The organism is Ruminococcus sp. (assembly GCF_024691275.1).
Classification (GTDB): Bacteria; Bacillota; Clostridia; order Oscillospirales; family Ruminococcaceae; genus Ruminococcus.
In genome coordinates this window covers 1-44,682 of record NZ_JAILNU010000018.1, presented here as the reverse complement: position 1 = coordinate 44,682, position 44,682 = coordinate 1, and the positions used below count along the sequence as shown (strand labels likewise).

The following is a 44,682-nucleotide window of genomic DNA, read 5'->3' as shown; positions in this document are numbered from 1 at the left end:
CGCCCTTGAAGTCTTCCTGTTCCCACTTGCCTGTCCAAGTACCGAAAGCACCTGAAACCTCAGTGTCGTTTGAATTTACCTTGAGGTAAAGTGTAGCTGACTTAGCGCCCTGTGGAGCGAACTCAGCGTAGTTGTTGATCTTGTCGTCGCTTCCTGTTTCAGTATCAACAGTCATATCTGAAGGAGTGAGGACGATATCGCCGCCTGCCGGTGGGTTGTATGGCTCATACTTTGTAGTAGAAGTAGTTATAGTAGGAGTCTTCTGTGTTGTAGTTGTACCGCTTGATATCGGAGGATCAATGTTGGTCTTGTCGTTGTAGATCTTGCTAACGCCTTCGATCTGGGATACAATAGAACCTGTCTTGTAGAAGTGGTAAAGACCTGCTGCTGCACCTACGAAACCTGCGTTATAGTCGAGAGCAACCTCGTTGCCCTGATAGTCGGAACGGATATCCTTATATGTACCGTTTGCATCTACAGGACCGCCGCAGAGAGCGCCTACGAGGAGGTACTTGTTCTGCTGTCCGTCGTTCTGCTGGCTTGCGTCAACGTTTGGAGATGAAGCTCTGTGGTGAGGATTTCTTGAAGAATCGGGCTTAAAGCCGACAACGAGACAGTGCTTCTGTCCGTTAGCGAAAGCCTTGTCACCTGTGAGGTATTCCATCTGACCCTTAGCCCATGAAGCGTCAGCCTTCTGATACTTAGCAGCTACGAGAGTACAGAGCTGAGCAGTAGCGTTCTGTCTTGCGCTGCCCCATTCCCAGTTAGCGAGGAAGCAGTAGTTATTTCCCTTGAAGTTGTTGAGGAAGCCTGCGCTGCTCCAGTCGCCTGTGATCTCACCCTTGAGGATACCTGCGCCGAGCTGAACGCTCTCCCATGAGTGGTTGGAGTAGGACTGACCTGCGCCCTTTAACTCATTGAGATACTGGCTGTCCTTTGTAGCGAGATAGAGCCAGCCTGCTGCCCAGTCGATCTCATCGTCTGCACCAGTCCAGTGTCCGTCGTAGAATGTTGAGTTGTGGCAGTTTGTGTTCTTCTTTGAGAATTCATAAAGAGCCTTAGCGTACTTGAGGTCTTCTTCGTTGCCGAAGTTTACGTAGTTAGCTGCGAGAGCTGCTGCATATTCAGCAGTGATGTTAGCAGCACCGCCTGTTGTCCAGAGCATATCGCCTCTGCTTCCCTGAGTTTCAGGAGCGCCCCAGTAAGAATGGTCTACATTACCGTTACCTTTTTCGATGAGGACCTTCTGAACTGTATTGCCGTTGAGAACAGTAGCATCACGCATAAACTTAGCGAATCTGTCAGTGATAACTTTGAGGTGAGCACCCTGACCTGTAGCCTCGTATGCGTCCTTGAACTCGTAGTAAGACCAACCGAGAGTAGAAGCAGCATAGCCGCCTGGCTGACCGAACCAAACGTGGTCACCTGCATCGTGGAAACCACCTACAACATCGTCACTTGTATGGCAGTCGCCTCTCCAAGTGAGTGCGCAGTCACCGTTCAGTTTACCGCACATATTTGCGTCATAGAAATAAAGAGAGTACTGAAGGAGTTTTGCATAGTTGTCGGAATCTGCTGCTGTAGCTGAGAGAGAGGGGTTAGCTACTGAAGCGATCGGACCTGCAAGTGATGTCATAGCGACAGCGCCGCTGATGATGGCTGATTTCAGCCTGTTTAATTTGTTCATGTAATCACACTTCTTTCTTAGTAGTGAGCCTATAATATGTCTCATGAACATTATACAAGGTTTGTTCTGAAATTTGGTTACAAATTGGTAACTGAATAATTACGATTTGGTTAAAACGGACATATTAAGACTAATTTCAGCATAGTGTGTAAAAAGTTCGTTCATATATTGTGCATAATTACGATGAAATTTTTTGTATTCAGGTGGACAAAAAGAGAAAAGCAGCAGAATAATAATATTCTGCTGCGCGATAGTGTTATACATTTTTGCGGTCTGATTATTTTTTGCGTTTGTATCAGTCTCCGTTGATCGGAAGTGACTTATATATTCCGAGGAGATATTTCTGTAAGCAGAGAGCGTCATCGCCGGTCATGTCGTTCTGGAGATTTACGTCTGCATTAGTTAGACCGAACTCGGTGATATGGTGCTTGTCGGTACCGTTAAGGCCGTACTTGTTCGGGCTTGCGAGAGCCTGCATTATCATTACAACGTCTGCGAAGTCAACAGAATCGTCACAGTTTGCGTCGCCGAATTTGACACCTGTCATGACAGTGATGGTGCGTGTGATCTTCTGACCTGTAGGAGATATAAAGGATATCCGCGCACTGCCTTCCACAAGACCCTTGATCGTATAGGTATCATCGGAGGTCTGCTCCAGAGAGATAACATCGTTGTCGTATTCAAAGTTTCCGAATTTTACCATACCTGCACCCTGAGTAAATCTGAGAGTAGCAGTTTCGCCGACAGCGATGTCTTTCTTGTCTATAACGAAATTAACTTCGCTGTTTGTGGGCTGAACGGTCGTGGTAATAGTAGTAGTTGTTGTTGTGGTGGTCGTTGTGGTAACTACGGGTGAGCTGTTACCGAACTTGAAGTTCTCGTTTATCTCGTTTGCGGACTTTGCAAGAGCTGTCATAGCCGAAGCGTCGCCGCCGTAGAGGTTTGCGATACCTGCACAAGCGATAGCGAAACAGCCGTTATAATCGAGAGCGCCCTCGGTGTACTGGTACTTGTCGGTCTGATCCTGATAGCCGCTCTTGTCGTCGCCGCCTACGAGGAGACCGTAAGCTGTGTACTTAGCGGAAGGATTTGAAGAAGCGCCGTTTGCGTCTGTACCGGGGTTAGCTGCGCGGTGGTGTATATGTACAGGCCACTTGCTGCCGTAGCCGATGAGGAAGCTGTAGCCTAAGCTGTTGTCGCCGAGGATATGATCCATCTGGTACTTTGCAGCCTTAGCGTAGTCAGCGTCGGGGTCGCCGTTTGCGATAGCGATAGCGTCCATCTGCTTAGCGCAGTTGTAACGTGAAGCGCCCCAGCCATCGGCGTTGTATGTACCTACTCTGAGGTCGCCCTGACTTTCGAGTTCTACCTTGAGCTCGTCAGCGAAAGCCTTATCGCCTGTAGCCTTATACATCAGTGCGGAGTAGCCCTGCCATACCTTGTTCCAGCAGTATACCCAGCCGTCGTACTGACTTCCGCCGTAGTCCTTGTTCTTAGGAACGCGGGTAGGCTTGCTGCCTGCATCGCAAACCCAGAGCCAAGCCTGAGCCATAGCCTCTTCGTCCTGATACTGAGCCTCTGTGCCGTAGAAGTCTGCCAGACCGCCGCCTTCGTTGCCGACGTGCTGCTGACCGAATTCAAGGAGAGCCTTTGCGTACTTTATACATTTAGCCGAATATTCGGGATCTGAATCCTTTACTACGTAGGCAGTTCCGGCAAGACCTGCTGCCATTTCACAGCATACTGCGGAGTTGTTGCTGTTTGCTGTGAGCCAGTAGATAGGTCTTTCGTAGGTCTGCACTTCAGGCGATGACCAGTAGCTGTGATCCTGTCCGCCGTTGGCAACGACGTGAGCGATAGCAGCGACCTTGCCCGATCCGTCGAGGAAGGTGGTTTTCATGAGGTAATCGGCACCCCACTTCAGCTCGTAGATAAGGTGATCCTTGCAGCCTGCTTTTTCGTAGATACCCGGGTTGAGGTACTCGGAGAGCGCAAGGCTGGAGATGCCGAAGCCGATAGTGAGATTGAACTTTATATGGTCGCCTGCATCGTGGAATCCGCCTGAAACATCGACTTTTCCGTCGCCGTCGGGGTCAACTGCGGCTTTTTCAGAACCGCCGAGGCTGCCGATAGAAGCTTTTTCGTCGTATGTGTGGCAGTCGCCGCGCCATGTGAGCGGACCGTCGGTGATGCCCTTGCCGCAGGCGTTGGCATCGTACATATACAGCGACATAGCCAGAGCTTCGTAATAGTTGTTGTCAGCAGCGTTGACGTTTGCAGGGACTGTGAAGCCTGCGGAAGTGACAGCCATAACAGCCGAAGCAGCAAAAGCGGTCAGCTTTGCAGACAGTTTGTGTAAATTTCTCATTTTAAATTCTCCTCTCATAACCATGTTTTCGGAAATCAACATAGTTCCAATAACAACATTATAGCACATTTTGTATCGCTTTTGTGAATATTTTGTGTAATTTTTTACAATGCAAATCAACTTTGGAGAATGTATCAAAAAGACGTATTACTTTTTGTGGCATTTTACCCATATATAATGCCGTCAGGCAGCGTGACGCTGCGCCCTTGCCGCGTTGCGAGCTGAGCCGGTTCGACCGCTTCCACGCTGCCGCTTGTTTCACGCGCTCACTCTGTACGAGATCGTTAATTTGCTTTCGCTTACGGCACGATATGCAAATCGCAGCATGAAACATCTGTAGGGACACTTTTCGAGCGTCCGTTAATAGCAAAACATTTATCTCATTACTCTCAATTGCAAATAAAACAGGGCGGAAATTGAAATATCCGCCCTTACTTATTAATTATAATTATTTATTTCGCCGTCGATAATACCCGACATTGCGCCGCGGAGAGCCTCCCATGAATCCACGGGGCCGCCGTCAAGGAGAACCGAATTGATATTGTTGATAACGCCGCGTGTTTCGTAGTTATAGTTGCCTGCGCTGTACATCTTTTCGCCCATGCCATAGCTGTAGTCGAAGAAAGGCGTGATGTTCACAGGTGAGAGGTACTCCTGTATAGCGTCGAACTGCTCGGCGGTGATGCCCTGAGCGATAGCAGCGTCCTTTGCGGCTGCTCTGATCTTTCCGTCGGTAGCGGCAAGTCGCTCACATTTTATGTAAGTAGCGACAGCTGCGCCCTTTGTCGAGCCCTTTACGAGCATTCTTGCATTGAATTTGCAGCTTCCGTAATATTTATCCGCGTCGGGAGCTTTCGGGAACGGCACGACCATGAGGTCTGCTTCGGGGTTCAGCCTGTTGGATTCCGCGAGAGCCCAATCGTTCATGGCGTAGAACAGCGTGTTCAGGTCTGTCGGGAAATTGCCCTTCCATGTTTTGTCGTAAAGACCCTTTGCAGCGATATCGTGCATGAAGTTCTCGGCTTTTTCCAGTTTTGGATCGTTGATATTATTTGCGAACGAAGTTCCGTCATAAGTGACGACTGCCGCGCCTGCGGAGCAGAGTGCAGCTTCTCCGAACCAGCCGTTTATGCCGTATCTCGGAGCATCGGGCTGATTTGCCCTGAACTTGTCCACGATCTGCATGAAGGTATCCCAGTTCCAGCTGCCTGCTTTATATAAAGTATATGGGTCGTCGATGCCCTCTGACTGCATGAGCTTTCTGCTGTAGGTCAGGAGGAACGGCTCTGACAGAGCATAGGGGACAACGTAGTGCTGACCCTTGTACTCGAACGACCTTATAACGTCGGACATCTCGTCCCATAAGCCGTCGCTCATGCCCATATCGTCGTAATATGGGTCGAGAGGGTCGAAGCGCTCGCTGAGAACGCCCTGTGGGAACACATCGGTGTCATATGGGAACATATCAATTCCTTCGCCTGCTGCGAGTTTTGAATCGAGCACATCGAACCTGTCCTTATACTGGGCGTTTATGTAGTTTATTTTGCCGCCGTAAACGTCCTCGAACAGAGCGAGGGCGGTGGAGCGTCCGCTGCCGTTGACTGGGTTCAGGTCGAAGTCCGAGAGCCATGTGATATTCATGTCCTCTGACGGAGCAGCCTTTTTGGAACTGCCCGAAGTACCTTTTTCGGTGAGAGTCGTTGTTTCGGCAGTCGGGTCAGCCTGACCCACTTTTTTGTCGCCGCTGCATGAAACGGCAGATGAAAGAACTGCGGCGAGAGCGGTCACGGCTGCCGTCAGTTTCTTTGAAAATGTCATTATATGATAGCTCCTTTCGGATATTGCATTTGTGTAAGGATATCTGTTCGATCTTCTGGTGAAGATCTGAATTGCTCAATAGCGGTGAATATCCTGTCTTTTTCCCTGTTTTTGCCGAGGTCGTTCCGTACTATGTTTTTTTGGACGTGCAGGACTCTGCGGTCAGACCTTAGCGGGATCGCTACTCACTAATTATACTCGTTCGGCGAGATGATGTCAAGGCGGAAAAATGAAAGTTTACAGCGTAAACGCGCTGTATGCAGGAAATATCCTTTGTTAAAAAACGCCAAAAATGAGGAGTATTATATGTCAGGTTGTTAAAAATTTACAGAATTGTGTTAAAATAGCGTGACAATTCAATATACCTGTGATATAATAGAAACAAGGTGTTTATGTCGGCAGGAAAAACTGACCGCCCTAATATATTGAGAAAGGGATTTATAAATATGGACAACAATAATTACGGTTCACATCGTCCCCGCAAAAGAGTATCCCGAAAGACACTGAGAAGACGACAGCTTACAGCACTGTTCATAATCGCATTGCTCGTGCTCATGTTTGTTATCTTGGTGGCAAATGCTTGTTCAAAGAACTCCAAGAGCGGCGACGGCGGCAAAAAAGCAGCGGCAACTACTACGTTGACAAGGATCACAACGACTACCGAACCTGCTATAACTACTACAACAACGACTACGACAACTCCTGCGGATCCTGTAAACAAGAGCGATTTCAAGCTCGACAAGCAGTCGGTATACATCAGTGTAGGTGAAACCGATACTCCTATGGTACAGGCTTACCCCGACGGAACTACAGAAGCTGATGAGCGCTGGTCATCAGGCGATAAGAGCATCGCTACAGTTGATGAATACGGTCATATCACAGGCGTGAAACCCGGCGTGTGCTACATAACGCTCAGATCGGCTGCCGATCCGGATCAGGAAGTAATGATAAAGGTCACTGTACGCGGTGACGATTCAACAAACGGAACTTTAACGCCTCAGTCGAATACGGCTGAGGCTCCTGCGCCCCCTGTTCATGATGATACAGAGGGGCTTACTTATATAGACGGTATCCTTGTGGCGAACAAGTCCTACAGCCTGCCTGCGGACTTTGATCCGGGTCTTGAGACCATATGCTATACGCAGTTTCAGGCACTTACAAATGCCGCAGCAAAGGAGAATCTGAACATATGGCTCGGTTCGGGGTATCGTTCATATCACGATCAGGAGATTATTTATGCCAATTACGTAAAAGAGGACGGCAAGGAGCTGGCAGATACCTATTCTGCGCGTCCGGGATATTCTGAGCATCAGACAGGACTTGTCATTGATGTGAATACTATCGACGATGCTTTCGGTGCAACTCCCGAAGCTGCATGGCTTGCGGAACACGCTCATGAGTACGGCTTTATAATACGTTATCCATACGGCAAGGAAGCGTACACAGGCTATAAGTACGAACCGTGGCATATAAGATATGTGGGCTCAGAGGTCGCAACGAAGATGTACAAAAACAATCAGTGCCTTGAAGAATACCTGAAGATAAAATCCGAATACAAAGATTGAACGATCCCCTGTCGGCAGTGACGGGGGTTTTTTATTGGGAGAGCAATGGTGCTGCTTGACTAACCCGACGGGATATGTTAAAATCATAGCAGAGCAGTTACTATATATAAAGGAGCGTCGGAGATCATGCCGAGATTTTTTACCAATGAGATAGACGAGAATAACATAGTCCTCACGGGCGATGATGCCAACCATATAGGACGTTCGCTGCGCATGAGGGTCGGCGAGGAGGTCACTGTGTGCTGCGACGGCGTGGACTATTGCTGCACTATCGGCAGGATAACAGCCGATACGGTGTACCTTGACCTTGTAGAGAAGCACAGATGTGCGGCTGAACCCAGCGTGGAGGTAACGCTCTTTCAGGCAGTACCTAAACTGGACAAGCTGGAGTACATTATCCAGAAAAGCGTGGAGCTGGGCGTAACGAGGATAGTTCCCGTGCTCACGAGGCGCTGTGTGTCCCGACCTGACGAGAAGGACTTCGAGAAAAAGAAGCTGCCGCGCCTTAATAAGATAGCTGAGCAGGCTGCAAAGCAGTCGGGGAGAGGCATTATCCCCGAGGTCACGCCCATAGTCAGTCTGGGCAGAGCTGTCGAGATGATGAAGGAGCTTGACCGCACAGTTCTGCTGTATGAGGAGGAGGGCGGAATATCCTTCGGCAAGGTGGATTTTGACGGCGTTAAGACCGTTGGACTGGTCGTAGGCAGCGAGGGCGGCTTCGACAAGGCAGAGGCAGATGCTGCTGTGGAAGCTGGAGCTGTGCAGGTGTGGCTGGGAAAGCGGATACTGCGTTGTGAAACTGCACCAATAACGGCACTCTCAATTTTGATGTTTTTAACAAATAATATGTAAATAGTTGAAATCGGAGAAAAAGTATGTTATAATATATAAAAGATTATCGTAATCCGATCGCAAGCGGTTCGGTAAGTACTAATTCTTGCGGAGAAAAGAGGAAAAATAATATGAATAAGTTTTTAGTTGCTGTTTTAGCTGCAAGTGCAGCTGCTGCTGTTGGATATGTTGCTGCTCAGGCTCTCAAGGACAAGAGTGCAGGTTCAGATTATGATGATGATGATTACGATGATTTCGACAACTTTGATACAGACGAGAGCATCGACTTCGAGATCAGTGATGACACTGCAAAGGAAGCTGAAGCTGAGGCTGAAGAGGCTGCAGGCGACACAGCAGAAGAAACAGTTGAGGAAAACGAAGACTAATGATGTGCAAGAGGAGCGCAAAGCTCCTCTTTTTGTATCTTTAGAACACGTATGTTAAAAAAAGGTGGACGAAATTGTACAAGTATACAAAGTGTGAAATGAGCTATTGACAAACGGCGGTCTGACTGGTATAATATAAAAGCTGTTTATCAAGGACACAGCGAAACAACCTTATCCGAGGCGTAACTCAGTTTGGTAGAGTGCTTGCTTTGGGAGCAAGATGCCGCAGGTTCGAGTCCTGTCGCCTCGACCAAAGTTCTTTTGAAAAAAATCAAAAAACTTTGAAAAAAGTACTTGACAAACGCAAAAAAGTGTGATATAATAATTAAGCATTAAACGCTGGTGTAGCTCAGTTGGTAGAGCAGCTGATTTGTAATCAGCAGGTCGGGGGTTCGAGTCCGTCCACCAGCTCCATTATTTTGCCTTAATGCTTTAGGTGAACAAAATTTAGAAATGGGAGAGTTCCCGAGTGGCCAAAGGGGGCAGACTGTAAATCTGTTGCTTTTCAGCTTCGATGGTCCGAATCCATCCTCTCCCACCAGAAACGCCCCGAAAATTTTTCGGGGCTGTTTTTGTTAAACTACGCACCAAACGACCTTGCAAATTCTCTGCAAGGGCTTTTTTATGTCCGAGGAAAAAGAGAATTTGCACGGAAACGCGGCTGATTTGTTCACAAAAGTATAAAGATTGTAGGGGGATCTTATGATAAAGGCAAATGTTAATTATAATTTGAGAGCACATGCCACGTATATCAGAAATACTTTGCGCTACAGAGCAACACGTTTTCTGGTCATTTTCAGCGCACTTATGTATGCAGGATTTGCGACTCTCTCGCTCATGAGCGCTCTGACCAACAACAAGACATACGTTGAGTACATAATGTTTATCGTTCTTTTCTTCGTGATATTCCTTGTGAGCGTCGGCAGACTTTTGGCACTGAATCCGAACAAGCAGTACAAAAAGTACTCCGAACACTACCCCAATGCCAATTACGAGATAAAAATAAGCGATAAGGATATCAGTATAAAGATAGATTCCGATTACTTCAAAAAGAATGCGGTCTATGATTTTTCAAAAATATCCGAGGCGCGTGAGTTCATGGGCTATTTTATACTCAGTATAGCCAATGACGAACAGATCCTTTTCTGCGGGAACGACCTCACCGAGGGTACTGCTGAAGAAGTCAAGAAGCTGCTTATCAGTAAGCTCGGCAAGAACTACAAAACGAGGGAGAGATGGATATGATAAGCGTTAAAGTCACACCTTCTCTTGAAAGAGAAAAAATGATCTGGCTGTTTGGAAAAAATGCTCTGAGAACTCTCAGACGCATCGCTTTTGTGGGTGTTTTCTGTGTAGTAGCCATCATTTTCTGCGTTGTATCCTATGTCAACCATGTGGGCAATCTCTTCAACCTGATCTTCGGCATCCTTTTGCTGCTGAAGGCTGTTACGGACTACCTCAGGATAAGACACGCTCCTAAAAAACGTTTCAGAAAAGAGCAGGAGTACGGCGCTGAAAAGGTGTATTCCTTTGATGAACGTTTCAGCGAGGTCACAGAAACAGGCAAAGGACTGAAGGTGCACTCAAAGTATGCCTACAGGACCTACAGACAGGCAATACATATAAACGGCTGGTTCATTATAAAATTCGATAAATATACCGTGGCATTCAATGAAAATGAGTTCGACGAGGGCTCGCCCGAGCAGCTCAGGCAGCTTCTTCGTGACAAGCTTAAAGTAAATTTTGAGGAGAAATAATTATGACTATATGCAGGATAGATGATGCAGACAATCTCAGCAATACATACAAGAAAAAAGTTGACGGACCTATTGCATTGGGAGGAGTTCTTGCTGTACTGGCAACGTTCTTCGGACTTATCGCCGTTGCATTTATGGCAATGTCAGGAGCATCGTTTGGTCTGATATGGCTCGTGTTCTTACTTGTTGCAGTGATACTGGTGCTCGGCTACAGGAAATCTTTTCTGAACCGAAACTATTTTTACGCCTACGTGATCGACGACGAGTTATACTGTATAGATATCCCGAGAGCCTGCGATAACAGCAGCCTTTTCGGTAAGATGACCATTGCTTTCGGCGGTTATGCAGCGAAAAAGCGCAGAATGAACAATATGAAGATGCTCCCCACAACTTCTTACGTTGACGAGTTTGTCTGCAACAGAAACGTTGCAGAGGTCTGCGGCAGCATCATCGAAAAGGTTTTCGACGTAAAAGAGGGAAAGGAATTCGTGAAGGTGAAGGTACAGCTCACAGCTGTGAACAAGGCAGGAAGCTTTTTCCCGACCCGCACAAAGACAATTAGCATACCGCGGACATTCACAAACATGACAGAGCTGCGTTCGCGCCTTGAATACCTTAGATAAAAAACGGCTAAGCCGTATACATACATATAAAGTCAAAAGCCAAAAACACTTGGAGGAAAGAAAATATGATAAGAGAAGATCTGAGAAACATCGCCATTATCGCGCACGTTGACCACGGTAAGACAACTCTCGTTGACGAGATGCTCAAACAGGGCGGCGTTTTCCGTGAGAATCAGGCAGTTGCCGAGCGTGTAATGGACTCAAACGACATCGAGAGAGAAAGAGGTATCACGATCCTTGCAAAGAATACCTCGGTAATGTACAACGGTACAAAGATCAATATTATCGACACCCCCGGCCATGCTGACTTCGGCGGCGAGGTTGAGCGTGTTCTCGAAATGGTAGACGGCGTTCTCCTGCTCGTTGACGCAGCTGAAGGCCCTATGCCTCAGACACGTTTCGTGCTCTCAAAGGCACTCGAAATGGGTCACAAGATCATTGTTGTCGTAAACAAGATCGACCGTCCCGATGCACGTCTTGACGAGATCGGCGATGAAGTTCTTGAACTTCTCCTTGAACTCGACGCAAACGATGAACAGCTCGAAAGCCCTATCCTCTTCTGCTCAGGCAGAAGCGGTACAGCTTCACTCAGCCAGTACGAGACAGGTACAGACCTGAAGCCTCTTTTCGACACTATCATAAACTACATCGAGCCTCCTAAGGGCGAGGAGAACGACCCGCTCCAGATGCTCATATCCTCTATCGACTACAACGAGTACGTTGGACGTATCGGTATCGGTCGTATCGTCAGAGGCAAGATCGCTGTCAACCAGCAGGTAACTGTCTGTGATTATACAGGCTCAAAGAAGAACTACAACGCTAAGATAGTATCGCTTCTCCAGATACAGGGACTCAACCGCGTACCTGTTCAGGAAGCTCAGATGGGCGATATCGTTTGGATATCGGGTATCGAGAATATCACTATCGGCGATACGATATGTGCTACCGACACACCTGATCCGCTCCCGTTCGTTAAGATAAGCGAGCCTACAGTCGAGATGACATTCTCCGTAAACGACAGCCCCTTCGCAGGCCGTGAGGGCAAGTTCGTTACGTCACGTCAGCTCCGCGAGAGACTTTTCAAGGAGCTCCTCAAAGACGTATCTCTCCGCGTAACAGAGACAGAATCCACGGATTCGTTCCGTGTAGCAGGCAGAGGCGAAATGCACCTTTCTATCCTCATCGAGAATATGCGCCGTGAGGGTTATGAGCTTGGCGTATCAACTCCCCGCGTACTCTTCAAGGAAGACGAGAACGGCAGAAAGCTCGAACCTATCGAGCGCCTTGTTATCGACGTTCCCGAGGACTGCGTCGGCTCTGTAATGGAGAAGATCGGTACACGTAAGGGCGATATGGTCGATATGCACCCGCAGGGCAGCCGTATGCGTATCGAGTTCCTTATCCCTGCAAGAGGACTTTTCGGCTATAAGAGCGAGTTCCTCACAGATACAAAGGGCGAGGGCATCATGAGCCACGTATTCGACGGCTATCAGCCATACAAGGGCGATATCGAGCGCAGGAACACAGGCTCTCTCGTTTCATTCGAGACAGGAGAGGCTGTAACATACGGTCTTTACAACGCTCAGGAGCGCGGACAGCTCTTCATCGGCGCAGGTACTCCTGTATATGAAGGCATGATCGTAGGAGCTTCACCAAAGACAGAAGACCTCGTTGTAAATGTCTGCAAGAAGAAGCACCTTACAAATACCCGTGCAAGCGGAAGCGATGACGCGCTCAGACTTGTTCCGCCAAGAATACTCAGCCTTGAGGACTGCCTTGAGTTCCTTGCTGACGACGAGCTTCTTGAAGTAACTCCGGAGTCGCTCCGTATCAGAAAGAGAACTCTCAGCAACAGCCAGAGAGCTAAGGACAGAAGCAAGAAGTAAGTATAATTTTCATCAAATCAACACCTGTAAACCATGTAATTTGCAGGTTTCGGAGATATCATATGAAAAAACATATCATTTTTTCTCTTATTGCCGCTTCATCAGTCATGTTTGCAGGCTGCGGAAAGAAAACAGTCGGCGACAGCAAAACAGCCGAAGAAACCTCGGCAGCAGCAACTTCTGAAGAAGTGACAGAGGAGGAGCATATCGAGGACAATACCTACGTGCCTCTCGCAACTGTCAGAGAGAGAAATATCATCTCAGCCGAGAACTTCGATTATGAGATATACAACAATGGCGTTACGATAACAAAGTATACAGGTAAGGACAGCAATGTGGAGATACCTGCGGAAATCGACGGTGTTCCTGTCAATGAGATAGGATTCTACGCCTTTGAAGCAAACAGCAATGTAACATCTGTAACGCTTCCCGAAAGCGTTATGACCATCAGCGAGGGTGCTTTCAGCAGCTGTACCGCTCTTGCTCAGATAAATCTTCCGAGCAGCCTTACCCTTATAGAGGAAGGCGCGTTTGCAGGCTGCACAAGCATCACCGAGCTCACCGTTCCTGCGGGAGTTCAGAGAATACAGGAGGGTACTTTTGTCTACTGTACAGGGTTGAAGTCTCTTACAGTGCTCAGCCCCGAGCTGAAATATGAGAACTGGGGGCTTGAAAGTCTCCCTGATCTTACGGTATATGCGCCCGAGGGCTCTGCGGCAGCGGAGTGGGCCGGCGCAATGGGCAAATATTCTGTATATTGATTATGATATAACGTGAGGGAAAAGCTATGAGGATACAAAAGCTGACAGCATTTGTCATGGCAGCGGTCTGCATAGGGTGCTTTGCAGGCTGTGAAAAAAAGAACGATAAAAAGACTTCTGATAAGGGTTCGGCAGGCAGCAGTGCGGCAGAGGCTTCTGCTCCTGTTATCGGCGGCGAAGAGCTTTCAGGCGATAACTTTAAAGAAGAAGATTACCAGAATAAGGTAAAAGAGATGATAAAGGATGCTCCTGTAGCTGAAAAGCAGTCCGAGCTGGGTTCGGTCGGCGAAATAACTGAGCCCGAAGCAGATTCTGAGGAGGCAGAGCTTGGAAACTACCGTATCAGTGACGGCGGAGTAAAGCTCTACTACGACGAGAATGAATATCCCACAGAGCTCGTGCTCACTCTTGAAAAGTACTTCACGTCTTTTTCCGCAGCTGATTATACTACCTATACAAGCTGCATTTTCCCGAGCTATATAGAGGAAATGGAGAAGTTCCTGAGCAAGGAGTATGACTACGATCTCAAAACATCATTCTCAAAGCAGTGTTCAGGACTGGCAGGGCAGATGAAGGGCGACTATAAGGTTACTCGCATAAAGCTCGAACCCGCTGAACAGCACGAGGAAGGCAAGGATAATGTGGATTCATACCTCAGTACCCTTGATGACATTTTCGGAAGCGGCTATTCGGATAGCGTAAAGGCTGACAGCGATGACCTTATCGACACTTGTTTCTACGTCATGGGCGAGGATTCAAACGGCAAGGAGTCCATGCTGGTCAGCGGCTATGAGATAATTTTTGCCGTTAAAGACGGAAAATACTACACATTCGGCTGAGGAGGCTGAGCAAATGAATAAGATATTTACAAGAACAGCGGCGATACTTGCTGCGGCAGTGATGACGTTATCTGTAGTTTCGTGCAACGACAATGACGCTGAAAAGGACGCAAAAGCAAAAAGTTCTGCCAACCTTGCAGGCGGCGATCTTCCGGAAGATGCAAATGTCAAAGAGGAGGATATGCCTTACGGTGCAGAGTATAAGCAGCTGAAAGTTGAAGAAGAAAAAGATCTGCCGATGTCTGTGGAGTTCGATCCGCGATATATGACAGATGAAGAAGCAAAGCAGGTAGTCAATTACTTCTGGTCGCTCTCATCGAAAGACCCTTCCTACCTTGAAAAGGCAGTACACCCCGATCTTCTGAAATACAGACTGGACGAGGCAGGTACAACTGCACAGGACTTCCTCAATAAGGAGTATGATATTATAAAGGGGTACGCGGAATCCGACTTCACCTTTACGTTCACACTTGTTGACGGAATACTCAAAGCAGATGAAAAAGCATCGGATTTTGAGTTCTATGATTCTCTCGTTGAAAAGGCGATACCTCACGCAAAGGTAACAGACAAGAAGCTGTTCATGGTAAACTGTACGTACAGCAAGCCCGATGACACCGGCGTTTACTCATTGCAGATGAGACTTGGCGATTACGTTGATGTAGCTGTTTATACCATTGACGGAAAACCTTACATCATTTCATAAATATGCATTCAAGGACGGCAGATGCCGTCCTTTTTTATTACAATGTTTTTACATATTGTTTAAGAAACGTTTTTTGTTATTGATTTCTCCGAACTGTTATGCTATAATTTGTTTGAAAAAACTTCATTGGAGGCTCATATGACAAAAGACAAAACAAAACTTTTCAGAATACTACCACTCAGCGTCATAGGCATCGGAGCGGTCATTATCTCAGCGGCAGTAGTAAAAATTATCTCAGCATATAACGGACACCACAAGATAGAGCCCGACAAGACCGCCAATATCAACGTTATGCTTACAAGACCCGACAACTGGGAGAAGCTCGATCTCGGCGGTTTTACGCTGAATAAGGAGAATTTCAGCCTTATCGACGGTTCGACAGCAACTATCCCCATAACTGCGGAGCTCGCAAGGCAGTGCTGCGGAGCTTCCGACGATGATATAGGAAAATATATAGACCACAATACCACAGGCTATGCTTATTATAATCTCATGATGACGGCGAGGCAAAGGGAGCTAAGGTATAAGGATAATTCATATAAGCAGAAAAATCTGATTTTCGCCACCGAGCCTTCGGTTGACGAGATAAAAGAAGCGGCTGATTGTAATATCGAGTACGAAGTTACTCCCGTAGCGCTTGACGGCTTCGTGTTCATCACCCACAAGGACAATCCCGTGGACAGCCTTACCGTGCAGCAGATAAAGGACATCTACAGCGGCAAGATAACCAACTGGAAGGAAGTCGGCGGCAATGACAGCGAGATAATCCCATATCAGCGCGAGGCGAATTCAGGCAGCCAGACCGCTATGGAGCAGCTCGTCATGAAGGATACGACCCTTATGGAGCCGAAAGAGGGATACTGCATAAGAAAGGGCATGGGTGAGCTTATTGAAATGGTCGCGGAGTACGAGAACCGTGAGAACAGTCTCGGGTACACCTACTATTATTATATTAACAATCTCTACAAAAACGACAATATAAAGGTGCTTAAAATAGACGGTATATCGCCTGATAACGAGAATCTGCGCGATAAGAGCTATCCGTTTTCGACGGCTTATTACGTTGTCACAGTAAAGGGCGACGACAGCGAGCTTATGAAGCTGAAGGACTTCATAGTCAGCGATAAAGGTCAGCAGATCGTGAAAATGGCGGGATATTGTACCGTAAACGGAAGCGGTGAATGATATGAACGAATACGAGCGCAAGGAGTTCAAGGTACGGCAGATAATGAGCACGTTCCTGAGCGCACAGTATGTGCTGGTAATATGGATATTTCTGCAATTCATGCCGCAGAGCGATGAGATAAGGTATGAATTAACGCCTTTATCGAAATGTCTGCCGATACTCGGTGTATGTACAGCAGTGCTGGTTTTGCTGCTGCTTTGCAGTTTTTACAGGATAGTATTCATCACAGCCGAGTGGATCAATGTATTTTTATGTTTAGTGTTCGGGGTACTTCTTACTTTGGTAGGGGTACTGCTCTTTGTGCTGTTCACATGGCACTTCTGGGTATATCTCATGGTGACGAAAGATGCCCTGAATAAGTATCGGATAAATCATATATCCGACTATGAAAAGGCGGAAGCCAAATACCGCAACGAACATCAGGGACTTTATCCCGACGATAATGAAGAATAAAATGAAAGGATCCCAAAGAGAAATTCTTCGGGATCTTTTGTTATATACATCATACCTGTAAAAAAGTAGAGACGACATTCCGTCGCCCGCAAGTTAACTATTGATTTTCAGGTTTTTGACAAGCAAAAAGGCGGACATAAAGTCCGCCGTTAATGTTATATCTGTGTTGAATAGTTAGGAGCTTCCTTAGTGATATAGATATCATGAGGGTGGCTCTCTTTAAGTCCTGCGCCTGTGATGCGGATGAACTTAGCCTTTTCGTGGAGTGTGGGAATATCAGCACAGCCGCAGTATCCCATACCTGAACGGATACCGCCAACGAGCTGGAAGATAGTATCAGCAACAGCACCCTTGAAAGGAACACGACCTTCAACGCCCTCAGGAACGAGCTTCTTAGCGCCTTCCTGGAAGTATCTGTCCTTAGAGCCGTTAGCCATAGCTCCAAGGCTTCCCATACCGCGGTATACCTTGAACTGACGACCCTGATAGATCTCAGTCTCGCCGGGAGCTTCTGCGCAGCCTGCAAGGAGAGAGCCGAGCATTACAACATTAGCTCCTGCTGCGAGAGCCTTAACGATGTCGCCTGAGTACTTGATACCGCCGTCAGCGATAACAGGGATACCGTACTTCTGAGCAACGCAGGCAACGTCATAAACAGCGGTGATCTGAGGAACGCCGATACCTGCAACTACACGGGTAGTACAAATGGAACCTGGTCCGATACCGACCTTGAGGCAGTCAGCACCTGCTGCGATGAGGTCTTCAGCAGCCTCGGCAGTAGCAATATTACCTGCGATAACAGGGATATCAGGGTATGCTTCCTTGACCATTTTGAGACATTTGATGATGTTAGCGCTGTGACCGTGAGCTGAATCGAGAACGAGAACGTCAGCCTGAGCGTCGATAAGAGCCTTAGCTCTTTCGAGAACGTTAGCGGTCACGCCGATAGCAGCGCCGCAGAGAAGTCTGCCCTTGCTGTCACGAGCGGAATTCGGGTACTGAACGGACTTTTCGATGTCCTTGATAGTGATAAGACCCTTGAGAATACCTGCTTCGTCAACGATAGGGAGCTTTTCGATCTTGTGAGCACGGAGGATATCCTGAGCCTGTGCAAGAGTAGTACCAACAGGAGCAGTGATAAGGTTGTCCTTTGTCATAACTTCTGAGATCTTAGCGTTGAAGTCTGTAAGGAAGCGCATATCTCTGTTGGTGATGATACCAACGAGCTTGCCGTTTCCGTCAACGATCGGAACACCTGAGATCTTGTATTTGCCCATGAGTTCGTCAGCATCGGCAACGATGTGATCCTCGGTGAGTGAGAACGGGTTAACGATAACACCATTTTCACTTCTTTTTACTTTGTCGACCTCGTCAGCCTGCTGTTCGATAGTCATATTCTTGTGAATGATACCGATACCGCCTTCACGGGCGATAGCGATAGCCATACGTGAATCTGTGACAGTATCCATTGCAGCGGTCATGATAGGGGTGTTGAGGTGTACTGTTTTAGTGAGCTGAGTACCGAGCTGGATCATATTGGGGGTAACATCTGATTTAGCCGGAATAAGCAGTACATCATCGAAGGTAAGACCTTCCTTCTGAAATTTGCTGTTCATGTCGGTCAGCATAATTATATTCCTCCTTGCAATTAATATTAACTTTAATGATACTATTTTTCGCGCCTTATGTCAATAGTTTGGGCTGATAGGTGAATATAGAAATTTTTTGGTCAAAAAAGGTCGGGTTTTGGCAAAAAAAGCAATTTGTTATATTAAAGTACCTCAGCGGTAAAGTGTTTGCTGTTTTACGTATGCTGCAAGAATTGCAGAAGCATCAACAGAATCCAGCTTTTTGTCGCCGTTCCAGTCGGCAGCTGCGGACTGCACATCGGTGAATTCACTTTTTTTGCCTGCGGAACGAAGGGCGTACTCTTTCAGCACGGCGGAAGCGTCCACAGCGTCAACGTGTCTGTCGCCGTTGACATCTCCCCTTGAAAAGCTGGGTATAGTAAAGGTTATACCCTGAGTTCCCGCATATTCCTCGGCAGCCGAACCTGCTTCGCCTATGATAATGAAGTCGGTGATATTAACGGTCGAATCGCCGCGTATATCGTATCTTTTACCAAAGGCATCGCTGCCGATAGTTTTTACAGTGGGCGGGATAAATATACCGCTCAGAGCCGAACAGCTGAAAAAAGCATCATTCTCGACGGCATTTACCGAGTCGGAGAAATTGACGGTCGTGAGTGACGAGCAGGAATGGAAGCTGTTTTTGGGGATAGCAGTCAGGGACTTTCCGAGTTTTACGCTCTGGAGAGAGGTGCAGCTCATAAAGCAGCCTGAGCCGAGCTTTTTCACGCTGTCGGGGATATCCGCTGTTTTAAGGGAAAGGCAGCCTGAAAAAGCAGTGTCGCCAATAGCTGTCAGACCGTCGGGCAGTGATACTGAAACGATATTCTCTCTTCCGAAAAAAGCGGCTCTGCCGATAGTTTTTGTATTATCACTGACAGAAGCGTTGCTGTCTCCGGCATAGGCGATAAGAGTATCGCCGCTCTTGTTGTAAAGGCAGGAGTTTACAGCGGTATAGTCGGGATTATCCTTGCTCACGGCAAAAGAAGTCAGTTTGGGGCAGGTGGTAAATGCGTAGTCTGATATCATAGAAACTCCACTGCCGATACTTACGCTTGAAAGGTTCGGACAGGCGGCAAATGCCCATTCGTCTATCGACTTCACGCTGTCGGGGATAACGCAGGAGGTGATACCTGTATTGCCGAGAAATGCATTTTTGCCGATAGCGGTAACAGGCAGCCCTTCGTATTTTTCGGGGATAACAAGCTTTGCAATGTTGCTGCTGCGGCATTCTGTTATGCATACCTGTTTGTTTTCGACCTTGCAAACGAGCTGTAGGCTGTCCGGGTTGTTTTCAGCGTATGAGTACGTCGGGGGAACTGCTGAAAATATCAGCACGGCAGCTGCTGCGGTCAATAACAGCCTTTTCATTCAGACCTCCCTGCGGCAGATCTCGCCGTTTATCATAACGAGAACAGGTTCTGACATAAGGTCAAGGGGATTATCGCCCTTTCTGTAGAGCTGTATATCAGCATCCTTACCCTCGGTAAGAGAGCCTGTAGTCTCGTCAATGCCGAGTATCTCGGCAGGAGCGATGGTAAGAGTTTTTACAGCATCATCGAATTTAAGTCCGCCCTTTACCGCAGCCTGAGCAGAAAGGGGGAGGTACTGTATCGGAGTGACTGTATGGTCAGTGCATATAGCGATCTTAACGCCGCTGTCGTGGAGAACAGAGGCATTTTTCAGTTCAAGTCCGCGCATTTCGGGTTTGCAGCGGTCGCACATCAGAGGGCCGCATATCACGGGTATGTTTTCTTCTGCGATGATATCGGCGATAAGGTATCCTTCAGTGCCGTGAATGATAACGGCATCAAGGCTGAACTCCTTTGCTATGCGCATAGCAGTGCAGATATCGTCGGCGCGGTGGCAGTGGAAGAAAGCCTTTACCTTGCGTTCAAGCAGGGGCATGAGAGCCTCGCATTTGATATCGTATTCAGGCGGATCGTAGTTCTCGCTGTCGGAGTAGTAGCTGTCCATATCCTTTGTATAGCGGCGAGCCTTGTGGAGTCCCTCGCGGATAAGAGCGGTTATCGCCATACGTGTCACGGGAGTTTCCTCCCTGCCGTTGTAGACATTTTTGGGGTTCTCGCCGAGAGCGAATTTTATGCCGCAGTTCCTGATAAGCATATCGTCGATGCGTCTGCCGTAAGTTTTTATGGCAGCTATCTCGCCGCCGCAGGCATTGGCGCTTCCGGGACTTGAAGCCGTAGCGGTTATGCCGCGCATACGTGCTTCCTCGAAGCATCTGTCGAAGGGATTGATGCCGTCGATAGCTCTCATCTGCGGAGTGAACGGGTCGGTGGACTCGTTGCAGTCGTCGCCCTCGAAGTCGAGCCCGTTCTCGATTATGCCGAGGTGAGTATGAGCGTCGATGAATCCGGGGAGAAGCATACCGCCTTGTGCGTCGATGCTGTTTTTGTTATCATAAGGAAGAAAACCGCTGCCGATATTCTTTATCTTGCCGTTCTGGATATCTATCCAGCCGTCCTTTATGACACCGAGGCGATCCATGGTATGAATTTCAGCGTTATAGATAAGCATATCCGCTCACTTTCTGAGCGCAGCGGCTATCTGCTCCGCATTTTCAACGGGGCTGCCGTTACATTCGATCCTGATGGTGGAGTGTTTGAGGTAAATGTCCTTGCGGGAGTTGTAGAGCTCCTCAAGCTGTTCTTTTGTGGAGTTCACAACGATAGGGCGGTTGGTATCGTCCTTTATGCGGTCGTAGCAGACCTCGAAAGGAACATCGAGGAATATCACAGCCGCACCCGCGTCCTTAGCAGCCTTTGCCGTATCGGGGTTGAGCATAGCTCCGCCGCCGCAGGCAGCAACAGTGGTCTTGCCGCAGAGGGACTTGACTATCTCAGCCTCGGTCTGACGGAAGAAGGGCTCGCCCTTTTTCTCGAATATCTCGGGGATAGTCATTTCAAGAGTACGGACGATGAGGTCGTCCGTGTCGCAGAAGCCGCAGCCCAGTTTCTTAGCCGCGAGCTTGCCTATAGTAGATTTTCCGCAGCCCATAAAGCCGCATAAAAATACAGTCATATTAGTCTCCTTAAATCATTGATATGCTTGTCTGTGGATTTATGTCATATTCCGAAATGGATAACGAATTTGTTTTCGAGCTGTGCCTCTGAAAGCAGGGCAGTCAGTTCGGAAAGCTCGGAGAATTTCAGAGTGATCCCGATAAAAGCTTCGAGTGATTCTGGTGGTATCAGGGTGATACCGTAATATGCAAGTCCTAATTCGGGGCGTTCGAGAGTATGCCAGTAGCATTTGAGGATACTGAGCTTACCGACGATATTTTGTATGAAATCATCATCAACGGCTATCAGGTCGTATTGATCGGGGGAATATTCAACGTATATATCTTTTGGTTTCGGAGCTTTATGCATTATCCCGAATTCATGTGCACACATAATATATCACCTCGTATATCACCTTGATTTTTTACACCGAAGCTCTGCGTTCGAGCTTTACCAGCGGCACCCACTCGTCCTCGATCATCTTCTCGCCTGTGAGCTGAAAGCCGTGGCGCTCATAAAAGGCTATACCGCGGGTATTGTACTCCAGTGCCCAGAGGTTGTCCGCACTGAGGTTATCAACAGCATACCATAGAAGTTCAGCGCCGATACCGCAGCTCTGGAACTGCGGCTCCACATAGAGTTTTACCACTTCGGTGCCGTTTACGCGGATAATGCCTTTGACGATGCCGTTATCGTCGAAAACGTAGGTATTTTGCAGCGCCTCAGAGCCTTCGCGGTACTCCGCAGCCGTGTCGAGGACGTTGAGCTCCGCGAAATAGAAGGGGTCATTGCGGAAAAAGGGGTAGAAATTCACGCGGTAGTTGGTAACTATGATCTCGGCGATACGCGAAGCATCTTTTGTGGTGGCAGGGCGTATCATATTACTTGTTCATGCTGTCAACAGCGTTTTCAACGTCTGTGATTATCTTTGAGATATCTTCTGCCGAGAACTTTCCGCCGTACCATATCTCGTGAGCCTTTACAGCCTGATATACCAGCATAGAAGCTCCGCCCACAGCAGTTTTTCCGAGAGCGCGAGCCTTTTTCATGAGAAGGGTCTCGGTGGGGTTGTATATAACGTCGAATACACTTGCTGAGTTTTCGATGACCTTGTCGCTTACAGCGCAAGCGTTCACCTTCGGATACATACCGACAGGGGTAGCATTTATGAGCAGGTCGAAGCTGCCGTCAAGATCGGATATATCCACGATCCTTACGCAGGCGGCACTGCATTTTGCGAGTATCTCAGCCATGAGGAGCTGAGCGTTCTTGAAGTCCTGAGGTATAACAGCGAGAGTGATATTGCCGCCGTGGAGAGCTGTTTCAATGGCGATCATTCTTCCGACACCGCCGCAGCCGAGTATAGCAACGTTTCCGCCGATAGGGAGCAGCTCTGCGGAGCGCAGGAAGCCGTCGCAGTCGGTGTTGTAGCCAACGAGTTTGCCGCCTGCGTTGTTTATACAGTTGACGGAGTTATAGCGGAGGGCACTTTCGCCCAGCTCGTCAACGAGCTTTATCACAGCCTGTTTGTGGGGGATAGTTACGTTCAGACCGCGGAGACTTTCGAGAAGATCGCGGCTGTCCGCGATCTTTTCGGGTTCGATGTCGATGAGTTCATAAGAAGAATCGTTCATTCCGCTGAGTGCGAAGAGTTTTTCGTGAATGAGCGGAGACATGGAGTGTCCCAGCGGGTGACCGATGAGTGCAAATTTGTTCATGATAATGCTCCTTCAAGTGTTTCCATATTTTCAACGTTTACAGCTGTGATATCTTTAAGGGTCTTTTTTACGAGACCTGTGAGAGTTTTTCCGGGACCGAATTCAAAGAATCTGTCAGCGCCTGCTTCCTGCATAGCAGCGAGCTCGGAAGTGAAGCGTACAGGGGAAACGATATGCTTTGCGAGCATTGAAGCCATATCCGAGAAGTCATTGAGCTCGCCGCCTGTGAGATTGGAGTAGTACTTCACCTGAGGAGCCTTGAATGTAATGGTCTTTGCAGTCTCATAGAACTTATCGGCAGCAGGCTGCATGAGCTTTGAATGGAAAGCGCCTGCGACATTGAGCGGGATAACTCTTGCCTTCATTTCCGCAAATACCTCGCTGACCTCTGCGATGCCTTCGGGAGTTCCTGCGATAACGGTCTGAACAGGGGAGTTGTAGTTTACGGCTGTTACGTATTCCTTTGCTTCGCCGCAGACTCTTTCAACTTCCTCGGGAGCTATTTTCATTATGGCAGCCATTGCGCCCTTAGCGGAAGCTGTAGCCTCCTCCATTGCAGCAGCTCTTGCCTTTATAAGGCGGAAAGCGTCTTCGAGGGATATCATGCCCGAAGCGTACATAGCTGCGTATTCACCGAGGGAATGACCTGCAACGCCGTCGAAGGTAAAGCCCTTTGACTGTGCGGCTTTAAGGCAAACGATAGAAGTTGCCATGATCGCAGGCTGGGAGTTGATAGTCCTTGAAAGCTCCTCCAGCGGTGCATTGAAGCAGATCTCTTTCAGGTCTGTTCCGAGGATCTCAGAACCTGTTTCGTATACGGAGAGGAGTTCGGGCATAGCTTCAGCGATGTCCTTGCCCATTCCTGCGTACTGCGAACCCTGTCCTGAAAATAGTGAAATTGTCATAATAAATAACATCCTTTCTGTGTGTTATATACAAAAAAATGGCAAAAGCGCCTAAGTGTTATATTGCAAATTTGTGAGAAGTGCTGATATTTCGACTTTACCAAACGAAAGTTTTAAAATATCATTGCAAAAATACTCAAAATGATTTACAATATATTATGTGTGATATTATGTCCGACCGCGGGGAAAGTTCCCCACACACGGTATATCGACGATACACGGCATTTGTAGAGTCGATATTATTACTATAACATAAAATTATGCTTTTTACAACCTGATTTGCATAATTTTTATGTTTTTAAGGAGATATTGATTAATGGGCATCAACATTTTGGGAATGGGCAGATATGTGCCAGAACAGAAGCTGAATAATGACGACTTCAAACGCTTCGTTGAGACTAACGATGAGTGGATAACTTCAAGGACAGGAATAAGAGAACGCCGCATGGCTGGTTGGGAGCCTACGTGGTATATGGGGGCGCAGGCATCAAAGAAAGCTATCGAGGCTGCGGGCATCGACCCTTCCGAGATAGGACTTGTGATATCATGTTCGGCAACAGCGGATTTCAACTGTCCCAGTCTGTCCTGCATTATCCAGAACGAGACAGGCGCTGTGAACGCAGCAGCCTTCGACCTCAATGCAGCCTGCACAGGCTTTGTGTATGCGGCAGATACAGCGCATCGCTTCCTTATGACAGACGATTCGCTGAAGTATGTTCTTGTAGTCGCAAACGAAGCTTTATCACGCTTCCTTGACTTTGAAGACAGATCCTCATGTATCCTTTTCGGCGACGGTGCTGCTGCGGCAGTTATCGAAAAAAGTGATAAGCTCTACGCATCACATCTCGGCGCAGACGGCAGCGGTGCGGGATACCTTGTGTCAAGAGCTATGAAGGTCGCCTCCGAAGTGGCTGTGGAAAGCGATTTTGAAGACCCGTTCCCTGATGTTCCGCTTCATAAATTACAGCAGAACGGCAAGGAAGTATACAAGTTCGCAGTACAGGCTCTGCCCAAGTCCTTTGAGCTTGCAGCTTCCAAGGTCGGCATAACAAAAGACGATATAGACTGGTTCATACCTCATCAGGCAAATGTAAGGATAATAGAGACTGCTGCCAAGAAGCTCGGAGTGCCTATGGAGAAGTTCATAGTTACTCTCGATCATTACGGAAACACCTCAAGTGCATCTATCCCTCTCGCACTTGACGAAGCTATAGAAAAAGGCATCATCAAGCGCGGGCAGAAGATCGCTCTGATCGGCTTCGGAGCAGGTCTTACCTACGGCGGAATAATACTTGAATACTGATTTTTAGAGCCGTTTGCCGTAAGGCATACAACAGGCTGACGGCTAAGGGCTAAAAGCTAAACTATAAAAGGAGAACTATTATGAAAACACGCATTACTGAACTCCTCGGCTGTGAATATCCTATAATCCAGGGCGGTATGGCATGGGTAGCCGAGCACACACTCGCTTCAGCAGTATCAAACGCAGGCGGTATCGGTCTTATTGCAGGCGGAAACGCTCCTATCGACTATCTCCGTGAGCAGATCAGACTCTGCAAGGAAAAGACAAACAAGCCCTTTGGCGTGAATATCATGCTGATGAGCCCGAATGCAGACGATCTCGCACAGCTCTGTATTGATGAGGGAGTAAAGGTCATCACAACAGGTGCGGGCAACCCCGGAAAATATATGGCTGCATGGAAAGAGGCAGGCATCAAGGTAATGCCCGTAGTTCCATCGGTAGCCCTTGCAAAGAGAATGGAAAAGTCAGGTGCTGACGCAGTTATCGCAGAGGGTACTGAATCAGGCGGACATATCGGCGAGAATACTACAATGTGTCTCGTTCCGCAGGTAGTTGACGCAGTTGAGATACCTGTTATCGCAGCAGGCGGTATCGCTGACGGCAGAGGTATGGCAGCAGCTTTCATGCTGGGAGCCGAGGGCGTTCAGATCGGTACACGCTTCCTTGCTTCCGAGGAATGTCAGATACACCCAACATTCAAGGATCTCGTTATAAAGGCTAAGGACACAGATAATATCGTAACAGGCCGCTATACAGGTCACCCTTGCAGAAATATCAAGACAAAGTTCGCAAAGAAGCTCGCAACAGGCGAGAAAGAGGGAACGCTCTCTCCCGAGGAATTCGAGCAGCTCACAGTAGGTGCGCTCCGCAGAGCCGTAGTTGACGGTGATGTTGAGAGCGGTTCGTTCCTCTGTGGAGCTATTTCGGGTATGGTCAACGATATAAAGACTTGTGCCGATATCGTTAAGGAAATAAACGACGGCGCAGAAAAGCTGCTGAAGCTATGAAGTATAAGTATGTAAGGAGCAGGAGCAGCATCGGCGGCACCTATTACTACCAAGACGAGAACGGAAAGATAAGTCCGCGTCAGGTGATAGATGATATGGCAGCTCAGGGCTACAGGTATGTTGGGAATATACCTGTAAAGCTGGGCGACTATGGCTCTTTGAGGGAATATGACATGATATTTGAATACTGCTGTCAATAAAAAAGTGACATTTGTAACTACAGAAAGTGACAATCTTCCCGTTTCATTTTGCGGAAAGATGTGTTAGAATATATGTATCACGTTCGAATACGAAAAATGGAGGTATAAAAATGGCTACAGCAATCATCACGGGCGCTTCACAGGGTATTGGCGCTTGCATCGCAAAGAGACTCGCAAAGGACGGTTTTGACGTAATAATCAATCATTATCCAAGTGACGGAGACAAGGAAAAGGCTCTCGCAGCAGCAGAGGAGTGCCGCGCTTTCGGCGTAAAGGCTGAATGTATCGCAGCAGATGTTTCAAAGTTCGATCAGTGTGAGGCTATGGTAAAGCAGGTAAAGGCTGACTTCGGCGGCATTGATGTTCTCGTAAACAACGCAGGCATCACAAAGGATAAGCTCCTTGCAAGAATGTCAGAGGACGACTACGATATCGTTATCGCAGTAAACCAGAAGAGCGTATACAATATGACAAAGCACGTTACATCTGTGATGATGAAGCAGAGACACGGCAGAATAGTAAATGTTGCTTCTGTTGCAGGACTTTACGGAAATCCGGGACAGATGAACTACTCCGCTTCAAAGGCTGCTATCATCGGTATGACAAAGACAACTGCCAAGGAGTTCGGTTCAAGAAACATCACCTGCAACGCTGTTGCACCGGGATTTATCCACACACCGATGACAGACGGACTTTCAGATGAGCTGAAGGCAAAAATGCTGAATGCAGTAGCTCTCAGACGCTACGGCGAACCTGAGGAGATAGCTTCTGTAGTATCGTTCCTCGTTTCGGACAATGCATCTTATGTTACGGGACAGGTTATCGAGATATCAGGCGGACTTGAAATGTAATTTATCACGGCATGGCACACAGATCATTCCGTGATCGTGCCTGTCGGAAGTTTTGATAATTCAAAGAGGAAAGGGAATAATATGAGCAGAAGAGTTGTTATCACAGGAATCGGAGCTGTTACTCCTCTCGGAACAGGCGTAGAAAAGTTCTGGGAAGGCATAAAGGCAAATAAAGTGGGAATATCTTATATAGATATGTTCGATCCGTCCCGCATAGGTGTGAAGATCGCAGGTATAGTACGCGATTTCAATGAAGAGGACTATTTCGGCGTTGAGGGCTGCTTTGACAAGAAGGAAGCAAGAAGAATGGATACCTTCACAAAGTATGCAGTCGTTGCAGCACATGAAGCACTTACAGATTCAGGTACGAATTTCAAGGATATCGACCCTTATAAAGTAGGTGTTATCGTTGGTTCGGGAATCGGCGGCGTTGACCTTACGCTCTCAGAGTACAGCAAGTACCTCGAAAAAGGACCGAGCAGGATATCCGCTTTCTATATTCCGATGATGATAAGCAATATGGCTGCGGGAACTATCTCGATGAAAACAGGCTTCAGAGGGGCAAACTTCGATATCACAACAGCCTGTGCATCAGGTACACATTGTATCGGCGAAGCTTACCGTAAGATAAAGGACGGCTATCTTGACGCTTGTCTGGCAGGCGGTACAGAGTCCACAAGACAGGAATTCACATTCGGCGGCTTTGCAAATATGAAGGCTCTCACAAAGAGCGATGACCTCACAAGAGCTTCCATTCCTTTCGACAAGGAGCGCAGCGGCTTCGTTCTCGGCGAAGGCAGCGGCGTTATAGTTCTTGAGGAATACGAACACGCAAAGGCTCGCGGAGCTAAGATATACGCAGAGCTTGCAGGCTACGGCGAGACCTGCGACGGATATCATATGACTTCACCTATGCCTACAGGTGAGGCTGCTGCAAAGGGCATGATGCTCGCTATGGAGGAAGCAGGTCTGAAGCCTTCCGACATTGACTACATAAACGCACACGGCACATCAACAGGTCTTAACGATAAGTATGAAACAGCTGCTATCAAGCTCGCATTCGGCGAGGAAGAAGCACACCGCGTAAAGATAAGCTCAACAAAGTCCATGATAGGACACCTTCTCGGTGCTGCGGGAGCAGTTGAAGCTGTTGTTTGTGCAAAGACCATACAGGAGGGACTTATCCACGCTACAGTCGGATATAAGGTCCCTGATGAGGCTTGCGACCTCGACTACTGCGGAAACGGAAATATCGAACAGGAAGTTAATGCTGTCCTTTCAAATTCTCTTGGTTTCGGCGGACATAACGCAACACTCTGCTTCAAGAGAGTAGTTGACTGAGGAGGATAATAAATGGAGAAGATCTACGGTCAGATCGACCTTGACACTATTGAGAAGCTGGCTGATATCATAAATAAAAAGGAGCTCTCGGAGCTTACTATATCAGACGGAGACAAGACAATCACTCTGAAGGGCAAGAAGTGCCCGCCGCCAATGCCTGTGCCAATGCCTGTTATCGCAGGCGGAGCACCTGTTCAGGCTGCTGCTCCCGTTGAGAACACACTTGCTGCAAGTGAAGCGTCAATGGCTGAGGAAGTAAGCGGCAAGATCGTGAAATCGCCTATCGTTGGTACATTCTATTCCGCTCCGTCACCTGACAAGCCGCCTTTCGTCAAGACAGGCGACGAGGTCAAGAAGGGCGATGTCATCATGATAATCGAGTCGATGAAGCTCATGAACGAGATACAGTCCGACTTTGACGGCGTTGTTGAGCAGATACTCGTATCCGACGGACAGGCAGTAGAATTTGACCAGCCTATAATGGTCATAAAGTAATGACTTATAAGTACATAGATCAGGAAACGATAGATTCGGGCGGAAAGAATATAACTACTCCCGAAATGTTCGCGGAAGCCCGTGTCTACAACATCGAGGCTATGAAGAACGGCGTAAAACGCCGCCGCGTACACGCTTTGTTCAATATATGGATAATAGTCCAGTATGTACTGCTTATCCATTTGTTTTTAGGTCTTATCATGACAAAAAGCAATGACATTGTACCGGGCTGGCGCATAGCTCTGGCGGCAGTCGGCTTTGTCGGCTATACGCTGCTGGTTACATATTTTGTATATTTAAAGGACTGCCGCGAAAGATATGTCCTGTGTCTTGTGTCACTTCCTGCATTTCTGGTATCTTTTGTGTTTCTGATATTCCCTGTGGCGAATTTCGGAATGGCATGGTACTACAGCAACGAGGAAAACAAGCTCTCTAAAGAGCTTGGCTACCCTTCATTCCCGAGACTTAACATCACTACCGTAAACAGCAGCGCAGGGGATCTTTCAAAGCTTACCTACGACAGCATACGCGAAAAAATAAATCAGGATCACCCACACGACGGAACATTTCTTTAATCATGGAACTTAAATACATTACACGGGAAAATATAGACGAAGCGCACGTAAATATCACCTCTGCGGAGATATATACAGAGTTCAAGGAATACAACCAGCTGATGCTGGATATGCAGAAGAAGCGCAGGAGATTCCTGCGTGATTTCTGGTTAATGATCGCAGCGAACATCGTCCTGATACCAATAGGAATGGTGTTCGTGAATCTCTCGCCGCTTTATAAGGTCAGCGGAACGATAATACCGAATATAATACTGATGCTTATAAGCCTGCTGCTTCTGGTGTATTTCGTAATTATACGCAAGGTCTACAACTGGAAGATAGTGCTTGCGGTGTCGCTTATACTCGTGCCGGTCTGTGTCGGATTGATACCGCTGGCAGTTGCGAATCCGATACTGATAAACCTGATGGAAAAAACAGACAGCAGTATCAGGGACGAAACAGGCTATCCCCATTTCGTGCAGCTCAGCGGTTCGTACAAGAGCTTTGTCAAGGACGGCGAGGTGTACGGCATAGATAAGGGAGCTGTTTACGGAGCAGGTCTGAAAAATGAGAGCGACGAGCCTGAAGACCCCTTTGCAAAATACAGGATAAAACCCGAAGATGATATGGGTATGCTTGCTGACAATGATATAACAAGGAGTAATGAAAATGGCTGATATACTTATGAATAAAGAACAGATCATGGAGATAATCCCACACCGCGATCCATTCCTTCTTATCGACGAGATAGTTGATATGGAGGTAGGTGTGAAGGTACACGCAAGAAAGTACATAAAGGAAGATGATTTCTGGTTCAAGGGACATTTCCCCGGATATCCTGTAACACCGGGCGTTCTCATGGTAGAGATGCTGGCACAGGCAGGAGCTGTTTGTATGCTTTCAAAGCCTGAGTTCAAGGGCAAGTTAGGTCTTTTCGGCGGCATCGACAAGGCTAAGTTCCGCAGACAGGTAGTACCGGGCGACGTTCTCGACCTTGAGGTGGAGATGATACGTCAGCGCGGACCTGTGGGTACAGGCAAGGCAACTGCCTCTGTAGGCGGTGAAAAGGCTGTATCATGCGAGATAACCTTTGTTATTACAGACAATAAATAACTCATACAGGAGAAAAGATAAATGTTCAGGAAAGTACTTATCGCCAACAGAGGCGAGATAGCTGTACGAATAATCAGAGCTTGCAGAGAACTGAATATACGCTGTGTAGCGGTATATTCAACAGCTGACAGAAAATCTCTCCATGCTCAGATAGCTGACGAGGCAGTATGCATAGGCCCTGCTGCAACAAAGGACAGCTATCTCAATATGAACGCAATAATACAGGCTGCTCTCAATACGGGAGCAGACGCTATACACCCGGGATTCGGATTTCTTTCGGAGAATGCCGAATTCGCAAAGCTCTGCGAGGCAAGCGGCATAGTTTTCATCGGACCTTCATATAAGTCTATAGAGATGCTCGGCGACAAGGCTGCTGCAAAGGAGACTATGGCTGCTGCGGGAGTACCTGTTATCCCAGGTTCCAAGGGCGCTGTAAAGTCCCTCGAAGAAGCCCGTGAGATAGCTGACAAGGCAGGCTATCCCGTGCTGGTAAAGGCTTCGGCAGGCGGCGGCGGACGCGGTATACGCCGTGTTGACAGTCCCGACGAGCTTGAAGCTCAGATGACGGCTGCTCAGCAGGAGGCTAAGAACTTCTTTGGCGACGATGCGGTATATATCGAGAAATTCCTCATAAATCCGCACCATGTGGAGATACAGATAATCGCCGACAAGCACGGCAACTACCTCCACCTCTGCGAGCGTGACTGCTCTATGCAGCGCCGCAACCAGAAGATGCTGGAGGAGTGTCCCAGCCCTATCGTAAGCCCCGAGCTTCGTGCAAAAATGGGAGCTGCGGCAGTTACCGCTGCAAAGCAGTGCGGCTACTACAACGCAGGTACTATCGAGTTCCTCGTTGACGAGAACCGCGATTTCTACTTCATGGAAATGAATACAAGAATACAGGTCGAGCACCCTATTACCGAGGAGGTAACAGGCTTTGACCTCGTAAAGGCACAGATAGAGATAGCTGACGGAAAGGCTCTTGAACTCAGGCAGGAGGATATCAAGATGCGCGGTCATGCTATCGAGTGCAGAATAAATGCCGAGAACCCTGAACTGGGCTTCCGTCCGTCCCCTGGAACTATCACGGCACTCTATATGCCGGGCGGTCCGGGAATAAGAATAGACGGCGCAGTATATCAGGGCTATACCATAACACCTTTCTACGATTCCATGATAAGCAAGCTCATCGCTCACGGCTCCGACCGCGAGGACGCTATCAACAAGATGAGATGGGCTCTTTCGGAGTTTATCGTTGACGGTGTCGATACAAATATAGACTTCCAGCTTGAGATAATCAAGAATGCAGATTTCAAGGCAGGAAAGTATGATATAGGCTTCCTTGGAAGATTCATGGAAGAAAAGAAGAAAAAATAAGAGGGAATGGGGAGAAAAGATTTGTTTGAAGATTTTTTTAACGTTGTAAAGAAACGCTTCAACGACGGTGAAGAGGAATACAAGCCCCCGATGTTCAAGTGTCCGCGCTGTCAGGGAACAAGTCCGCTTTCAAAGTATGAGGAGCTTCACAGAGTATGCCCCAAGTGCAATTATCACGGCAGACTTTCATCGACAGAGCGCCTTGCCATAACTGTTGACAAGGGCAGCTTCAAGGAACTCAACGGCAGCATGAGAAGCGCAAATCCGCTTGATTTTCCTGATTATACGGAGAAGCAGGCTGAGCTTCGCGCAAGCACGGGCATCAACGAAGCAGTTATCACAGGTACAGCTACTATAAAGGGCTCGCCTGTAGTCATAGGAATAATGGATTCACGCTTCATGATGGGCTCAATGGGCAGCGTTGTCGGCGAAAAGATAACACGCGCATTCGAGTACGCCACAGAGAAAAAGCTTCCTGTAGTAATGTTTACTGCATCAGGCGGAGCACGTATGCAGGAGGGTATCGTTTCTCTCATGCAGATGGCTAAGACTTCGGGCGCTGCAAAGCTCCACAGCGAAGCGGGCGGACTGTATATATCGGTAATGACAGACCCTACAACAGGCGGTGTAACAGCCAGCTTTGCGTCTATTGGAGATATCATCATCGCCGAGCCGAAGGTGCTTATAGGCTTTGCAGGCAGACGAGTTATCGAGGGCACTATCAAGCAGAAGCTGCCCGATGACTTCCAGCTTGCGGAATTCATGTACAACAAGGGCTTTGTGGACATGATCGTCGAGCGCAGAAAGATGAGAAGCGTTCTGTCGCATCTCCTGAAGCTCCACGGCTATAATGCAAAGGAGGCGTGACCATGGAGGAGAAAAGAACAGCGTGGGAGCGCTTGCAGCTTATCCACACAAAGGGCAGACCTACTATAAAGGACTATATCCCACAGATATTCACAGACTGGTACGAGATGCACGGTGACAGACTTTTCGGCGACGACAGAGCTATCATCGGCGGTCTTGCGAGACTTGACGGTGATCCCGTGACCATTATCGCAGAGGTAAAGGGCAGGGACATAAATGAGAACAAGAACTGCAATTTTGCTATGCCTCACCCCGAGGGCTACAGAAAGGCTCTCAGACTTGCGCGTCAGGCTGAGAAATTCCACCGTCCCATAATATGCTTCATAGACACCCCCGGTGCTTTCTGCGGCGTTGCAGCCGAGGAGCGCGGACAGGGCGAAGCTATCGCTAAGAATATCGCAGAGTTCATGACGCTGCGCACACCTATTATATCCATCGTTCTCGGCGAAGGCGGAAGCGGCGGAGCACTTGCTCTCGGCGTGTGTGACGAGCTTGCCATGCTTGAGAATGCGGAATATTCAGTATTGTCGCCCCGAGGCTTCGCAAGTATCCTATGGAAGGACGCTTCACGCGAGCAGGAAGCAAGCGAGATAATGAAGATAACTGCCGAAGATATGGTGCGTCTGGGAGTTGCAGAGGCTATCATCGAAGAACCTCTCGGAGGCGCACATAACGATTTAGACAAAATTTCGGAAAATATAAAAGAATATTTGTCACAAAAAATTCCGGAAAAATGTAAAAAAGATATTGACGTTTTGCTTAAAGAACGCTATACTAAATTTAGAAAAATCGGAGCATTCACAGAATGAGACGTTTTTCAGGATAAATAATAAAAAAGAAAACGGAGGACCTGGTAATGATTTTTGAAAAACTCAAAGATATTATTGCAGAGCAGCTTAGCGTAGAGGCAGATGAGGTTAACCTCGACGCAAATATTCAGGACGATCTCGGTGCTGATTCACTTGACGTAGTAGACCTTATCACAACTATCGAGGATGAGTTTGACATCTCTATTCCTGACGAGGCTGTTGAAGAGATCAAGACTGTAGGCGACATCGTTAACTACATCGAAAAGAATACAGACGCTGAATAATTCAGTGTATAAATTCCCCTGACAGAGGTCGGGGGTTTTTTTCTTTTCTGCTGAAATTTTTTTTAGTTTTTTGCAGCACTTTTATTTTTTTGCCGAATGTTATTTATGAAAGGTCGATCTTGAACATAAAGCATTTCGTCGTTGACGAAAAAACAGAAGGAGGGAAGAACATGACAGGAAACGAGTTGAATGAGCTCCTCAGAATATCTCCAGAGCAGTGCCACAGGAGACTGATGAAGGAGTACGGCAGGTATGTCTATGCAATAGTATTCAATAAGCTGAGAAGCTGCGCTGCACGGGAGGACATAGAGGAGTGCTTCTGTGACGTATTCACGGATATATTTATAAAGTTTGAGTACGATGAGAAATACGTAAATGATATCAAGGGCTATATCGGAACGATAGCCAAGCGCAAGTCTATAGACCGCTTCAGAGTCCTGTCAGCCGAAAACAGCTATAACGCATATGCAGACGAAGATGATATGGCTGAGCTTGTTTCTGATTTCAGCGTTGATGAGCGCGTTGAAAGCTCGGAACTCCGAAGTATCCTTCTACAGAAGATAAAAGAGCTCGGCGAACCTGATTCCGTGATACTTATACAGAAATTCTACTATAACCGCAAATCATCGGAGATAGCGAAAACAGTTTCGATGACAGCTTCGTCAGTGCGTTCGCGGTGTACAAGGGCTATGGAAAAGCTTCGCAGAAAGCTTTCCGAAGCAGGTATAACAGGCTAAAGGAGGAATTACTGTGAATAAGAAGAATGTATTTGATATACTTGAGAATGCAGAGGACGAGATTATGAAGGATCTTACTGATATGGGACCTGATATCGACGACGAGAAGCTTGAAAAGCTGCTTGGAAAGTGCGAAAGAGACTATAAAATAAAAAAGAAAGAGAAGGAAAGAACAATGAGAGAGAATAATATTATAGAAGAAACCGTTGTAAGCGGAGTTGATCGCGTAAAAAGACCAATATGGGTAAAATCAATGGTCACAGCAGCATCTATGATGCTTATTGCAGGAGTTGTTATCGGAAGTGTAGCATTTATGCACGGTGGCAGCAAAATTTCCAAAGGCGGCGGCGGTACTCCAACAGTAACAGCTGTCACAACGGATAAGAAGAGCACAGAAACAACGGTAAATGCATCATCTGCCGTTACGACAACATCAACACAGGCGACTACGACTGTTTCCACATCAGCACAGGAAGCAGCTGCGGAGACAAATGTTCAAGTCGTAGGTGTTCCGAATTCAAATGTTACAACTGCTGTTGAAACACCTTCTCAGGTTGATACTTTTGTGGGAAGACTCAATCAGAGCTATCAGGAAAACTACCGTAATTTGATAACAAATATGGTAGACGAAGCAGTTTCGAGCGGCGAAAGCCTTCAGCTCAATTATGCTTTAAAAGACCTGACAGGTGACGGTACTCCCGAACTTATCATCAAGCACGGACGTTATGATGTAGAATCTTCGATAACGGTATATAACCCTGACCTGAAGGTTATCGGAGATATGTTCCGTGGTTCGTACACAGGTTTCTACGAGAGCAGCAGCGGAGCTTTGACATTTGTAACAGCTCATATGGGATATTTCTGTGCATCATATCCTGTATACGATGCAGCAAGCGATAATCTCTCGATCGGAACTCAGAATGAAAGGGAATACGGAGCATATGGATCATATGAAGATGTAGAGTTACTGATAAAGGAAGAGGGACTGACAGCAATGAACGATGTAGGCATTTGGGTAGACCGTGGTTCAGTATCGAGCTATTACGGCGGTCAGACATTTGATTATCCATATTTCGGCATTATTGTTTGATAACTCATTATGATAAATTAAGTGACATCAAGCCCCGACGCATTGTCGGGGCTTTTGCCTGCTTTCACAAAAAATAAAAAGACGGATACAAAAAATTCCACTTGCAATTAGTGCTTTAACGTGGTATAATATAGTTTGTAGGATTTTTTATAAACTTATTCAAGAGGATAACTATGAAAAATATTAAGATAATTACAGGTCACTATGGCAGCGGAAAGACGAATTTCTCCGTAAACCTTGCGGTAAAAGCCGCAGCAGAGGGCAAGTCGGCAGCTATAGTCGATCTTGATATAGTCAATCCCTATTTCCGAACAGCCGATTTCCGCGATCTGTTCGAGGAAAAAGGCATAAGGCTCATTGCTCCCGATTTCGCAAGGAGCAACCTCGATATCCCGTCGATACAGTTCGACGTTGTGGAACTGGCTATGGATGAGGACTGCCTTATCATCGACGTTGGCGGCGACGACGCAGGAGCTGTCGCTCTCGGACGCTATGCCGACGAACTGGAGCAGTTCAAGGACAATATCGAGATGTATTATGTCATAAATCAGCGCCGTTACCTCACGAATACCGCTGAGGAAGTAACAAAGCTGATGTATGAGATCGAGGCGGCTGCACGTATGAAGCACACCGCTATCATAAATAATACGAACCTCGGCTGCGAGACTACATTGGATATCATCGAGCAGTCACGCAGTTTCGCAGAGGAGACCTCAAAGCTCACAGGGCTACCTGTAAAATATACCGTATATCCCGAGGATATCGCAGAGCTTTCGGATAAGCCCGACGTATTCCCCGCAAAGATATATGTAAAGCCCGTCTGGGGATAAGATAATTCGGAATGCGGAATTCGGAATGCGGAATCAAGTCTGTAATGGCGTGATCTCGGATTCCGAACCCCGAATTCCTGATTAGACCATAGAATTAATCAATCTGAAAGGAGCGAATGGTGTATGGAAAAGATGACAGTTATTACAGAGCGCTGCAAGGGCTGCGGACTTTGTACAGCTGCCTGTCCTAAGAAGATCGTTGTTCTTCAGAAAGAACATCGTAACAAAAAGGGATATTTCTACGCAGAGTGTACTGACCAGTCAGCTTGCATAAGCTGTGCAATGTGTGCAACTATGTGCCCTGACTGCGCTATCGTTATTCAAAAATAATTATTTATGATCGAAAGGAGCTGTTTAGCTTTGGAAAGAAATCTTATGAAGGGTAACGAAGCGCTGGCAGAAGCTGCTATAAGAGCAGGCTGTAAATGCTTCTTCGGCTATCCGATCACTCCTCAGACAGAGCTTGCCGCTTATATGGCAAAGCGTATGCATAAGGCAGGCGGCGTATTCTTACAGGCAGAGTCCGAGATCGCTGCAATCAATATGGTACTCGGCGCAGCATCAACAGGTGTTCGTGCAATGACATCATCATCATCACCCGGAATCTCACTCAAGAGCGAAGGCGTTTCATACATAGCAGGTTCAGACCTTCCTGCTGTTATCATCAACGTAGAAAGAGGCGGCCCAGGTCTGGGCGGTATCCAGCCATCACAGGCTGACTACTGGCAGGCTACAAAGGCTCTCGGCCACGGCGACTTCCAGCTTCTCGTATATGCTCCTGCATCAGTACAGGAAATGGTAGACTACGTTGTAAAGGCTTTCGACCGCGCTGATAAGTACCGTATGCCTGCAATGATCCTCGCAGACGGACTTCTCGGACAGATGATGGAGCCTGTTACATTCCCTGAGATCAACCCTGACGCTTACGATAAGAGCAGCTGGGCTGCTAACGGTCACAAGATGAAGAGAGAGCACCATATCATCAACTCCCTCTACCTCAAGCCTGATGAGCTTGAGAACTCGATCCTCGACCGCTACAAGAGATACGAGATCATCAAGGAGACAGAGACAGAAGCTGAGCTTTACCTCACAGAGGACTGCGACGTGCTCGTATGTGCATTCGGTGCAACAGCAAGAGTTGCAAAGTCTGCTGTAAACGACGCAAGAGCACAGGGCATCAAGGCAGGTCTCTTCCGTCCTAAGACACTGTGGCCATTCCCTGTAAAGGAGATCAATGAGGCTGCTAAGAACGCTAAGAAGCTTCTCAGCGTAGAGATGTCAATGGGACAGATGATCGAGGATATCAAGCTTGCTATCAACTGCTCAAAGCCTGTAGAGTTCTTCGGAAGAACAGGCGGCGTTATCCCGACACCTGCTGAGGTATTGGGCGAGATCAAGAGAATGGGAGGTGCTCTCTGATGGCTGTAGTATTTGAAAGACCAAAGTCGCTCATCGACGTTCCTACACATTACTGCCCTGGCTGTACACACGGTATAGTACACAGAATACTCTGTGAAGTCATCGACGAAATGGGCATCGAGGGCGATACAATAGGCGTATGTCCTGTTGGCTGCTCAGTAATGGCATATGATTATTTTAACTGTGATATGATCGAGGCTGCACACGGACGTGCTCCGGCTGTAGCAACAGGCGTAAAGCGTACAAACCCTGACAAGTTCGTATTTACATATCAGGGCGACGGCGACCTCGCTGCTATCGGTACAGCTGAAACAGTACACGTTGCAACAAGAGGCGAGAATATCGTTGTTATCTTCATAAACAACACTATCTACGGAATGACAGGCGGTCAGATGGCTCCTACAACACTTCCTGGACAGGTAACACAGACAACACCTTTCGGAAGAAGCCCTGAGCTCGCAGGTTATCCTGTAAAGGTGTGCGAGATGCTCTCACAGCTCACAGGTACAGCTTACGCTGAGCGTGTAGCAGTAGACAGCGTTCCTCACATCAAGGCTGCTAAGAAGGCTATCCGCAAGGCATTCGAGAACCAGAAGGCAGGAAAGGGTTTCTCTATCGTAGAGGTACTTTCAACTTGTCCTACAAACTGGGGACTTGCTCCTCTTGACGCTATCAAGAGACTTCAGGACGAAATGATCCCGTACTATCCTCTCGGCGTATACAAGGACGTTGAAGAGGGAGTATTCCCAAAGACAGAAGGAGGTAACGAGTAATGGCTACTACTGAGATCCTTCTCGCAGGCTTCGGCGGACAGGGTATACTCTTCGCAGGAAAGATCCTTGCATACTGCGGACTTATGGACAATAAGGAGCTTTCATGGCTCCCTTCATACGGTCCTGAGATGAGAGGCGGTACTTGTAACTGTTCAGTTACTATCTCTGATGATCCGATCGGTTCACCTCTCGTACTCACACCACATCTCCTCATCGCTATGAACCAGCCTTCATTCGACAAGTTTGTAAGCTGTGTACGTCCTGGCGGTAAGGTATTCTTCGACAGCACAATGATCGAGCCTGAGACAGACAGAACAGACATCGAGCTGTATGGTATCCCATCACAGCAGATGGCTGACGATAATGCTCTCAAGGGCGGATCAAATATCATTCTTCTCGGTAAGCTCCTCAAGGAGACAAATATCTGCTCACTTGAGACAATGCAGAAGGCAATTGAAAAGGTAGTACCGCCTAAGAAGGCAGCACTTATCCCTAACAACTTCAAGGCTATCGAGCTTGGAATGAACGCATAAGATAAAAAAGCTCCCGATATTCGGGAGCTTTTTTAATTCGCAAGGCGGATAATATCCGCCCATTTTATCAAAGCTTTGTGAAAAATCTCTGGTGGGTCTCGAAAGTATCGCCCGGCTTTATCTCGCGGTAGCCTGTAACATCAGCAGGCAGGCTCAGGTTCGGAGCATCTATCATAGCTGTCATCGGCTCAGGACAGAAGTAATGATTGAAGCCGCGGTCGTTCCAGATTATCCAGAAGCCGTACTCCTCGGATACCTCATAGCAGAGCTTCTTGCCGCTTGCGATATCCACTGCGATAACGCCGTGGAACTTCTCGCCGTCAAGGTCAGTACACTCGCCGAAATACATCTCGTTGTCGACAACCTGCAATACAGGCTTCTTTGCGCCGTTCTTGTATTCAAGGTCGTGCATTGTGGGAGCTTTCAGCTGTTCTGTGGGCAGACAGCGCTCATTGAGTTCACAGCGCTTTCCTATCGGTACTGTCAGACGGATATCTTCTTCCTTTGCCCCGTCCACGAAAGGCGAATTGATAGTTGTATGCGAAGCCAGCGACATAGGGAGCACCTTTACGCCGTCAGTATTAATAAAGCGTATATTCTGTTCAAGTCCCTGCTCGGAGAGGGTGAAAGTATATTCTGCTGTGAATCTTACGGGAAGATACTTAAAGAACTCGTCCTTCTCGTCGTACACGTATCTTGTCTTTACCCATGCGCAGTTGTCATCAGCCTTGTATTCAACGACTTCGTGCGCTCTCTTGTGGAGGAAGCCGTGGATATGGTTGTTGTAGGGAGCTTTTTCGTTCACAGGGAGCTGATATACAGCGTCCGAAGTTTTGAGCACACCGTCTGCAAAGCGGTTAGGCAGGTACAGTGTGGGAAGTCCCCATACCTCTGCGGACTGCTTTATGGTATCGGCAGTATTGTCAGCGTTAAAGCGGAAGAACTCAAGTCCGTTCACGTTGTCGCGTAGGCGGATAACGTTAGAGCCTATCTCATTGGCTACCCATGCTTCATAGCCGCCTGCGCACAGTTTCACGCAGGTAGTTCCTTTCCATTCAAATAATTCTGCTGTGTTCTTCATTTATATCACATTCCTTTTTAAATGTTTTTTAGCTTGTTTATCTCTTGCACCCATGCTCAGTCTATTCTGTTTTCCATGTCGGTATACTCGCGCATGGGCGATATAGCTTTATATGCAGGGCGGATTATCTTGTTGGAATTGATGAGCTCCTCTATCCTGTGCGCCGACCAACCTGCGATCCTCGATGTTGCGAACAGCGGTGTGAAGAGTTCGTCGGGTATGCCGAGCATACGATATACGAAACCGCTGTAAAAGTCCACATTAGCACATACACCCTTGTATATGCGGCGCTCCTCGGCGATGACTTCGGGCGCAAGACGCTCTACCAGCGAATACAGTGCGAATTCCTCGTGTCTGCCTTTTTCGGAGCTGAGCTTCTCGACGAATCCCTTGAACACCTTTGCTCTCGGGTCTGACTGAGAGTAAACCGCGTGACCCATACCATAGATAAGTCCTGTGCGGTCGAACGCCTCCTTATGGAGCAGTTTGCGCAGATAGGCTTTTACTTCCTCCTCGTCAGTCCAGTCCTTAACGTTCTGCTTCATATCATCGACCATCATTGCCACCTTGATATTTGCACCGCCGTGCTTCGGGCCTTTCAGTGAGCCAAGTGCGGCAGCTATCGCCGAATAGGTATCAGTGCCTGACGATGAAACAACGTGTACCGTGAATGTAGAGTTGTTTCCGCCGCCGTGCTCTGCATGGAGAACCAGTGCGAGGTCGAGTATCCGCGCTTCAAGCTCGGTGTACTTTCTGTCCTCACGTAGCATATAGAGTATATTCTCGGCTATGGAGAGCTCGGGACGGGGACTGTGTATGAAAAGGCTTCCGCCAAGTCTTGCGTATTTATATGCATGATAAGCGTATACCGATATCACAGGGAAAAGGGTGATAAGCTCAACGCTCTGGCGGAGCACATTGGGTATAGATATATCATTTGCCCTGTCGTCGTATGAATACAGTGAAAGTACGCTCTTTGCGAGGGTATTCATCATATTATCGGTAGGAGCTTTCATTATTACGTCCCTCATGAAATTTGAAGGAAGCTCTCTGAAATCCGCAAGTATCGTTCTGAACTGTGCCAGTTCGTTCTCCGTCGGCATCTTGCCGAACAGGAGCAGGTACACTGTTTCTTCGTAACCGAAGCGCTTTTCCTTTATGAATCCGGCGACGATATCTTCGACATCAATTCCTCTGTAATATAACTTTCCGTCGCCGTGATTTGGCATACCGTCGCCAAGATCCAGTACCTTTATGGTACTTATATTTGTAAGACCTGCAACAACGCCGCTGCCGTTTATATCACGAAGCCCCCTTTTTACATCATACTGAGTGTAAAGCTCGGGATCAATTCTGTATCCTTCAAGTGACATTTCTGCAAGATGAACTATCTCGGGTGTAAGTTCTGAAAATTTGTATCTCATATCGTCATCCCTTTCTTTTACAGGTTGTAGTAATAATTGTGCATATTACAATTATATGGTATTTCAATTATTTTGTCAAGGGTAAACAAATTGTTATTCTTTTTTATTTTACCTCAACCCCGTAAATATTATAATTTTTCACTTTTTTCTATTGAAAAATTCCCACAGATATGGTAATATATATCTATCGGTCTATGCCGTACATGATATAGAATCATACGCTGCGCCTTTTTCCACGGAAAGCTTCTGCGCCGCGTAAAGGAGTTGGTAATTTTTGGAATCAGTTGAATACAAATGTCCCAATTGCAGTGCGGATCTGAAATTCAATCCTGCCACGCAAAAGCTCGACTGTGAGTACTGTCTCAGCTCTTTCACTGTCGATGAGATAAAGAATATCTGCGCTAATACTGAAAACAGCATTCCGGAAGAAGCTGTCCAGATGAAAGAGGAATTCGAGAACCACACTCAGCTCTACCGCTGCAAGAGCTGCGGTGCCGAGATAATGGCTGACGATCAGCAGACGGCAACATTCTGCTATTATTGCCATAACCCCGTCATCTTGGCAGGCAAAATGGGCGGCGAGTTCAAGCCCGACAAGATCATAGGCTTCAAGCTCACAAAGGAAAATGCTATCAGCAGCTTCCAGAAATGGATAGGCAAGCGCTGGTTCGTTCCCAAGGACTTCAAGTCCCAGCAGCAGCTGGAAAAACTCACGGGACTTTACGTGCCGTTCTGGGTAGCAGACTGTAACGTCAACGTCGATTACCGCGCTGTCGGCAAACAGCTCCGCAGCTGGACATCGGGCAACTACCGCTATGTGGAAACAAAGGAATACCGCATTATCCGTAATTGCAGCCTCCTTACAAAGGGTATCCCTGCCGACGGCGAGACCAAGATCGACGACCTCCTTATGGAAGCTATCGAGCCGTATGACTACAAGGAGCTTAAAGATTTCTCCATGTCATACCTCAGTGGTTTCTATGCCGATAAGTACGACGTGGATAAGGCTCAGGTGTTCCCGCGTATACGTGTGCGCTCCGATCAGGCTTGCAAAAATTTCGTAAAGAGCACTATCACGGGATATTCTTCGGTTTCCCCGTCAGTTGAGCAGTACAATATCATGAACACAAACTGGAGCTACATGATGCTGCCTGTATGGTTCATGACTTACAAGTATAATGATAAGATGTACGAATTCGCTATAAACGGTCAGACGGGCAAGCTGGCAGGTACACCGCCGCTCTCTAAGGGCAGGCTCGCAGCTGTATGCGGCGCAGTCGGCGCAGCTGTGGCAGCTGCAATAATACTTTTCGGAGGTGCTCTGTTCTGATGAAAAAAACAAGTAACGGCCTCAAAGTTTTTCTCTGCATTATCGCAATTATTGCAGGCATATGCCTGACAGACTATCTCATAGCTTTCCGCACAGGCACGGAAAACCGCTATGTCGGCTTCGACGGAGACTACGGCAAATCAGGCATCATTGATGAGAACGGCATCTTCGACGACGATCCGCAGACGCTCTCGGAGCTTAAAGAGATCGTCCGCGACTGTTCAAAGAAGCTGAATATGAATATCCTCATATTCCTCCCTGATTCGTCAAGAAGCGGCTACTCAGATGACGACGTAAGGGACTTTACTGCAAATAAGTACAACTCGGTTTTTGGCGAGAATACCGACGGTCTGCTGTACTATATCGACATATCAGGCAAGTCTCCTGCCTGCGATGACATCGCAAAAAGTGCAAGAACGAGCCTTATATTCCCCGATTCGACCTGTCAGTCAATGTTTTCCATACTCGATGAATACCTGCCGCCTTCATACGGCCCTGTGTATCCCGAGCATATCACGAACACAGTGACCAATTTCTGTTCGCTTCTTGAATCGTATTACAACTCTAATGACATTTCAGGCTACTACCACGACAGCACAGCAACTCCGCCCGTGTATGTATACGATAAAGGCGGAAAGACCTATGTCACCACAAGCAAGCCGCCTGTACTGAAGCTCATCATATGCGTTGTGGCTGAGCTCATAGGCGCTCTCACAGCACTTATCTCCTACTTTGTGGCAAAGAGCAGGTATAAGTTCAAGTCCAAAACAAGTCCGAGCATCTACCTTTCAAATGAAAATGCAAAATTCATCGAGAGGTCGGATACTCTCATGCGTACCTATGTTACAAAACACAGGATACAGTCAAGCAGCAGCGGTGGAAGCCGAGGCGGCGGCGGTGGTCACTCCCACGGCGGAAGTATCAGCCACAGCAGCCATCACCGTTAAATATGCATTCAAAGAGCAGCTATACGCTGCTCTTTCCAGCTCGTCAAAAAACCCCGCATTAAACCTCAAATAACAACAAAAAAGCTCTTCATGAAGCCACATGGAGAGCATATTTTTTGATATTCATTGCAGCAAACTTAAGCCTGACCCATTTTGAAACTTGGGAGAGGCCTCTGA

At 47.6% G+C, this 44,682-nt stretch carries 47 protein-coding genes and 3 tRNA genes; 37 read left to right on the top strand and 13 right to left on the bottom strand.

Annotated elements, in window-relative coordinates; translation table 11 throughout:
* The 3 genes from K6G33_RS02040 to K6G33_RS02030 form a co-directional block, all read right to left on the bottom strand.
* A partial coding sequence (locus tag K6G33_RS02040; RefSeq protein ID WP_296775689.1) for a glycoside hydrolase family 9 protein occupies window positions 1-1,687 on the bottom strand: 1,687 nt, incomplete at its 3' end.
* A gap of 295 nt (window positions 1,688-1,982) precedes the next feature.
* Window positions 1,983-4,055, bottom strand: a complete 2,073-nt coding sequence (locus tag K6G33_RS02035; RefSeq protein ID WP_296775686.1) for a glycoside hydrolase family 9 protein — start codon at window positions 4,053-4,055, stop codon at window positions 1,983-1,985.
* 438 nt (window positions 4,056-4,493) lie between these two features.
* Window positions 4,494-5,873, bottom strand: coding sequence for an ABC transporter substrate-binding protein (locus K6G33_RS02030; RefSeq protein ID WP_296775683.1), 1,380 nt, complete (start codon window positions 5,871-5,873; stop codon window positions 4,494-4,496).
* A 446-nt stretch (window positions 5,874-6,319) separates the two neighbouring features.
* Here K6G33_RS02030 and K6G33_RS02025 point away from each other — a divergent pair, with 446 nt between their 5' ends.
* The 15 genes from K6G33_RS02025 to K6G33_RS01955 all read left to right on the top strand — a co-directional run bounded on the left by K6G33_RS02025 (window position 6,320) and on the right by K6G33_RS01955 (window position 16,863).
* Window positions 6,320-7,438: a D-alanyl-D-alanine carboxypeptidase family protein gene (locus K6G33_RS02025; protein ID WP_296775682.1), complete on the top strand. Its 1,119-nt coding sequence runs from the start codon at window positions 6,320-6,322 to the stop codon at window positions 7,436-7,438.
* A 126-nt stretch (window positions 7,439-7,564) separates the two neighbouring features.
* Window positions 7,565-8,290, top strand: coding sequence for a 16S rRNA (uracil(1498)-N(3))-methyltransferase (locus K6G33_RS02020; protein ID WP_296775679.1), 726 nt, complete (start codon window positions 7,565-7,567; stop codon window positions 8,288-8,290).
* A 110-nt stretch (window positions 8,291-8,400) separates the two neighbouring features.
* Window positions 8,401-8,655 carry a YtxH domain-containing protein gene (locus K6G33_RS02015; RefSeq protein WP_296775677.1) on the top strand — a complete coding sequence of 85 codons (255 nt, stop codon included), beginning with the start codon at window positions 8,401-8,403 and terminating at the stop codon, window positions 8,653-8,655.
* Between the two features lie 176 nt (window positions 8,656-8,831).
* Window positions 8,832-8,908, top strand: a tRNA-Pro gene (locus K6G33_RS02010).
* 85 nt (window positions 8,909-8,993) lie between these two features.
* Window positions 8,994-9,069, top strand: a tRNA-Thr gene (locus K6G33_RS02005).
* A gap of 41 nt (window positions 9,070-9,110) precedes the next feature.
* A tRNA-Tyr gene (locus K6G33_RS02000) sits at window positions 9,111-9,196 on the top strand.
* Between the two features lie 161 nt (window positions 9,197-9,357).
* Window positions 9,358-9,900: a hypothetical protein gene (locus K6G33_RS01995; RefSeq protein WP_296775675.1), complete on the top strand. Its 543-nt coding sequence runs from the start codon at window positions 9,358-9,360 to the stop codon at window positions 9,898-9,900.
* Complete coding sequence (locus tag K6G33_RS01990) at window positions 9,897-10,412, top strand: hypothetical protein (RefSeq protein WP_296775673.1); 516 nt, start codon at window positions 9,897-9,899, stop codon at window positions 10,410-10,412. Before K6G33_RS01995 ends, K6G33_RS01990 begins: the two co-directional genes overlap by 4 nt.
* A gap of 2 nt (window positions 10,413-10,414) precedes the next feature.
* Window positions 10,415-11,035 (top strand): phage holin family protein, encoded by a 621-nt coding sequence (locus K6G33_RS01985; RefSeq protein ID WP_296775670.1) that lies wholly within the window; start codon window positions 10,415-10,417, stop codon window positions 11,033-11,035.
* Between the two features lie 65 nt (window positions 11,036-11,100).
* Window positions 11,101-12,921: a translational GTPase TypA gene (gene typA, locus K6G33_RS01980; RefSeq protein WP_296775668.1), complete on the top strand. Its 1,821-nt coding sequence runs from the start codon at window positions 11,101-11,103 to the stop codon at window positions 12,919-12,921.
* A 62-nt stretch (window positions 12,922-12,983) separates the two neighbouring features.
* A complete protein-coding gene (locus K6G33_RS01975) occupies window positions 12,984-13,682 on the top strand; it encodes a leucine-rich repeat domain-containing protein (protein WP_296775665.1) in 699 nt (232 codons plus the stop codon).
* Between the two features lie 26 nt (window positions 13,683-13,708).
* Window positions 13,709-14,521 (top strand): hypothetical protein, encoded by an 813-nt coding sequence (locus K6G33_RS01970; protein ID WP_296775663.1) that lies wholly within the window; start codon window positions 13,709-13,711, stop codon window positions 14,519-14,521.
* A 13-nt stretch (window positions 14,522-14,534) separates the two neighbouring features.
* Window positions 14,535-15,224, top strand: a complete 690-nt coding sequence (locus tag K6G33_RS01965) for a hypothetical protein (RefSeq protein WP_296775660.1) — start codon at window positions 14,535-14,537, stop codon at window positions 15,222-15,224.
* A 138-nt stretch (window positions 15,225-15,362) separates the two neighbouring features.
* Window positions 15,363-16,409, top strand: a complete 1,047-nt coding sequence (locus K6G33_RS01960) for a substrate-binding domain-containing protein (protein WP_296775657.1) — start codon at window positions 15,363-15,365, stop codon at window positions 16,407-16,409.
* A 1-nt stretch (window position 16,410) separates the two neighbouring features.
* Window positions 16,411-16,863 carry a hypothetical protein gene (locus K6G33_RS01955; RefSeq protein ID WP_296775656.1) on the top strand — a complete coding sequence of 151 codons (453 nt, stop codon included), beginning with the start codon at window positions 16,411-16,413 and terminating at the stop codon, window positions 16,861-16,863.
* 155 nt (window positions 16,864-17,018) lie between these two features.
* On the opposite strand, the gene guaB is transcribed toward K6G33_RS01955, so the two are convergent.
* From guaB to fabD, 8 genes are all read right to left on the bottom strand, one after another.
* Window positions 17,019-18,491 (bottom strand): IMP dehydrogenase, encoded by a 1,473-nt coding sequence (gene guaB / locus K6G33_RS01950; protein ID WP_296775654.1) that lies wholly within the window; start codon window positions 18,489-18,491, stop codon window positions 17,019-17,021.
* Between the two features lie 153 nt (window positions 18,492-18,644).
* On the bottom strand, window positions 18,645-19,862 hold the full coding sequence (locus tag K6G33_RS01945; protein WP_296775652.1) for a leucine-rich repeat protein: 1,218 nt from the start codon (window positions 19,860-19,862) through the stop codon (window positions 18,645-18,647).
* Window positions 19,863-21,032 (bottom strand): amidohydrolase, encoded by a 1,170-nt coding sequence (locus tag K6G33_RS01940; RefSeq protein WP_296775649.1) that lies wholly within the window; start codon window positions 21,030-21,032, stop codon window positions 19,863-19,865.
* Window positions 21,033-21,038: 6 nt separating this feature from the next.
* Window positions 21,039-21,536: a shikimate kinase gene (locus K6G33_RS01935; RefSeq protein WP_296775646.1), complete on the bottom strand. Its 498-nt coding sequence runs from the start codon at window positions 21,534-21,536 to the stop codon at window positions 21,039-21,041.
* A 44-nt stretch (window positions 21,537-21,580) separates the two neighbouring features.
* Window positions 21,581-21,910 (bottom strand): hypothetical protein, encoded by a 330-nt coding sequence (locus tag K6G33_RS01930; protein WP_296775643.1) that lies wholly within the window; start codon window positions 21,908-21,910, stop codon window positions 21,581-21,583.
* Window positions 21,911-21,941: 31 nt separating this feature from the next.
* On the bottom strand, window positions 21,942-22,397 hold the full coding sequence (locus tag K6G33_RS01925) for a GNAT family N-acetyltransferase (protein ID WP_296775640.1): 456 nt from the start codon (window positions 22,395-22,397) through the stop codon (window positions 21,942-21,944).
* Window position 22,398: 1 nt separating this feature from the next.
* Window positions 22,399-23,235: a shikimate dehydrogenase gene (locus tag K6G33_RS01920; protein WP_296775637.1), complete on the bottom strand. Its 837-nt coding sequence runs from the start codon at window positions 23,233-23,235 to the stop codon at window positions 22,399-22,401.
* Window positions 23,232-24,140, bottom strand: a complete 909-nt coding sequence (gene fabD / locus K6G33_RS01915) for an ACP S-malonyltransferase (RefSeq protein ID WP_296775634.1) — start codon at window positions 24,138-24,140, stop codon at window positions 23,232-23,234. The genes K6G33_RS01920 and fabD overlap by 4 nt, the downstream gene beginning before the upstream one ends.
* Before the next feature lie 316 nt (window positions 24,141-24,456).
* Here fabD and K6G33_RS01910 point away from each other — a divergent pair, with 316 nt between their 5' ends.
* The 20 genes from K6G33_RS01910 to K6G33_RS01815 all read left to right on the top strand — a co-directional run bounded on the left by K6G33_RS01910 (window position 24,457) and on the right by K6G33_RS01815 (window position 39,723).
* A complete protein-coding gene (locus tag K6G33_RS01910) occupies window positions 24,457-25,443 on the top strand; it encodes a beta-ketoacyl-ACP synthase III (RefSeq protein WP_296775631.1) in 987 nt (328 codons plus the stop codon).
* Window positions 25,444-25,523: 80 nt separating this feature from the next.
* Window positions 25,524-26,450 (top strand): enoyl-[acyl-carrier-protein] reductase FabK, encoded by a 927-nt coding sequence (fabK, locus tag K6G33_RS01905; RefSeq protein WP_296775630.1) that lies wholly within the window; start codon window positions 25,524-25,526, stop codon window positions 26,448-26,450.
* Window positions 26,447-26,650 carry a DUF4177 domain-containing protein gene (locus K6G33_RS01900; RefSeq protein ID WP_296775627.1) on the top strand — a complete coding sequence of 68 codons (204 nt, stop codon included), beginning with the start codon at window positions 26,447-26,449 and terminating at the stop codon, window positions 26,648-26,650. Before fabK ends, K6G33_RS01900 begins: the two co-directional genes overlap by 4 nt.
* Before the next feature lie 110 nt (window positions 26,651-26,760).
* Complete coding sequence (gene fabG / locus K6G33_RS01895; RefSeq protein ID WP_296775625.1) at window positions 26,761-27,501, top strand: 3-oxoacyl-[acyl-carrier-protein] reductase; 741 nt, start codon at window positions 26,761-26,763, stop codon at window positions 27,499-27,501.
* Between the two features lie 81 nt (window positions 27,502-27,582).
* The gene (fabF, locus tag K6G33_RS01890; RefSeq protein WP_296775623.1) at window positions 27,583-28,842 is read left to right on the top strand and encodes a beta-ketoacyl-ACP synthase II; all 1,260 of its coding nucleotides are present in this window, start codon (window positions 27,583-27,585) and stop codon (window positions 28,840-28,842) included.
* A gap of 12 nt (window positions 28,843-28,854) precedes the next feature.
* A complete protein-coding gene (accB, locus tag K6G33_RS01885; protein ID WP_296775620.1) occupies window positions 28,855-29,337 on the top strand; it encodes an acetyl-CoA carboxylase biotin carboxyl carrier protein in 483 nt (160 codons plus the stop codon).
* Window positions 29,337-29,912, top strand: a complete 576-nt coding sequence (locus K6G33_RS01880; protein WP_296775618.1) for a hypothetical protein — start codon at window positions 29,337-29,339, stop codon at window positions 29,910-29,912. The genes accB and K6G33_RS01880 overlap by 1 nt, the downstream gene beginning before the upstream one ends.
* A 2-nt stretch (window positions 29,913-29,914) precedes the next feature.
* A complete protein-coding gene (locus K6G33_RS01875; protein WP_296775615.1) occupies window positions 29,915-30,568 on the top strand; it encodes a hypothetical protein in 654 nt (217 codons plus the stop codon).
* Entirely contained in the window at window positions 30,561-31,004 is a 444-nt protein-coding gene (gene fabZ, locus K6G33_RS01870; RefSeq protein ID WP_173449345.1) for a 3-hydroxyacyl-ACP dehydratase FabZ, read from the top strand. Before K6G33_RS01875 ends, fabZ begins: the two co-directional genes overlap by 8 nt.
* A 21-nt stretch (window positions 31,005-31,025) precedes the next feature.
* Window positions 31,026-32,381 (top strand): acetyl-CoA carboxylase biotin carboxylase subunit, encoded by a 1,356-nt coding sequence (accC, locus tag K6G33_RS01865; RefSeq protein WP_296775610.1) that lies wholly within the window; start codon window positions 31,026-31,028, stop codon window positions 32,379-32,381.
* A 21-nt stretch (window positions 32,382-32,402) separates the two neighbouring features.
* The gene (gene accD / locus K6G33_RS01860; RefSeq protein WP_296775608.1) at window positions 32,403-33,248 is read left to right on the top strand and encodes an acetyl-CoA carboxylase, carboxyltransferase subunit beta; all 846 of its coding nucleotides are present in this window, start codon (window positions 32,403-32,405) and stop codon (window positions 33,246-33,248) included.
* A gap of 2 nt (window positions 33,249-33,250) precedes the next feature.
* Entirely contained in the window at window positions 33,251-34,057 is an 807-nt protein-coding gene (locus tag K6G33_RS01855) for an acetyl-CoA carboxylase carboxyltransferase subunit alpha (protein WP_296775605.1), read from the top strand.
* 47 nt (window positions 34,058-34,104) lie between these two features.
* Window positions 34,105-34,341 (top strand): acyl carrier protein, encoded by a 237-nt coding sequence (gene acpP / locus K6G33_RS01850; RefSeq protein ID WP_296775604.1) that lies wholly within the window; start codon window positions 34,105-34,107, stop codon window positions 34,339-34,341.
* A gap of 170 nt (window positions 34,342-34,511) precedes the next feature.
* Window positions 34,512-35,078 carry an RNA polymerase sigma factor gene (locus tag K6G33_RS01845; RefSeq protein WP_296775601.1) on the top strand — a complete coding sequence of 189 codons (567 nt, stop codon included), beginning with the start codon at window positions 34,512-34,514 and terminating at the stop codon, window positions 35,076-35,078.
* Window positions 35,079-35,091: 13 nt separating this feature from the next.
* Window positions 35,092-36,168: a hypothetical protein gene (locus tag K6G33_RS01840; RefSeq protein WP_296775599.1), complete on the top strand. Its 1,077-nt coding sequence runs from the start codon at window positions 35,092-35,094 to the stop codon at window positions 36,166-36,168.
* A 173-nt stretch (window positions 36,169-36,341) separates the two neighbouring features.
* Complete coding sequence (locus K6G33_RS01835) at window positions 36,342-36,998, top strand: cobalamin biosynthesis protein CobQ (RefSeq protein ID WP_296775596.1); 657 nt, start codon at window positions 36,342-36,344, stop codon at window positions 36,996-36,998.
* 123 nt (window positions 36,999-37,121) lie between these two features.
* Window positions 37,122-37,328, top strand: coding sequence for a 4Fe-4S dicluster domain-containing protein (locus tag K6G33_RS01830; RefSeq protein WP_019680241.1), 207 nt, complete (start codon window positions 37,122-37,124; stop codon window positions 37,326-37,328).
* 6 nt (window positions 37,329-37,334) lie between these two features.
* Window positions 37,335-38,417, top strand: a complete 1,083-nt coding sequence (locus K6G33_RS01825) for a 3-methyl-2-oxobutanoate dehydrogenase subunit VorB (protein ID WP_173449338.1) — start codon at window positions 37,335-37,337, stop codon at window positions 38,415-38,417.
* Complete coding sequence (locus K6G33_RS01820; RefSeq protein ID WP_072950984.1) at window positions 38,417-39,190, top strand: thiamine pyrophosphate-dependent enzyme; 774 nt, start codon at window positions 38,417-38,419, stop codon at window positions 39,188-39,190. Before K6G33_RS01825 ends, K6G33_RS01820 begins: the two co-directional genes overlap by 1 nt.
* Window positions 39,190-39,723 (top strand): 2-oxoacid:acceptor oxidoreductase family protein, encoded by a 534-nt coding sequence (locus K6G33_RS01815; RefSeq protein ID WP_173449337.1) that lies wholly within the window; start codon window positions 39,190-39,192, stop codon window positions 39,721-39,723. The genes K6G33_RS01820 and K6G33_RS01815 overlap by 1 nt, the downstream gene beginning before the upstream one ends.
* Window positions 39,724-39,790: 67 nt before the next feature.
* Here K6G33_RS01815 and K6G33_RS01810 read toward each other — a convergent pair whose 3' ends face one another.
* Together K6G33_RS01810 and K6G33_RS01805 are read right to left on the bottom strand one after the other, a co-directional pair.
* The gene (locus K6G33_RS01810; RefSeq protein ID WP_296775590.1) at window positions 39,791-40,804 is read right to left on the bottom strand and encodes an aldose 1-epimerase; all 1,014 of its coding nucleotides are present in this window, start codon (window positions 40,802-40,804) and stop codon (window positions 39,791-39,793) included.
* 56 nt (window positions 40,805-40,860) lie between these two features.
* A complete protein-coding gene (locus K6G33_RS01805; RefSeq protein ID WP_296775587.1) occupies window positions 40,861-42,228 on the bottom strand; it encodes a citrate/2-methylcitrate synthase in 1,368 nt (455 codons plus the stop codon).
* 274 nt (window positions 42,229-42,502) lie between these two features.
* Here K6G33_RS01805 and K6G33_RS01800 point away from each other — a divergent pair, with 274 nt between their 5' ends.
* Both K6G33_RS01800 and K6G33_RS01795 read left to right on the top strand, forming a co-directional pair.
* Window positions 42,503-43,558 carry a hypothetical protein gene (locus tag K6G33_RS01800; protein ID WP_296775586.1) on the top strand — a complete coding sequence of 352 codons (1,056 nt, stop codon included), beginning with the start codon at window positions 42,503-42,505 and terminating at the stop codon, window positions 43,556-43,558.
* Window positions 43,558-44,505 carry a hypothetical protein gene (locus tag K6G33_RS01795; protein WP_296775584.1) on the top strand — a complete coding sequence of 316 codons (948 nt, stop codon included), beginning with the start codon at window positions 43,558-43,560 and terminating at the stop codon, window positions 44,503-44,505. The genes K6G33_RS01800 and K6G33_RS01795 overlap by 1 nt, the downstream gene beginning before the upstream one ends.
* The last annotated feature ends 177 nt before the right edge of the window (window positions 44,506-44,682 follow it).

Bases quoted from the DNA above. Each gene is read 5' to 3' on its own strand.
- K6G33_RS02035 (WP_296775686.1), bottom strand. From the start codon at position 4,055: ATGAGAAATTTACACAAACTGTCTGCAAAGCTGACCGCTTTTGCTGCT.
- K6G33_RS02030 (WP_296775683.1), bottom strand. From the start codon at position 5,873: ATGACATTTTCAAAGAAACTGACGGCAGCCGTGACCGCTCTCGCCGCA.
- K6G33_RS02025 (WP_296775682.1), top strand. From the start codon at position 6,320: ATGGACAACAATAATTACGGTTCACATCGTCCCCGCAAAAGAGTATCC.
- K6G33_RS02020 (WP_296775679.1), top strand. From the start codon at position 7,565: ATGCCGAGATTTTTTACCAATGAGATAGACGAGAATAACATAGTCCTC.
- K6G33_RS02015 (WP_296775677.1), top strand. From the start codon at position 8,401: ATGAATAAGTTTTTAGTTGCTGTTTTAGCTGCAAGTGCAGCTGCTGCT.
- K6G33_RS01995 (WP_296775675.1), top strand. From the start codon at position 9,358: ATGATAAAGGCAAATGTTAATTATAATTTGAGAGCACATGCCACGTAT.
- K6G33_RS01990 (WP_296775673.1), top strand. From the start codon at position 9,897: ATGATAAGCGTTAAAGTCACACCTTCTCTTGAAAGAGAAAAAATGATC.
- K6G33_RS01985 (WP_296775670.1), top strand. From the start codon at position 10,415: ATGACTATATGCAGGATAGATGATGCAGACAATCTCAGCAATACATAC.
- typA (WP_296775668.1), top strand. From the start codon at position 11,101: ATGATAAGAGAAGATCTGAGAAACATCGCCATTATCGCGCACGTTGAC.
- K6G33_RS01975 (WP_296775665.1), top strand. From the start codon at position 12,984: ATGAAAAAACATATCATTTTTTCTCTTATTGCCGCTTCATCAGTCATG.
- K6G33_RS01970 (WP_296775663.1), top strand. From the start codon at position 13,709: ATGAGGATACAAAAGCTGACAGCATTTGTCATGGCAGCGGTCTGCATA.
- K6G33_RS01965 (WP_296775660.1), top strand. From the start codon at position 14,535: ATGAATAAGATATTTACAAGAACAGCGGCGATACTTGCTGCGGCAGTG.
- K6G33_RS01960 (WP_296775657.1), top strand. From the start codon at position 15,363: ATGACAAAAGACAAAACAAAACTTTTCAGAATACTACCACTCAGCGTC.
- K6G33_RS01955 (WP_296775656.1), top strand. From the start codon at position 16,411: ATGAACGAATACGAGCGCAAGGAGTTCAAGGTACGGCAGATAATGAGC.
- guaB (WP_296775654.1), bottom strand. From the start codon at position 18,491: ATGCTGACCGACATGAACAGCAAATTTCAGAAGGAAGGTCTTACCTTC.
- K6G33_RS01945 (WP_296775652.1), bottom strand. From the start codon at position 19,862: ATGAAAAGGCTGTTATTGACCGCAGCAGCTGCCGTGCTGATATTTTCA.
- K6G33_RS01940 (WP_296775649.1), bottom strand. From the start codon at position 21,032: ATGCTTATCTATAACGCTGAAATTCATACCATGGATCGCCTCGGTGTC.
- K6G33_RS01935 (WP_296775646.1), bottom strand. From the start codon at position 21,536: ATGACTGTATTTTTATGCGGCTTTATGGGCTGCGGAAAATCTACTATA.
- K6G33_RS01930 (WP_296775643.1), bottom strand. From the start codon at position 21,910: ATGTGTGCACATGAATTCGGGATAATGCATAAAGCTCCGAAACCAAAA.
- K6G33_RS01925 (WP_296775640.1), bottom strand. From the start codon at position 22,397: ATGATACGCCCTGCCACCACAAAAGATGCTTCGCGTATCGCCGAGATC.
- K6G33_RS01920 (WP_296775637.1), bottom strand. From the start codon at position 23,235: ATGAACAAATTTGCACTCATCGGTCACCCGCTGGGACACTCCATGTCT.
- fabD (WP_296775634.1), bottom strand. From the start codon at position 24,140: ATGACAATTTCACTATTTTCAGGACAGGGTTCGCAGTACGCAGGAATG.
- K6G33_RS01910 (WP_296775631.1), top strand. From the start codon at position 24,457: ATGGGCATCAACATTTTGGGAATGGGCAGATATGTGCCAGAACAGAAG.
- fabK (WP_296775630.1), top strand. From the start codon at position 25,524: ATGAAAACACGCATTACTGAACTCCTCGGCTGTGAATATCCTATAATC.
- K6G33_RS01900 (WP_296775627.1), top strand. From the start codon at position 26,447: ATGAAGTATAAGTATGTAAGGAGCAGGAGCAGCATCGGCGGCACCTAT.
- fabG (WP_296775625.1), top strand. From the start codon at position 26,761: ATGGCTACAGCAATCATCACGGGCGCTTCACAGGGTATTGGCGCTTGC.
- fabF (WP_296775623.1), top strand. From the start codon at position 27,583: ATGAGCAGAAGAGTTGTTATCACAGGAATCGGAGCTGTTACTCCTCTC.
- accB (WP_296775620.1), top strand. From the start codon at position 28,855: ATGGAGAAGATCTACGGTCAGATCGACCTTGACACTATTGAGAAGCTG.
- K6G33_RS01880 (WP_296775618.1), top strand. From the start codon at position 29,337: ATGACTTATAAGTACATAGATCAGGAAACGATAGATTCGGGCGGAAAG.
- K6G33_RS01875 (WP_296775615.1), top strand. From the start codon at position 29,915: ATGGAACTTAAATACATTACACGGGAAAATATAGACGAAGCGCACGTA.
- fabZ (WP_173449345.1), top strand. From the start codon at position 30,561: ATGGCTGATATACTTATGAATAAAGAACAGATCATGGAGATAATCCCA.
- accC (WP_296775610.1), top strand. From the start codon at position 31,026: ATGTTCAGGAAAGTACTTATCGCCAACAGAGGCGAGATAGCTGTACGA.
- K6G33_RS01855 (WP_296775605.1), top strand. From the start codon at position 33,251: ATGGAGGAGAAAAGAACAGCGTGGGAGCGCTTGCAGCTTATCCACACA.
- acpP (WP_296775604.1), top strand. From the start codon at position 34,105: ATGATTTTTGAAAAACTCAAAGATATTATTGCAGAGCAGCTTAGCGTA.
- K6G33_RS01845 (WP_296775601.1), top strand. From the start codon at position 34,512: ATGACAGGAAACGAGTTGAATGAGCTCCTCAGAATATCTCCAGAGCAG.
- K6G33_RS01835 (WP_296775596.1), top strand. From the start codon at position 36,342: ATGAAAAATATTAAGATAATTACAGGTCACTATGGCAGCGGAAAGACG.
- K6G33_RS01830 (WP_019680241.1), top strand. From the start codon at position 37,122: ATGGAAAAGATGACAGTTATTACAGAGCGCTGCAAGGGCTGCGGACTT.
- K6G33_RS01825 (WP_173449338.1), top strand. From the start codon at position 37,335: ATGATCGAAAGGAGCTGTTTAGCTTTGGAAAGAAATCTTATGAAGGGT.
- K6G33_RS01820 (WP_072950984.1), top strand. From the start codon at position 38,417: ATGGCTGTAGTATTTGAAAGACCAAAGTCGCTCATCGACGTTCCTACA.
- K6G33_RS01815 (WP_173449337.1), top strand. From the start codon at position 39,190: ATGGCTACTACTGAGATCCTTCTCGCAGGCTTCGGCGGACAGGGTATA.
- K6G33_RS01810 (WP_296775590.1), bottom strand. From the start codon at position 40,804: ATGAAGAACACAGCAGAATTATTTGAATGGAAAGGAACTACCTGCGTG.
- K6G33_RS01805 (WP_296775587.1), bottom strand. From the start codon at position 42,228: ATGAGATACAAATTTTCAGAACTTACACCCGAGATAGTTCATCTTGCA.
- K6G33_RS01795 (WP_296775584.1), top strand. From the start codon at position 43,558: ATGAAAAAAACAAGTAACGGCCTCAAAGTTTTTCTCTGCATTATCGCA.